This window comes from Rathayibacter sp. AY1E2 (assembly GCF_002932325.1).
In the GTDB taxonomy this organism is placed as follows: Bacteria; Actinomycetota; Actinomycetes; order Actinomycetales; family Microbacteriaceae; genus Rathayibacter.
On sequence record NZ_PSVO01000023.1, the window covers coordinates 1 to 52,333 of the forward strand.

A 52,333-nucleotide genomic window follows, 5' to 3' on the forward strand; every position below is an offset into this window, starting at 1 on the left:
GGACTGCCGCCTCCTCGAGCTGCCCGGCACGCCCCGCCACCTCCGCCAGGCACTCCCGGAACACCCGCACGGCCGGCGACGCCAGCTGCGCCTCGCGCTGGGCGGTGAAGATCGTGCGGCGGGGCGTGCCGGGCAGCTCGAGGAGGCGGCAGTCCGGCGCCTCGCCCGCCCAGACCAGGTCGGGCATCAGGGCGACGGCGTGGCCGGAGGCGGCGAGGCGGATCTGCGCCTGCAGGTCGGCGGTCTCGAAGCGGACGTCCGGCTCGAAGCCCGCGACCCGGCAGGTCTGCTCGGCGAAGTGGCGGCTCGCGGTGCCGCGCGGCTCCATCACCCAGGCGGAGTCGCGGGCCGAGGCGAGGTCGACGACGGCGGAGTCGCGGCTCACGGCGAGGCGGATCGCGTCGGTCGTCAGGTCGCTGCGCACCAGTCCGGGCAGCCAGGAGGTCGAGTGGCCGGGGTACTGCTCGGCGACGACGAGGTCGAACTCCCGCGCCCACGACGTCTCGTGCAGAGCGCCCTCCGGCTCGCGCTGCACCATCTCGATCCGCACCTCCGGGAAGCGGTCGGCGACGGCCCGGAGCGCGCCCGGCATGAGCGCGAGCGCGGCCGACTGGAACACCGCGACGCGCACCCGCCCGGTCACCGACTCCCCCGAGGCCGCGAGCGCCGCCTCCGCCCGCTCGAGCAGGGCCATCACCTCGCCGGCCGCCTCGACCAGGATCTCGGCCTGGGGTGTGAGCTGCACGCGCCGGCCCGCCTTCCGCAGCAGCTCGACGCCGGCCTCGCGCTCGAGCACGGCGAGCTGCTGCGAGACGGCGGAGGGACTGTAGGCGAGGGCCTCGGCCGCGGCGGCGAGAGTGCCGCGGATGGCCACCTCGCGGAGCAGGACCAGGCGGCGGACATCGAGCACGGCGTCTCTCCGATCGTTCAGCTGAGCTGACCGGTACCGGTAAGGAACGGTCGCTTCTGCTCAACGGTAGCCGGTCGAATACTGAAGGCACCCACCTCAGAGCAGAAGGACCGCACCATGACGGATCTCGCCAGCCCCGCTCTCGCCACCGGCCCCGCCGCCGACGACCCGTCCGCCGATTCGATCGATCCCCGCCTGGTCGACGAGAGCGTCGCCCTGGTGCGGCGCTGGCTGCGCGAGGCGTCCGCGATCCCGATCGACGCCTCCGGGGCGCAGCTGGCGGGCGTGCTGAAGGATCCGACCGGCCTGGACTTCACGGTCGGCTTCGTCGACGGCGTCGTCCGACCCGAGGACACCCGCGTCGCGGCGGCGGCGCTGAAGGCGATCGCGGGCGGCGTGCCGTCCTTCCTCCCGGCTCCGATGCGCGGCGCGGTCGCCCTCGGCGGCGTCATGGCGCCGCTCCTCCCGGACGTCGTGGTGCCGATCGCGCGCCGGGTTCTGCGGCGGATGGTCGGCCACCTGATCATCGATGCGACCGACTCGCGCCTGGGCCCGGCCATCGCCGCGATCCGCCGCGACGGCGTCCGGCTCAACATGAACCTGCTCGGCGAGGCCGTCCTCGGCCGCGAGGAGGCCCACCGCCGCCTGGAGGGGACGCACCGGCTCCTCGCCCGCGACGACGTCGACTACGTCTCGATCAAGGTCTCCTCGAGCACCGCCCCGCACAACCCGTGGGCCTTCGACGCCGCGGTCGACGACATCGTCGAGGAGCTGGCGCCGCTGTTCGCCCGGGCCGCCGCCTCCTCGCCGCAGAAGTTCATCAACCTCGACATGGAGGAGTACAAGGACCTCGACCTCACCATCGCGGTCTTCACCCGCATCCTCGACCGGCCGGAGTTCCTCGGTCTCGAGGCCGGCATCGTGCTGCAGGCCTACCTGCCCGACGCGCTCTCGGCGATGATCCGCCTGCAGGAGTGGAGCGCCGCCCGCCGAGCCCGCGGCGGCGCCGGCATCAAGGTGCGCCTGGTCAAGGGCGCGAACCTGCCGATGGAGCAGGTCGAGGCCTCGGTCCACGGCTGGCCGCTGGCGACCTGGAGCAGCAAGCAGGACTCCGACACGAACTACAAGCGCGTCGTCGACTACGCGCTGCACCCGGACCGGATCCGCAACGTGCGGGTCGGCGTCGCCGGGCACAACCTCTTCGACGTCGCGTACTCGTGGCTGCTCGCCGGCACCCGCGGCGTCCGCGAGGGGATCGAGTACGAGATGCTCCTCGGCATGGCCCAGGGCCAGGCGGAGGCGGTGCGCCGCACGGTCGGCTCGCTCCTGCTCTACACGCCGGTCGTCGCGCCGGCCGAGTTCGACGTGGCGATCGCCTACCTGATCCGCCGGCTGGAGGAGGGCGCGTCGAGCCAGAACTTCATGTCGGCCGTCTTCGAGCTCGAGGCCGACCCGGCGCTCTTCGCGCGGGAGGAGGAGCGGTTCCGCGCCTCCGTCGCCGCCCTCGACGGGGCCGTCCCCCCGGCGCACCGCGTGCCCGACCGGTTCGCCGCGAGCGGCCGTCCGGGACCGGGCGACTTCCGCAGCACCCCCGACACCGACCCGTCCGTCGCCGCGAACCGCGAGTGGGCGCAGGCGATCCTCGCGCGCGTCCCCTCCTCCCGGGCCGGCGCCGACGCGATCGAGGCCGCCACGATCGGCACCCTCGACGAGCTGGAGTCGGTGCTCTCCGGCGCCCGCGGCAGCGGCTGGAGCGACGTCCCGGCCGAGGAGCGTGCCCGCATCCTGCACCGCGCGGGCGACGAGCTGGAGGCGCGCCGCGCCGAGCTGCTCGAGGTCATGGCGGCCGAGGGCGGCAAGACCCTCGACCAGGGCGACCCCGAGGTCTCGGAGGCCGTGGACTTCGCCCACTACTACGCCGAGCGCGCCCTCGAGCTCGACGCGGTCGACGGCGCCCGCTTCCACCCGGCCGCGCTGACCCTGGTCGCTCCGCCGTGGAACTTCCCGGTCGCGATCCCGGCCGGCGGCGTCCTCGCGGCGCTCGCGGCCGGCTCCGCCGTGGTGCTCAAGCCCGCCGGTCCGACCGCGCGCTGCGGCGCCGTGGTGGCGGAGGCGCTGTGGGCGGCGGGCGTGCCCCGCGAGGCCCTGCGCCTGCTCCGCCTGCCGGAGGAGGAGCTGGGGCGCGACCTGATCGCCTCCCCGCAGGTCGACCGGGTGATCCTCACCGGCGCCTACGAGACGGCGGAGCTGTTCCGCTCCTTCCGGAACGACCTCCCGCTGCTCGCCGAGACGAGCGGCAAGAACGCGATCGTGGTCACCCCCTCGGCCGACCTCGACCTGGCGGTGAAGGACGTGGTGGCGAGCGCCTTCGGGCACGCGGGCCAGAAGTGCTCCGCCGCCTCGCTCGTCGTGCTGGTGGGCTCCGTCGCTCGCTCGAAGCGGTTCCGCGCGCAGCTGCTCGACGCGGTCTCCTCCCTCACGGTCGGCTACCCGACCGATCCCGCGACGCGGATGGGGCCGGTGATCGAACCCGCCGAGGGCAAGCTGCTGCGCGGCCTGACCGCGCTCGGCGCCGGTGAGACCTGGCTGCTGCAGCCGCGGAGCCTCGACGACTCCGGACGCCTATGGAGCCCCGGCGTCCGCGACGGCGTGCGCCGCGGGTCCGAGTTCCACCGCACCGAGTACTTCGGGCCGATCCTCGGGATCATGACGGCGGCGACCCTCGACGAGGCGATCGCGATCGTCAACGAGGTCGACTACGGGCTCACCTCGGGCCTGCACGCGCTCGACCCGGAGGAGATCGGCACCTGGCTCGACGGGATCGAGGCCGGCAACCTCTACGTGAACCGCGGGATCACCGGGGCGATCGTGCAGCGCCAGCCGTTCGGCGGCTGGAAGAAGTCGGCGGTCGGCCCGGGCACCAAGGCGGGCGGGCCGGACTACCTGCTCGGCCTGGGCTCCTGGACCGCGGCGCCGTCGGAGGCGACCGCTCCGGTCGTCGGACCGGCCGCCCGCCTGCTCGCCGCGTCGCGCGCGGAGCTCCCGGCGGAGGAGCAGGCCGCGGTGGAGCGGACGGCGCGCAGCTGCGCGGTGGCGTGGGCCGCGAGCGCTCCTCGCGACGTGACGGGGCTGGAGGCGGAGCGCAACGTCTTCCGCCGCCTGCCCTACGACTCCGCCGTGCTGGTGCGCCTGGCCGCCGGGGAGCCGCTGGGCTCGCTCGTGCGGGTGGCCGTCGCGGCGGCGACCGCGCAGGCACGGGTGGTCGTCTCGAGCGCCGTGGCGCTGCCTCCGCAGCTCGCCGCCGGTCTCGACGAGGCGGCCGGCGCCGTCGTGGTCGAGGACGACGCGGCGTGGGAGGCGCGGGTGCGCGCCCACGGCGCCGGACGGGTGCGCCTGCTGGGCGCGTCCGCCGCGACGGTGACGGCCGTGACGGGCGGGCGCCCCGACCTCGCGGTCTACGCCGGCCCGGCGACCGAGGCGGGCCGACTGGAGCTGCTGCCGTTCCTCCGCGAGCAGGCCGTGTCGATCACGGCCCACCGCTTCGGCACGCCGGACCACCTCACGGACGGGCTGCTCTGACCGGCGCGGTCCGACCGGCGTGATCAGACCGGCGTGATCCGACCGCCTGCTGCGGGATCCCGCTCCGGTACGCCCCCTCCCGCGTGTCGCGTACCGGAGCGGCGTCTCGCGGGAGAGGGCGACGGAGGGACGACGGGGCGGAGAGGGATCAGCCGCAGGCCGCACGTCAGTCCGCGTCAGCTCCGCGACGGGGCCGCAGGGGTGGAGCGCGCGTCGTTGCTGGTGCGCGGGCCCTCCGGGAGGAGCGCGGCGCGTCCCACGCCCGATCGACGGCGGCGGCCGGGGTCAGCAGGATGTGCGCATGACCCGCCAGGAGAACGGCCGGCGCACCGCCGCGCCCGCCCGCGCGCCACGCACGCGCCCGACCGTCGGCTCCGCCTTCGACCCGCGGTCGAACAGCATCAACGCCCTGCGGCTCGGGCTGGCGGTCCTCGTCATCGTGTCGCACTCCTTCCCCCTCGGCGGCTACGGCGACGACCCCGGGCTCGGAGGCTCGACCCTCGGCGCCTGGGCGGTCGGCGGGTTCTTCGCCACCTCCGGCTTCCTGATCACCGCGAGCCGGCTGCGCTCGCGATCGCTGGTCGACTTCCTCTGGCGGCGCTTCCTCCGCATCTATCCCGCCTTCCTCGTCTCGCTCCTGGTCGTGGCCTTCGTCGCCGCACCGCTCGCGTCGCTCCTCCTCGGAGCCGGCGAGTACAGCGCGGCCGGGGCGGTGCGCTTCGTGGTCGCCAATGCGGCCCTCTACATCCGGGAGTACGGCATCGCGGGGATGCTCGGCTCCGTGCCCTACCCGGGCGCGTGGAACGGCTCGCTCTGGAGCCTGTTCTACGAGTTCGTCAGCTACGTCGTGATCGGCCTGCTCGTCTCCCTGGCGCCCGCGCGCTGGGTGCGCCCCCTCGTGGTCGCGGGATTCGCGGGCCTCACCCTCGTCGCGGCGGTGCTCGCGACGGACCTCGTCCCGTTCCCGGCGCCCCTCAACCAGACGGTGACGCTCGTCGGGTACTTCCTCGCCGGCGCGCTCGTGCACCTGTACCGCGACCGCCTCCCCCTGACGGGCGCGCTCACCGCTGCCGCGGCCGTGCTGCTCGTTGTCGTGATCGCGGCCGGCCTCTACCGCGTGCTCGCCGGCCTCCCCCTCGCCTATCTGATGGTCGCGCTCGGCGCCCGGCTCCCCCTGCGTCGAGTGGGCGCGACCCACGACGTCTCCTACGGGATGTACATCTACGCGTTCCCCGTGCAGCAGCTGCTCTCGCTGGCGATCGTCGGAGCCGGAGCCGACGTGCCGCTCTGGGCGTACATCGCGCTCTCGGTCGCAGCGACCGTCCCCCTCGCGTGGGCGAGCTGGCTGCTGGTCGAGCGCCCCGCGATGCGGCTGAAGCGCCTCACCGCCCGGGCTCCCGTCGACGTCGAGGGCCACGTCCTGCGCTGAGGCCCGGAGCCGCGAGCCCAGAGCCGCGAGCCCGCGGCCGTCCTCGCACACCCGCCCGCCCGCAGCCAGCCACACCCGGAGCCGCCCGCCCGCAGCCCCCGCCGGTACCCGCGAGCCCCGCGCAGCCGCCGGACTCCGACTCTCCGCGTCAGCCGTCCCAGCCGCCGGGGAGGTCGCGGACCACCCGCCAGCGCGGATCGAGCTGCGTCGCCGCCCCTCCGTTCCACGCGCGGCTGTGGAACCACGGCGCGATCACGTCGGCGCCGCCGTGCACGTGGTCGCCGAGATGCGCGCCCCAGTACGAGAAGGTCGAGTTCGTCAGCACCAGGCGGCGGGACGCGGCCAGCAGGGCGAGCTGCTGCGGCACCGGCGTCCCCGCCCCCGGGAAGCGCACCTCGAGGCCCTCGAGGACGCGGGCCAGCTTCACCCGGCACCAGTCGAGGTCGTCCGACACGATCAGGACGCTGCGCACGGGCTCCCGCTCGCGGGCCAGGGCGAGCGCCGCGTCGACGTACTCGACCACGTCGAAGGAGTAGCGGCCGCGGAAGGCCGGGACGCTGTAGTAGTCGCCGCGCCGGATGTTCAGGGTGAGGTCCGCCTCCGGTCGCGACGCCGCCACCAGAGCGGTGAAGGAGCCGCCGGGCGGGAGCAGCATCGTCGCGACGAAGTCCGCCAGCTCATCCGTCGTGAACTCCACGCCGAGCTCCTGGTGGACGCTCCCGAGCTCGCGGGGGCTGAAGAACGACATCTCCGCCGGGGGCACCACGAGCTCCTCGAGGACCCGCGGGAAGACCTCCGCCCACTCCGCGGTCCTCCGCGTCGCGCGCACCGCGGTCGGCATCCCGCGGCTCCGGCGGGCGTGGGCCTGCAGCCAGAAGTAGGCGAGGTTCCCGACCCCGAACGACTCGCCGGGCAGCAGCACCGTCGTGCCCCGTCGGCGGAGGGGCGCCAGCAGCGCGGAGCGGACGTCGCCGAGCGTCACCACCGCGGGCCTCCCCTGCTCACGAGAGCTCTCCGAGCGCCACGAGCTGGGCGAAGCCGGGGTGCGCGGCCCGCACCTCCTCGAAGGTGCCGGCCCCCTCGATCCGGCCGCCGTCGAGGAAGAGCAGCCGGTCGGCGCCGCGCACGGTCGAGAGCCGGTGGGCGACCACGAGGACGGTCATGCTGCCGTGCAGCTCGGCGACGGCCCGCGAGATCTCGTGCTCCGTGCGGTTGTCGAGCGCCGACGTCGCCTCGTCGAGGACGAGGACGGAGGGGCGCCGGTACAGCGCCCGGGCGAGGCCGAGCCGCTGGCGCTGGCCGCCGGAGAGGCGGACGCCGCGCTCGCCCACGCGGGTGTCCAGACCCTGCGGCAGCCCGCTGACGAACTCCTCGAGCTGCGCCGTCCGCAGCACCTCGCGCACGCGCTCGTGGTCGACCTCGGCCGCCGGCACCCCGAAGGCGACGTTCGCGGCGACGGTCGCGTCCAGGAGGAACACGTCCTGCGGCACCACGCCGAGCCCCGCGTACCAGGCCGCGGGGTCCTCGTCGATCGGCCGCCCGCCGCAGAGGATCCGGCCGCTCGTGGGCGGGAGCAGGCCGAGGACCAGGTCGAGGAGGGTGCTCTTGCCGGCGCCGCTGGATCCGACGAAGGCGGTCGTGGCGTTGCGCTGGATCACCAGGGAGACCTCCCGCACGACGTCCACGTCGGAGTCGGCGTAGCGGTAGGTGACGTGCTCGAGCGCGATGTCGCCGGAGTAGCGGCCGCCCGGCCCGGGCGTCTCGTCGTGCGCCCCCTCGGAGGCGAGCTCCTCGGCCGCGTCGGAGACGATCCGCAGCCCCGCCTGCCCGCTGCGCACGATCGCGAAGGTGGCCGAGACGCGGTTGAGCGTCGGCAGGGCGCGGAGGGAGGCGGCCGCGAAGACGCCCAGGACGGAGAGCGCCTCGGCGCCGGAGCCGGTGGCGACGAGGATCCCCGAGACGCCCACGACGGCGACGACGAAGCCGATCTCGAGCAGGTACTTCGGCAGCTCCGAGACGAGCGAGAGGGAGCGCAGAGCCTGGGCGCTGCGGCGCTTGGCTCCGCTGAAGCCGGCGACCAGGCTCGCCGCGCTCGAGGTCAGGCGCGCCTCGCGGAACCCGTCGAGCGAGGGGAGCAGGAACTGCCACGACTCCAGCGCGGCCTCCGCCATCTCCTCGCCGATCCGGCCCTGCCGCCGCCGCAGGAGCGCCTGGACGCCGCCGAGCAGCACCGCGAAGAAGACGGCCGCGAACAGGGTCGCGACCGGCGAGGCGACCAGCAGGATCGCCACGATCGCGACGAGCACCAGCAGGTCGGAGGCGATGCCGATCACGCCGAGGAGCACGCCGGCCGCCTGCGCGCTGGCGTCGTTGATGGTCCGGTACACCTCGGCGAGGCGCCGGGAGCGGTGGACGGCGTAGGGCGCGAGGACGTACCGCCGCAGCAGCTCCGTCGCGGCGTCGGCCGAGATCCGAGTGGTGCGGCCGAGCAGCCACCACCGGAAGACGATCGTCCCGGCGCTCTTGAGCACGAAGACGACCGCGACGAAGCCGGCGATGATCGGGAGGAGGGTCTGGACGTCCGTCGAGCCGAGGACGCCGGAGAGGACGCCGAGCGCGCCCGTGGTGGTGTCGGTCCCGGTGAGCAGCGCCATGAGCGGCACCATCGCGGCGACGCCCAGGGTGTCGAGGACCGCGAGCGCGAGGGAGCCCGCGACGGCGGCGGTGATCCAGCCCGGAGAGGCGGCGCCGGCCAGCGAGAGGAGGGTGCGCAGCCCCGGCCGCAGGGACCCGCGGCTCACGCCGCCACCCCCTCGTACACGGCGGCGATCCCGCCGCACATGGCGGAGACGTCCCGCACGGCGCGAGGAGCCGCGGCCCTCGACGCCTGCCGCTCCAGCGCCGCGGCCACCGCCTCCGGGTCGTCGGCGTCGACCAGCGAGTCCCGCTCGACGATCTCGGGGTTCCCGCCCACCGCGGAGGCGACCACGCCGATCCCGCGGGCGGCCGCGTCGAGCAGCGTGTAGGAGCAGTTCTCCCAGACCGAGAGCTGGGCGACGACGTCCGCCGCGGCGAGCGCCGCCTCCGGATCGGCGAAGCCGGGGAACGACACGGCGTCGCCGAGGCCGAGCCGCTCGGCCCGGGCGCGCAGGGCGCCGTCGAGCGGACCCTCGCCGGCGACGGTCAGCGTGGCGCCGGGGATGCGCCGGTGCAGCACCGCGAAGGCCTCGAGCAGCGCGTCGAGGCGCTTCTCCGGCGCCAGGCGCGCGAGCGAGAGGACCCGGAGGGAGCCCGGCTCCCCCGGCTCGCGGTCGCGGGGCGCGGCGTCGACTCCGTTGAGCACGACCTGCACCGGCAGGCTCGGCCGCCACTTCTCGATCATGGTGCGGCGGGTGGCCTCCGAGACGGCGATCGCGGAGTCGAAGGACCGCAGCCGCGCGTGGTGCGCCGCCGCGGTCGTCCGCGCCCGCAGGGCGGTGCGGTGATAGACGTCGGGCCCGGCGATGCCGTGCTCCGTCGTGACGCGGCGGACCCCACGGGGCAGCGGGGTCGCCGCGGTCACGAGGTCGGCGTGGGCGAGGTGGGAGTGGACGATCGCCGGGCGGAGAGCCGCCGCGGTCGCGCGCAGGGTCGCCACGGAGGCGGCGGCGCCGGCGGACACTCCGAAGCGCCCGGTCGTCACGGCCGAGCCCTGCTCCCGCAGCCGCTCGGCGAGCGCTCCCTCCGGGCAGAGCACGACGAGCCGGTGGCCGGGGATCCCGTGCCGGGCGGCGTCGAGGACGTGGCGGGCCACCCCGCCGAACTCGCCGACCGGCACCGTCCAGAGCGCGAGCGGGGTCACAGCCACTCCTCCAGCCGCTCGAGCGCGGTCCAGAAGCCCTCGCCGCTGTTGACGTGCCCCTGCCAGATCTCGGGGATGAACGGCACCCCGGGCGCCAGCTCGTCGAGCGACGCCGCGAAGTCCGGCCAGTCGATCTCGCCCTCGCCGATCTGCACCCCCTCGCCGTCGACACCCGTCGCGTCGACGAGGTGCAGGTGCGCGCTGAGCGGAGCGAGCAGCGCCACCGCCTCCGAGAAGGCGAGCCCGAGGTGGTTCGCCGCGAGCTTGGTGTGCGAGGCGTCGAGGCAGAGCGGCGTGCCGGTCGCGGCCGCGAACTCCGCGGTGTCGCGTGGGTCCACGAAGAGGTTGTGGAACTGCTGCCCGCCCATGAGCCACGGGTAGGGCGGGAGGGTCTGGGCCAGCACGCGGACGCCGCTCGCGTCGATCCGCTCGAGGGCGTCGGCGACGCGCTCGTAGAGGGGAGCGCGCTGATCCGGAGCCACGTGCGCGTGCCGGGTGAAGCCGCCCATCGTGACGACCATCATCGGGTCCTCCTCCTGGCGGAACCAGCGCGCGAGGCTCCGGGTGGTCTCGACGGTGCGCTGCACCTCCGCGATCGAGCGCTCCCACACGTCGTCGTCGAAGGAGGCGAGGTCGACGAGGAAGTCGCCCGCGAACAGGTCCGGCAGGTGGGTGGTGAAGCCGGAGTCGAGGCGGCGGGTGAACACGTCGTCCGGCTCGATCTCCAGGTCGCGGTACGAGAAGTGGAACTCGAGGAAGTCGGCGTTCGACTCCGCGGCGAGCGCCGCGTGGTCGTGGTACCGCACCGGCAGGCCCCAGGGGCGGCGGAACCGGAACGGCCGGCCGGACGGCGTGCTCTCGCGCAGGTCGCCGGCGAAGAAGAACCCGCCCTCCTCGACATCGCGGTGGAGGGCGCGGCCGAGCAGCTGCGGCAGCTCGTTGGGCTGGAGGCCCCGGCCGGGGCTGCGGACGACGACGTCGGCGGCGCGCACCACGTCCCCGATCGAGAGGTCGCGGGAGGCGACCAGCGACTTCGCGAGCGAGACGCGGTTCATCGACTCCCCCGTCGAGACCGATCGGGCGTCGCGCGTGCCGAGCGAGTCCTCGATGTCGCGGATCTCGCCGACCATGCGGCGGAACTCGTCCGGGAGCAGGGACACCGTGTGGTCGTTGCCCTCCATCCCCCGGTCGACCGTGAAGTGCTTCTCGACGATGCGGGCCCCTCGGGCGACGGCGGCGACGGGGACGTGCCAGCCCCGCTCGTGGCCGGAGTAGCCGACGACGCCGCCGCCGATCTCGGCGAGCCGGTCGAGGTAGGCGAGGTTCAGGTCGCGGTAGGGCGCCGGGTACGTCGACTGGGTGTGCAGCAGGGCGAAGGAGGTGCCGAGCGAGCGCAGCAGCGCGACCGACTCGAGGATCTCGGACTCGCGGGACATCCCGGTGCTGAGCAGCAGGGGCAGTCCCCGGGTGCCGGCGTCCTCGATCAGGCCGTGGTTGGTGAGGTCCGCCGAGGCGATCTTGAGGCCCGGGATCCCGTAGTCGACGAGCGCCTGCACGCTCGGGGCGTCCCACGGGGTGCAGAGGACGTCGATCCCGGCCTCGGCCGCGTGGTCGAAGACCCGGAGGAGCGGCTCGGCGGGCAGCGAGAAGCGGCGCAGGAGGTCGATCGTGTACTGGGCGCCGAGGTCCTCCCCCGCGGTGGCCCCGCCGGCGCGCCGGTAGAGGGAGTCGAGGTCGCGCAGCTGGAACTTCACCGCGTCGGCGCCCGCCTCGACCGCGAGGTCGACCAGCCGCCGCGCCAGATCGACCGAGCCGTTGTGGTTGTTGCCGATCTCCGCGATCAGGAAGGCCGGGTGGCCGTCGCCCACCTCGTGGCGGCCGATCCGCAGCGCCCGATCGCCCTCGACCGCGATCGCGACGAGGTGCCCGCGGTCGTCGACGAGCGGGAGGTGGCTGATCCCGTCACGGCCGAGCCGGGCGGCGATCGCGGTTGCCGCCTCGTCCGCTCCCGCCGTGCGGACGGCGGTGTTCGCGACGGCGAGGGCCGGGACGTCGAGGGAGGCCGTGGGGTTCGCGATGATCCAGCGGCGGAAGTCGCCGTCGGACACCGACCCGCGGAGGATCCCGTGCCCGTCGACGCAGAAGACGATCCGCTGCTTGTTCGCGTTGATCTTGGCCAGCGCGGTGAGCACCGGGTCCTCGGCGAAGACGATGAACGGGGCGAGGTGCCGGTCGATGATCATGCGCCGCCTCCCGCCGACAGGCTGAGGAGGGTCTGCTCGACCACCGCGAGGTCCGCCTCGGTGTCGATGTCCCCGCCCTCCGCCTCGTCCATGACGAACAGGCCGACCCGGCCGCCGATCCGGTTGCGCTCGCGCTCGTAGACCTCGGTGCGGGTGAGGTAGAGGGACCCGGTCTCGCGGTAGAAGAAGTCGGCCTCGGCGAGGTCCTGGCGCCGCGGCCGGGCCGTGACGTCGTACTGCGGCACGGCGGCCCCCTCCTGCAGCCGCCAGAGGAACGGCGTCTGCGGGACGACGCCCACCAGCGAGTCGACCCCCGTCGAGGCGAACTGCTCGAGCGCGCGGGCGAGGGTGCCCGGGAGCCGGATCGGCGAGGTCGCCTGGAGGAGCATCACCGCGTCCGGGCGGCGCCCCAGCGCGGCCCGGTGCTCGATCGCGTGGAGCACGACGGGCTCGGTCGCCGTCTCGTCGCGCGCCAGCTCGGCGGGCCGGAGGAACGGCACGTCCGCTCCCGCCCCCTCCGCGATCGCGGCCAGCTCTGGGTCGTCGGTCGACACGAGCACGTCGAGACCGGCGGCGAGCGCCTGCTCGATGCTCCAGACCACCAGCGGGCGGCCCGCGACGGGGCGGGCGTTCTTGCGCGGGACGCCCTTCGAGCCCCCGCGCACGGGGATGACGCAGAGAACGGTCACGGGGTGCCTCCTTCGGCGATGGCGAGTGCCCGGCGGGCGACGGCGACGGCCGGCTCGACGGACGGGACGGGCGGAGCCGCGGTCGGCGTCTCCCCGCCCCAGCGCGCGAGCCGGTACCGGCTCCAGAACTCGAGCACCCAGGCGGGCGGGTCCTCGCAGACGACCCACGCGGGGATCCCGGCGGCCGCGGCCTCCAGGACCCCGGTCGAGAAGATCGAGGCGACCGGCCGGGCCTGCGCGGCGAGGTCGCCGCCGCGGAGCACCCGGATGCCGCGGCGCTCCCACCGCGCGTGCTGCCAGCGCGAGCGGCGGTCGACCTCGGCGGGGTGGGGGCGGTAGTCGGCGCCCGCCTCGCGGCAGAAGCGGGAGGCGGTGGCCGCGGCCGTCCGCCGGGGCAGCTCCGCGCCGTGCATCTGGCCGAGGAACAGGGGCCGCTCCTCGAGCCGCTCGAGGAGCGGGCGGCGCGACGCGGTCCAGAGCAGCTGGCTGCCGACGACCTCGGTCTCCACGTCGCTGCGGCCGGAGGTCCAGAAGGCCGCGTCCTCCTCCGAGAACGCCAGCAGCGTCGCTCCGGGCGGGAGCGGCGGGGCGGAGGGGGTGAGCAGGCCGTGCTGCACGACCAGGAAGCGGGCGCCGAGGATCCCGGACCAGCGGTGGGCGGCCGCTCCCGCCGCGAGGAAGTGGCCGGTGGCGATCACGGCGCGGAGGCTCCGCAGCTCGGCGGGCGGGTCCGCCTCCGGGTCGACCGGGTGCGCCCTCCAGCGGCCCGGCAGCAGCCCGGACAGCGCGTCGCCGGCTCCGGAGGGAGCGAGGACCGCCGCGGGAGCCCCGCCGAGAGGAGCGAGCGAGGCCGCGGTCGAGGCGAGGGCGCTCGCCGTCGACGCCTCCACCGCGAGCAGGACGGCGGGCCGGTCGCCGCGCACGTGCAGCACCAGGCGGGTCGGCTCGGAGCGCCGCAGCGCCGCCCGGGCGGTGCGCAGCGGGTCGCGGCCGCGCTGCCAGCGGCGCCAGGCCTCCAGGTCGGTCGGGTGCGTCAGCGCCACAGGGCCCTCACCTCCCGCATCCGGTGCACGAAGGTGTGCTCGGCGCCGGTGCGGCGCGCGCCCGCCTCGCGGATGCGCCGCGCCCACGAGGGGTCCGCGCCCGCCCGCCGCACGTGCTCGACGAGCTGGTCGCGCTCCTCGAAGACGAGCACCTCGCTGCCCACCTCGTAGAACTCCGCCACCTCGGGCCGGTCGATCAGGGTCAGCGCCCCGACGCCCGGCGCCTCGAAGGCGCGCATCGAGAGCCCGCCGTGGCCCGCGCCGTGCAGAGCCAGGGTCGCGGTCGAGCCGGCCATCACTCCGTAGTAGCCCGCCCGCGGGACGTCGCGGCGGGCGGGGACGCCGGCCGAGCGCCAGCGGCCGGTGCGCGCCACGTCCCAGGGGTGCCGCGACCACTGCCGCCCGTACGCCTCGACCGCGACCCCGCCGGCCGCGAGCTCCCGCAGCACGCGCTCGCGCTCGGGGTAGCGGGCGCCGACGAAGGTCACCGCGGCGGAGGGGCGGGGGCGGAAGGAGAGGAGGGAGTCGAAGGCGTCGGGCAGGTGCCCGGCCGGAACCCCCGCGCGGGCGAGCTCGGCGACGTCGGTGGCGGAGTAGCTGACGATCGACACCGCCTCCCCGGCGAGGGAGCGCAGGCGGTCGACGGGGTGCCCCATGTTGCGGAGCTCGTCGTAGAGCCAGAGCACCACGGGGACGCCGGCGCGGCCGACCTCCTCCCACCAGGCGTCGCCGAGGGAGTCGCCCTTCACCACGAGGACGGCCCGGGGCCGGACGGTGCGCAGCGCCGCGATCGCGCGGTCGGTCTCGGCGCGCATCGACGAGCGCCGGAGCCGGCCCCCGGGGAGCCGGTGGCCGAGGGCGTCGCGCACGTGGGCCAGCCCGGTCGCGGCGTCGTAGCGGTGGACGACCACGTCGTCGCCCAGGTGGGCCAGCGCCGACTCGAGCGCCTCCCAGTAGCCGTGGAAGACCGGGCTCACCACGAGCACGGGCCCGCTCACCGGGACGCCGCCTCGGCGGCGGCGACGAGCCGGAGCTCGCGCCGGAGGACGGCCAGCGGGCGCACGTCGCTGCCGGCGGCGGCGCGCACCGCGTTGGCGGCGAGGTTCACGGCGGAGGCGGCGCGCAGGGCCGCGGCGAGGGCGGCGGGGCGTCCGCCCCACTTGCGGGCGTAGCGCAGGCGCGAGGCGACCAGCCAGACCAGCCGGCGCGCGGGGTCGGAGGAGCCGCCTCCCGTGTGCTCGGCGACGACGGAGCCGGCGAAGACCGAGGGCACGCCGCGCTCGCGCAGCCGGCGCTGGAGGTCGACCTCCTCGCAGTTCATGTGGAAGGACTCGTCGAACCCGCCGACCGCGCGGAACTCGGCCACCGGCAGCAGCATCACGGCGCCCACCACCCAGTCCACCGGCACCGTCGCGCCCGGGGCGCACCGGGTGTCGTGGCCGACGGCGGCGTGCAGCCGCGGGCGCCAGCGCGCGAGCGGAGTGAGCCACTCCACGACGTAGTGGTGCAGCCGCGGGAAGCGCCGGCCGACCCACTGCCGCTCCCCGCCCGCGTCGACGAGGTCCGGAGCGACGACCGCGGGCAGCCACGGCCGTCCCGCCTCGAGCAGGTCGCGGAGGAAGGAGGGTCCGACGACGAGGTCGCTGTTGAGCACCAGGAGCAGCGGGTGGCGCGCCCGGGCGGCGCCCGTGTTCACCGCGGCGCCGAAGCCGCCGTTCCGCTCGCGCAGCACGACCTCCACTCCGTCGATCCCGGCCGGGAACGGGACCGGGGAGGCGTCGTCGACGACGACGATCTCGAGGGCGGGGGGCGACTCCTGGCTGCGGAGCCGCTCGACGAGGGCGAGCGCGGGCGCGGGGTCGCCGTAGTGCGGGATCACGACGCTCACCCCCTCGGCGGTCACCTCGCGACCGTCTCGGCGGCGCGGTCCCGGCGGAGCGAGCGGCGGGTGCTCCGGACGGTGGCGGCCGGGGGCTCCGCGCCGACGGGCAGAGCGCCGAGAGCGGGGAGGATCACCCGGAGCAGGGCGTCGATGTCCTCGACGGCCGACGCGGCGACGTCCGGTCCGCGCCCGAACGGGTCGGCGAAGTCGTCCTCGGCGCCGTAGGGGGCGGTGTCGTCGGCGAGCAGCCGCAGGAGCGGGACGCCGGGGGCGGCTCCCGCCAGCCGCGCCGCCCGGCGGACCGTGGTGGTGCGGCGCGCGGCGGCCGGGAAGTGGCGGGTGACCCACTCCCGCTGGCCCGCCTCGAACACGAGCACGGGGTCGGCGCCGGCGAGCATCCGGCCGTCGGCCTGGCGCGCGCGGTGCCCGGCCGTGGAGAGCCCGCGGGCCCGCAGCGCATCGCTGAGCTCGGGGTCGAGCCCGCGGCCGACCTCCGCGTGCGTTCCCGCGCTCTCGACCCGCCAGTCGGATCCGACGCCGAGCAGGCGCGCCGCGATGAGCTCGGCCGAGGGCGACCGTGCCACGTTCGCATGGCAGAGCAGGAGCAGGCGCCCGCTCATCGAGCCGCCCGGCGGGACGTCTGCGGAGGCAGGGCCCGCGACTCCACCGGGGCGAGCTCGGACCGGCGCGGTGCCGCCGCCGCGCGCTTGCGCCCCGTCGCCGGCTGCGGCTCGGCGTAGTACGCGTTCTTGCGGTCGTAGTAGTAGTACCCGGTGTCGCCGTCGCGGGCGGTGACCATGTTGAGCACGGTGCCGAGCACGCGGGCGCGGACCTGCTGGACGATCCGCCGGGCGGCGACGACCTCGGGCCGGCGCGTCTGGTTCGAGGCGACGACGAAGACGACGCCGTCGACGACGGTCGCGACGATGGAGGCGTCGGTGACGGGCAGCACGGGCGGCGCGTCGATGATGACGAAGTAGTCCTTCGAGAGGCGCGCGACCAGGGCGCGCATCGCCTCGGAGCCGAGCATCTCGGACGGGTTGGGCGGGATGTGGCCGGCCGGGAGGGCGTAGAGGCCCGCGATGCCGGTGGGGCGGATCGCGTCGTCCACGGGGATCTGGTGGCTGAGGACCTCGCTGAGGCCGATGGCGCCGTCGATGTCCAGCATCCGCGCCACGGAGGGCCGGCGGAGGTCCGCGTCGACCAGGAGGGTGCGCTGCCCGGACTCCGCGGTGACGCGGGCCAGTCCGGCGGCGATCGTGGACTTGCCCTCGGCCTGGTTGGCGCTGGTGATCACGACGCTGCGCGTCTCCTCGTCGACGCTGGAGAAGCGCAGGCCCGTCCGGAGCGAGCGGAACGCCTCCGCGGTGAGCGCGTCGGTGCCGCGGCGGCCGCCGGTCCGGCCCGGGCGTCCGGCCTTGGGGATGCGGCCGAGGACGCCGACGCCGAAGAGCTCGGTGAGGTCGTCGACGGTCCGCACGCGGATGTCGAGGGCCCGGCGGAGGAAGGCGAGACCGAAGCCGAGAACGAGCCCGCCCAGGGCGCCGAGCAGGATGTTCCGCACCCAGTCGGGGCTCGTCGGAGCGGCGGGCGGCTCCGCGTTCTCGAGCGGGACGACGGTGATCTGCGGTGTGCGGTCCGCGGTGGACTGCGTCTCGATGTCGGTGATGACGGCCGCCAGCGCCGCGAGCGCCCCGTTGGCCAGTGCTGCGGCGTTCTGCGCGGTCCCGGCCTCGGCGGTGACCTCGATCAGGGTGCTGCCCGGAGCGACCCTCGCGGTGAGGCGGCCGCTCAGGGCCTCTCCGCCGGGGTTCGCCTCCGGGTCGGCCTCGATCCGCTCGGAGACGGCGCTGCTCGAGATCAGCGGCAGGTAGGCGTTCGCCCGGGTCACCGCGGTCTGCGACCCGCTGATCGCATCGGCCGAGCTGCCGTCGCTCGCGGCGATCACGAATCCGGCCGAGCTCGACTCGTAGACCTTCGGAGTGAGGAACGAGAAGGCGGCCATCGCCAGGGCTCCGACGAGCACGGCGACCACGAGGGTCCGCCAGTTCCGCCGGATGAAGGCGATGAGATCGACGACAGTCACTGCGCACCTTTCTGCGTGCCGCGCATGCGCCGCTCGACGATGCTGAGGTGTCGGTCACGCTAGCAATGCGGAGCGCCTTTCCCTAGGCGGTCCCCGACCCCTCGGGAGGCCCTTTCTGCGAGGATGACGACATGTCCGCGCCAGGGGGAGAGATCGTCGTCGAGAGGCGTTCCCCGCTCGTTCACGCGGCCTTTCCGATAGCACATTCCGCTCGGATACTCGATGCCGTCCTGATGGGCCTCCTGGTCTACCGGCTCCCCACCCCCTTCCTCCCGGGGAGCGTCCCGCTGGCCCAGACGGCGCTGGCCGCCCTGGTCCTCGTCAGCCTCTTCCGGCGGCCCACCCGCCGTCTCGGACGGGCCGCCTGGTACCCGTGGCTGTGCCTCGCCCTGCTCGCCTTCGTCCTCGCCGGCTCGTCCTTCGACGGCCTCGACGCCCTGCGCCGGGCGGCGAACATCGCGCTCGTCATGCTCGCCGCGGGCTTCCTCGCGAGCGGGCGGATCGACGTGGTCTCGGGGCTCAAAGGGCTCGCCGCGGCCCTGTCGCTGAACGCTGTGCTGTTCGTCGCGGGACTCGCCCCGGACAGCTACCAGGGCGCCCTGACCGGCTTCCTCCAGGACAAGAACGTGGCCGGTCTCGTCTACGGAGCGGCGGCGCTGCTGGTCTCGGCGCTCGGCTCGCGGCTGTGGCTGCGGATCGGCGTGCTCGCGCTCGGGGCCGCCGCGGTCGTCGCCACCGACTCCCGCACGTCGATGGCGGCCTACGCCTGCGCGCTGGTGTGGCTCGTCGCGGCGCCGTACCTGCGCCTGCTCTTCCGCGCGCTCCTCGGCGGCGGCCTCGTCCTGCTGTTCCTCTGGGCCGAGCGGAACCTGGCGACGGCCGGCGACTACGGGGTGGAGCGGGCCGGCTCCGACGCCCTGCGCGCCCGCATCCTCGACGCCTCGGTCGACAAGGCGGCGCTCTCGCCGTGGACCGGCTCCGGGCTCGGCGAGGCGACCGCGCGGGTCGACGGGATCGACTGGTTCTTCCACAACTCCTACCTGGCGCTGATGGCCGAGGGCGGCGTCGTGCTGCTCGTCGGCGTCGTCGGCACCGTGCTCGTGGCCGGCTTCGCGACCACGGCCGCCGGGGCCGGGAGCCGCCCGGGGCACGCGGTCGGCGCGGCGAGCATCCTGGTGCTGCTGTGCGCGACGCAGCTCGGCGAGGTGTTCTTCGCCCCGATCTCGTTCGTCGTCGTCGGCGCGGGTCTCGCTCTGCTCGCGGAGCAGTCCGCCCGCGTCCGCGCTCTGCCGCCGGAGTAGCGCCTCCCGCGTCCACCCGATCCGGCGCGTATCCGCGGATCCGGGGCGCGCAGGTCCCGGTCGGCGGGCGCTTCCCGGTGGGGCGGAGCTCGCCTGGTGCGGCCCCGGCCGACCGCCGCTCAGACGCGGCCGCGCTCGCGGACCGCGTCGCGGAGGATGGCGCGCACGCCCGCCCACATGTGCCGCGCGTTCAGCTCGGCCAGCACCCGCTCCCGGCCCGCGCGGGCGACTTCGGCCCTCTTCCCGTCGTCGCTCAGCACCGCCTCCAGCACCACCGCGATCCCCGCCGGGTCGTGCAGGGGCAGCGCGAAGGACGTCTCGCCGTCGCGGATGTAGCCGGTCATCGCGGCGCTCGCGGTGACCGCCGTGCAGGTCCCGCAGCCGGAGGCCTCCAGCAGGACGCTCTGGCCCGTTGGGTAGGCCAGGTCGTGGCTGGTGACGACGACGAGCTCGGCGTCGCGCAGGTTGTCGCGGTGCCCGCCGACCGGGACGGGGTCGTGCAGGACGACGTTGGCCGGCAGCGCCCGGGACGGCCGCCGCGCAGGAGTGATCACGATGTCGAACCGCCGGTGCGGCAGGCGCTCGGCGGCGGCGACCAGCGAGTCGAAGTCGCGCCCGCGGTCGACCCCGACGGCGAGCACCTCGAACCGCTTCGGACGCGGCGGAACGGGCCGGTAGTAGTCGGAGTCGACCCCGAAGAGGACCGGTGCGATCCGCCGCTCGTCGACGCCGTGGCGGGCGAAGACCTCGCGCTGGTTCTCGCTGAGCACGACGAGCCGGTCGACGCCCTGGAGCAGCCGGACCACCTGTCGGCGCCGCTCCGGCGAGCCGGTGAGCAGCTCCTCCGCCCACCAGCAGGAGAGGACCACGAGCGGCGTGCGGCCGTACGGCCCGAGCCGCGCGCGCCGGAGCAGCGCGGGGAGGCCCGCCTCCGGCTCGAGCACGCAGAGCACCGCGTCGGCCGAGCGGACCGCCCGGAGCGCGCGCAGCTGCGTGTCCACGTTCAGCCCCGTGCGGTGCTCCACGACGTCGCGCAGCTTCACGTGCGCGGGCCGAGACGCGTGACCGGGGACGAGGAGCCGCGTCGAGTCGTCCCGGAGGAGGTCGGCCCGGTACGGCAGCCTCCCGCGGGCGAAGGGCTCGCCCGGAGCCAGGCCTAGTGTCGGGTGCTTGAGGAACAGTCCGAGCACTCTGAGGACTTCCGGTTCGCGGGTCATCGTCGTCCTTCTCTGAGTGGATGAGGAGATGCTCCCGGCGGCATTCTCCGGAAAGCGGATCGGTCCCGTGGCGGGAGGATCAGGAATCACCGGAGAGGACCATTCGCGCCAGAAGTCCGTCGATAGCCGACTTCCCGGAGGACGGCGAGTAGGAATCGTTCCAGCGGGCACGATCACTCTCCCGCGACTCCGATAGTCCTCTCTTCTTCCGGGCTCTGATCAGCTCGGCCAGAGCCCGCGGATCGCCGGCTCGGAACGTGGCGCCGATCGACGGGCCGACGACCTCGGGGAGCGCACCGGCGTCGCTCACGACCACGGGGACGCCGGCCGACATCGCCTCCGTCACGACCAGGCCGAACGACTCCGGCTGCACCGACGGCACCACCAGGAGGTCGATCCGCGAGAAGAGGTCGCCGGGCTCGATCCACCCCGGCCGGTCCACCAGAGCGGCGACCGGGGCGAGGGCAGCCTCCACCTCGCGACGCTCCCGCTCCGCCACGAACCGGGGCTCGCCCGCCAGCACCAGGCGATACGCGCCCGGTTCCCCGGCCTCCAGCAGCGCCAGCGCCTCGGTGAGGACCCGCACCCCCTTCGCGAGCGAGGGACGCCCGAGGAAGCCGAGGACGGTCGTCCCGTCCTCCCGCGGCCGCGCCTCCGGCAAATCGACGCGGCGGCTCCAGTTCGGCAGCACGGTCGACCCGGGGACGACCCCCGCCAGGTAGCGGGAGGGGACGAGGGTCGCCAGGGCGCCGCGGCGGGCGACGGGCGCGAGCAGCCGCTGCAGGCCGGACGGGCGCTGGTGCAGATGCACGATCCGCCGCGGACGCCCTGCCGTCGCGACGGCCGGCACCAGCCCGTTGCACCACAGCACGCCCTCGCGGGAGGAGGCGTCCCAGCGACGCAGCGCACGCATCCAGGCGGGTCTGCCCACGGCCTCGAGCTCGACGACCCGGTGGCCGGCGGCGAGGGCGGCGGCGACGAGCGCACGCGGCTCCGAGGGGCCGACGACCACGACAGGGACCTCGAGCGCCTCGAGCGCCTCCGCGATGCTCAGCAGCATCACCTCGCCGCCGCCGATGTCGCCGTTGTTGGTCGCGAGCGCCACCGGAGGCCGCCCGGCGCCGCCCGCTCCCCCGTGGATCATCCGCCGCCCCGCCCGCCTCCGTGCGGCGCCCCCGCGGCCCGCGGGCCCATCCTCACCGAGACGAGCGCTCCGCTCCACCGCCCCCGGCCGGGCTCCGCGGGCTGCCGGAGCGCTGGAATACTGACCGGATGGAGCTCGTGGGCGTTCTCTGGGCCGACGAGGCCGTGCCGCTCGTGTCGGCGTTCGTCCACCGGCGGGCCGACGCGGCGGGCCTGCGCGCACTCGTGCTCAAGGGCCCGACCGCCGCCGCCGACCGGCTCCGGCCGCCCCGCACCTCCGGCGACGTCGACCTGCTGGTCGCCCCCGACGACCTGCCCCGGATCCTGGCTCTCCTGGCCGCCGACGGCTGGACCGAGCGGCCCTGGCCGGACGGACCGACGCTCGCGGCCAAGCACTCGCGCTCCTACCGGCACGCCGCGTGGCCGGTCGACATCGATGTGCACTGGCGCTGGCCGGGCTTCCTCGTGCCGCCGCGCGACGCCTTCGAGGCGCTGTGGAGCCGGCACCGGATCGTGGAGCTGGCCGGCCGTCCGGTCGCGACCGCGAGCGTCGCCGACTCGGCGCTCGTGCTGGCGCTGCACGCGCTCCGCGACGCCTGGCAGATCACGGACCCGCGCCTCACGCGGCCGTCCGACTACGACCTGCTCGTCGAGGCGGTGGCCGCCCGCGCGGAGCTGCACGCTCCGCTCCGGGCGGCTGCGGAGGAGCTCGGCGCCGTCCAGACCGCGCAGCCCTTCCTCGACGCGCTCGGCATCCGCGCGCGCGCCGGGGAGGTGCCCGCGGCCGAGCTGCGGGCGTGGCGGATCAACGCGAGCTCGCCCCACGCCTCCGCGGGGTGGGTGCAGGCCGTGCGCGCGGCCGGCTGGCGGCAGCGGCCGCTGCTCCTCGCCCGCGCCGTCTTCCCCGCTCCCCACGCACTGCGTGCCGCCGACCCCGCCATCGGCCCGCGCCGGATCGACGTGGCGGCCGGCTGGTGGCGGCGGCTGCGCCGCGGCGCCCGCACGGCTCCGCTCGCGTGGGACCACCTCCGACGGACGGACAGGACCTGACATGACCCGCCGGCTGATCCGCGCCCCCTTCGGGCTCGGCGTGCGCTTCACCTTCGACGACACCGTCCCCGACCGCTTCGTGGCGGAGGTGGAGGAGTCGTGGAACGACGTGGACGACGACGCCGATCGCCCGGGCTCCGAGTACCGGGTGTCGCTGACCGAGCCGGTCGGGGAGCCGGGAGTGATCGCGCAGCCGACCGAGGACGCCCTCGCCGAGCACATCGGCGCCGCGCTCACCCTCGCGGCGGCCGACGCCTGCGAGGGCCGGCTGCTCAGCGTGCACGCCTCGGCGGTCGCCCTGCCCGACGGTCGGGTCGTCGCGTTCGTCGGCCGGCCCGGTGCCGGGAAGTCGACCCTCGTGAGCCTCGCCGCTCGGCGGTACGGGTACGTGACCGACGAGACGCTCGCCGTCCGCCGCGACGGGCGGGTGCTGCCGTTCCGGAAGCCCGTCGCCCTCCTCGACGGCGGCGACTGGAAGCGGCACCGCTCCCCCGCCGCGATGGGCCTGCAGCCGCTGCCGGACGCTCCGCTGCGCCTGGCCGCCCTGCTCCTGATCGCCCGCGACCCGTCCGGCCCGGCGGAGCCCCGGCTCGAGCCGATCGCCTTCGACGAGGCGCTCTCGGTGCTGCTGCCCGAGCTGAGCCACTTCGCACGGGTGCCCGCGGCGCTGCACCACCTCGCCGGGCTGCTCGATTCCGTCGGCGGGGCGCGGGTGCTCCGCTACCGCGAGGCGGAGACGGTGCTGCCCCTCCTCGAGCGGATCGGGGAGCCGTCACCGGTCGTAGCCGATGCACCCGAGGCCGATCCGGCGGCGCTCGGCCCGGGCCTGCTCGCGCGCGCCGCCGGCGTCGAGTGGGTCGAGCGCGACGGAGTGGTCAGCTGCCTCCTCGACGAGCGGGTCGAGACGCTGACCGGGATCGGCCCGGTGCTGTGGCGCGTTCTCGGGACGCCCGCGACGGTCGACGCGCTGACCGGGGCCGTCGTCGCCGAGCACGGCGCCCCGCCCGCGGGCGACCCCCGGGCGCACGTCGAGGCCGTGCTCGACGCGATGGTCGAGCACGGCCTCGTGGTCCACGGCGCCTGACGGCGCCGAGCGCGCGGCTAGCCCGTGCGGACGTTCGGCCCGACGGAGCCGCGGGCGATGAACAGGTCGAGCAGGTTCACGAGCCCCACCGCGCGGATGTAGAGCGCCGCGACGTCGTAGCGGCCGACGGGGAGCGCCTCGAGGGCGGCCGGCCCGGTCGGGTTGGTGGAGCGGTTCTGCGCGTTGACGTCGATCTGGATGACGTCCCGCAGGGCGGTGAAGACCGGGGTGAGGACCGCGTTCTGCAGCGTCGTGAGCAGCGGCGGGAGAGTGACGGTGAGCAGGGTGGTCACCAGCGTCTGGACGCCCAGACCGACGGCACCCGCACTGACCAGCGGGACGCCGTTCACCCGGATGGCGGCCCCGAGCCGGGTCGTCAGGGTGGAGAGGAGCGCGGCGGTGAAGTTCCCCACCGCGGTGCCCGGCACCTGCAGGGCGTTGTCGACGAAGAGGGTCGAGTTCGGCGGGAGGCCGTTGACGTAGGGCGAGGTCGCGCCCTGGCCCGGTGCTCCGCCGAGCAGCGAGAAGAGATCGACCGTGATGGTCGCGGGGTTCGTCGACAGCTGCGCCTGGATCGGCTGCGTGCCGCCGGGGATGCTGCCGCCGAGGACCGACGTGGTGTCGACCGTGACCGTCAGCCCGAGGCCCGAGAGGTTCACCACGGCACCGAGCAGCGTGTTGATCGCCGTCGTGATCGCGGTCAGCGTCGGCGAGGTCAGCACCAGGTCCAGGCGGCCGACCTGGTAGTCGCGCTGCAGGTTGTCCGACCCGGGCACGCAGGCCGACTGGAGGGACGCGCGACCGGTCAGGGCGCCGATCCGCAGGGTCAGGTCCGTCACGTTGGTGAGCAGAGCGGCCACTCCCGCGCCGCCGGACGCCGCGAGGATCGCCCGGAGGTTCACCGTCCCGAAGTCGGGGAAGCTCCCCGCCGTCGAGTCGAGCGCCAGCTGGCCCGCGTCCGTGATCGCGCCGGAGGCGCCGCGGACGGTGCCGTTCGTGTTCGCCGACGCGTACTGGTTGAGGGTGCCGACGCCGGCAGGAGCCGCCAGCGTGAGGAGGGAGGAGAGCGTGCCGGTCAGCCCGGTCGCGTTCACGGCGATCGTGTTCAGCACCGTGGCGTTGACGCCGCCGGTCACGACGGCCGGGTTGCCCTGGTCGGGAGCGATCGCCGTCACGCCCGAGACGCCGGCGACGGTGTCGAGGTTCACTCCGCCGAGGAAGCCGCTGAGGAGGCGTCCGCGGGCGACCGCCTGGAAGACCGTGCCCACCGGGAAGCAGCTGATCGAGACGGCGGAGGCGGACTGCGCCAGCATCACCGCGGGCACCGACCAGACCGCTCCGGCCACGACCGTCCGCCGTGCGAAGACGCCCGCGGAATTCGCGCTCTTCTTCTCGCTCTTATCGCTGATATCGCTGGATGCGAGCGGATTAGACTCCGACATTGGCGGCCCTCCGGTGCTGTCGCTCGACGTACACCCCTTGGCGCGTCGGCGGCAAACATAGCGAGAGAGGCGTCGTCATAAGAGGCGCTGGCGGATTTCTACTCGCACTGGCGGTGATCAGCGGAGAGGACGCGGAGAAGATGGCAGAGGACCCCCGGCTCCTTCTCTGGCGGCGCCGCCCGGACACGGCCTCCGTCGATCTGAACGGGCGCGTCCTGGTGCTCCCGCTGGACGTCTCCCCGATGGGCAGCCCCTACGCGCTGCGCGAGAGCGTGGCCGCGACCTGGCGGGCGCTCGACGACGAGCCGCTGGACTTCTCCGGCCTGGCCGACCGGCTCGCCCGCCTCCACGCCACCGATCCCGGCGCCATCGCCGACGACCTGGCGCGCGTGCTGAGCGGGCTGGAGGAGCTGCTCCTGGTCGAGAGCAGCCCGCGCGGCGAGGAGTCCCGATGAGCGTCGCGAGCGTCGTCGTCCCCAGCTACGCGGGTGCGGCCCGCCTGCCCCGCCTCCTCGCCGCCCTCGCGGCTCAGACCCACCGCGACCTCGACGTGGTCGTGGTCCTCGACGGCGTCGTCGATTCCAGCGAGCGCGCCCTCGACGCCTCCCCCGTGCCCGTGCGCCGCGTCGTGCTCCCCGAGAACCGGGGGCGCTCCGCCGCGCTCACCGCCGGCTTCGACGCCGCGCGGGGCGACGTGCTGATCCGCTGCGACGACGACCTCGAGCCCGGCCCGGGCTGGGCCGCCGCGCACGTCGGGGCCCACCGGGACGCGGTCGTCGGCGTCGTCGGCCTCTGCCCCGACGTCGATCCGGGCACCGCCTACTCCCGCGCCTACGGCCGGCCCGCCGGCGAGCGCTTCCGCCGCGGCGCCTACGCGGCGGGCCCCGACGCCTCCTGGCGCTACTGGGGCGGCAACGTCTCGGTGACGCGGGCGACGTACGACCGGGTCGGCGGCTACAGCACCGACTACCGCGAGTACGGCTGGGAGGACGTCGACTGGGGCTACCGGCTGCACCGCCTGGGAGTGCCGGTGCGGATCGAGCCCGGCGCCGAGGCCCTGCACCACGGCGCCTCCGTCTCGGCGGCGGTCCGCAGCCGGCGCGCGTTCCTCTCGGGGGCGGCCCGCCGCACCTTCGAGCGGCTGCACCCCGAGCAGGTGCGGGAGGCGGCGCCCGCAGCCGGCGCGTGGGACGCGGCCGTGCGCCTCCTGGCCCGCGGCGGGAGCGAGCGGCGGACGGCACTGGTCGCGGGAGTCGCGGACGCCGCGCTCGGAGTGGTGCCCCGCCCGGTCGGCGAGAAGCTGGTCGCGCTCGCCGTCGAGTCCGCGGCGATCGCGGGCTACGACCGCGGCAGAGGCGTCCCGCGCACGGGTGACGGCGGCGCGGATCGACGGATCCGCGGGCCCGGCAGCGGCGCCGACGCCGTGCGGGAGCCGATCTAGGCTCCCCCGCATGCGAGTCCTTCTGGTGGGCGGAGCGGGCTACATCGGAAGCCACACCGCCGTCGCGCTCCTCGAGAGCGGCCACGAGGTGCTGGTCGTGGACGACCTCTCGCACGCGAGCGAGCGGACCCTCGACGCGGTGGAGGAGCTGAGCGGCTCGGTGGTCCCCCGCCTGATCGCCGACGCGCGCGACACGGCCGTACTGACCCGCTTCCTCACCGCCCACGGCCCGGTCGACGCCCTGGTCCTGCTCGCCGGGCTCAAGTCGGTCGGCGACTCGGTGCGGCGGCCCCTCGAGTACTGGACGGTCAACGTCGGGCTCGCCACCGCGGCGTTCTCGGTCGCGGCGGAATCGGGGATCCGCACCGTCGTGTTCTCGAGCTCAGCGGCCGTCTACAGCCCGGGCGGCGCGATGCCGGTCGGGGAGGACTCCCCCGCCGGGCTGAGCGCGGCGAGCCCCTACGGCGCGACCAAGCGCGTCATCGAGGAGATCCTCGGCGACGCCGCGCGCGCCGATCCCCTCCTGCGCGCGGTCAGCCTCCGCTACTTCAATCCCATCGGCGCGCACCCGTCGGGGCGGATCGGCGAGGATCCGGCCACGGCGCCGGGGAGCCTCCTGCCCGTGCTGACACGGGCCGCGGGCGACCCCTCCCTGTGCGTCGACGTCCTCGGCGACGACTACCCGACCCCCGACGGCACGGGGCTGCGCGACTACATCCACGTCTGCGATCTCGCGGCCGGGCATGTCGCGGCGCTCGAGCGCGCGCGGCCCGGGCACCGGGTCTACAATCTCGGCACGGGCTCGCCGACGAGCGTCCTCGAGCTGATCGACGAGGTCGAGCGCGCGAGCGGGGAGACGGTCCGGTGGCGGGCCGTGGGGCGCCGGCCGGGCGACCTCGCCGCGAGCTGGGCCGACCCGGCACGCGCCGAGCGGGAGCTGGGCTGGCGGGCGGTGCGCACCGTCCGCGAGGGCGTCCGCGACCAGTGGCGGTGGCAGACCCTGCAACGCACCGCCGTCTCCTGATCCTTCCGGCACGGCGTCACTGAAAGAGTGACTTCTTCTTCTCCGCGACTCTCCTCCATCGTTGTGATCTCCGAGGGAATAGCGCCTCCGCGACGCACTCCAGACGATCCTCGCCATTCCAGTCGCGGCTTATCCGGATTATCGAATCCTCCTTTCCCCGTCGTTCTGCGACGACTCGTACTCGCCTTTCGATTCCTTCTCCATGAGCCGGTTAGCTTCTACTGCACTGCTGATCGGTCACCGACGACGGATAAGCATTCGGAGCCGCTCCCGTCTCCGGATGGCCGCCCGATCCTCACCGCACGCCCGGGGGAAGGGGCCCATCATCACTGCCGTCATCGACGCGACCACCCGTTCCCGATCCGTCCCGCCGGTCGGTCCCGGCCTGATCGTGCACGAGTGGGTCGAGCGCCGCGGAGGCGCCGAGCGCGTGCTCGAGGCGATGACCGAGGCCTTCGCCGACGCCGACGTCCGCGTCCTCTGGAGCGACTGCGCCGAGGTCGTCGGCAGGCCCGTCTCGGAGTCCTGGCTGGCGCGCACGCCGCTGCGCCGCCACAAGGTCCTCGCCCTGCCGGCGATGCTGCCCACGTGGCGGCTCCCGGTCGGCGCCTCCCGCGAGTGGGTGCTGGTCAGCTCGCACCTCTTCGCCCACCACGTCCGCACCAGCGGACCGACCCGCAAGCTCGTCTACGCGCACACCCCGGCCCGCTACATCTGGGAGCCCGACCGCGACGGCCGCGGCAGCAGCCTCGCCGCCCGCACCGCGAGCCTGCTCCTCAAGCCGATCGACCGCCTCCGCGCCGCCGAGGCCTCCTCCATCGCCGTGAACAGCCTCTTCACCGGGCAGCGGGTGCGCGACGCGTGGCACCAGCCGTCACGGGTCATCTACCCGCCGGTGAACACCGAGCTGCTCTCGACGATCAGCGACTGGCGCTCCCCGCTCGACGACGACGAGCTGCGCCTCCTCGACTCGCTCGCCCGGCCGTTCATCCTGGGCGCCTCGCGGTTCGTCCCCTACAAGCGCCTCGAGAAGGTCATGGACGCCGGAGCCCGCACCGGGCTGCCGGTCGTCATCGCCGGGCACGGCCCCTGGGAGGCGCGGCTCCGCGCCTACGCCGAGGAGATCCGGGCCGACGTGACCTTCGTCATCTCGCCCTCCGACCAGCTGATCCGCGCGCTCTACGCGCAGGCGCTCGTGTACGTCTTCCCCGCCGTCGAGGACTTCGGGATCATGCCCGTCGAGGCGATGGCCTGCGGGACGCCGGTCATCGGGACCGACATCGGCGGAGTGCGCGAGAGCGTGTCCCTCGCCGGCGGGGGCGTCATCGCCGACCTCGAGGGCGATCCGGACTGGAGCGACCTGCTGCGCCGTGCGCTCGCGCTCGACGTCGACGCCTTCCGGGCTCGCACCCGGGTCTTCTCGCGCCGGCGCTTCATCGCCGAGATCCAGGACTGGGTCGCCGAGCAGACCGCCTGACGACGGCGCTCCCCGCCGCGGGAGGCCGTCCGTGCGCGCGTCACCGTGCGTGCGGACGACGCTCCCGCGGAGGGATCAGAACAGGCCGCGCGGGGGCTCGATCGAGGCGAGGACGCCGGGGGCGGCGATCACGCTGAGGCGGCCGACCTCCTCCGGGGTCAGCTCGGGCAGGCGCTGCGCGAGGTCGAGGAAGCGCTCGATCTCGGACTCCTCGAGCACGTCGGCGGCGAGCGTGCGGAACTTCGACACGTACTGCTCGCGGCTGAACGGATGCGCGCCCAGCGGATGCGCGTCCGCCACCGCGATCTCGTCGACGATCGTCGTGCCGTCCGTCATCAGGATCTCGACGCGCGCGCCGAACGCCTTCTCGCCCGGATCGGTGGAGTGGTAGCGGCGCGTCCACTCCGCGTCCTCCTGCGTGGTGACCCGGTGCCAGAGCGCGATCGTGTCGGCGCGGGCGGCCCGCTCGGGGGCGTAGCTGTGCACGTGGTGCCAGGCGCCGTCCTGCAGCGCCACCGTGAAGATGTACGGCACGGAGTGGTCCAGCGTCTCGCGGGACGCGGCCGGGTCGTACTTCTGCGGGTCGTTCGCGCCCGAGCCGATCACGACGTGCGTGTGGTGCGAGGTGTGCAGGACGATCCGCTCGACGCGCTCGGGATCGGCGGCCTCGGGGTGCGTGCGGTGCAGGCGGCGGGCGAGGTCGATCAGCGCCTGCGCCTGGTACTCGGCCGAGTGCTCCTTCGTGTACGTGTCGAGGATCGCGCGCTTGGCCTCGCCGCGGTCGGGCAGCGGGACGTCGTAGCTCGCGTCGGCGCCGTCGAGCATCCAGGCGATGACGCCGTCCTCGCCCTCGTAGATCGGCGACGGGCTGGTCTCGCCGCGCATCGCCCGGTCGACCGCCTCGATCGCCATCTTCCCCGCGAAGGCCGGCGCGTACGCCTTCCAGCTCGAGATCTCGCCCTTGCGCGACTGCCGCGTGGCGGTCGTCGTGTGCAGGGCCTGCGCGACGGCCTGCTCGATCGTCGCGACGTCGAGGCCGAGCAGCGTGCCGATCCCGGCGGCGGCCGAGGGGCCGAGGTGCGCGACGTGATCGATCTTGTGCCGGTGCAGGCTGATCGCGCGCACCAGGTCGACCTGGACCTCGTAGCCGGTGACGATGCCGCGGACGAGCTGCGCCCCGCCGATGCCCGCGTGCTGGGCGACGGCGATCAGCGGAGGGATGTTGTCGCCCGGGTGCGAGTACTCGGCCGCCAGGAACGTGTCGTGGTAGTCGAGCTCGCGCACGGCGACTCCGTTGGCCCAGGCCGCCCACTCGGGCGAGACCCGGCGGGCCGGGTCGACGCCGAGGACGACCGAGCCCTGGCCGCCGATGGAGGCGGGGTGCGCGAGAGCCTGCGCGCGGGCGGCGACGACCGGGCGGCGCAGGAGCGACGCAGTGGCGACGGCGGCGTTGTCGATGACCCGGTTGACCACCATCTCGGCGACCTCGTCGTCGATCTCGACCGGATCGGCGGCGACCTCGGCGAGCGCGTGGGCGAGCTGCCCGTGTCGCGGGAGCTCCTCGTCGCTGCGGTGGACGCGGACGTGGTGTTCGTGCACGGGCGGCTCCTTCGTCTCTCCCCCCAGGCTATCGCCCGCCTCCGGCCCGGGCCGCGCGGGCAGAATGGGCGGATGTCCTCCCTCACGCGCGTCGCGGCGCTCGACTGCGGCACCAACTCCCTCCGCCTGCTGATCGCCGACGTGGAGGGCGGGCGCCTCCGGGACGTCCAGCGCCGCACCGAGCTCGTGCGGCTGGGCCGCGGGGTCGACCGCACCGGCCGCTTCGACCCGGCCGCGCTCGAGCGGACCCTCGCCGTCACCCGCGAGTACGCGGCCGCCGCGCAGGAGGCCGGCGCCGAGCGCCTCCGCTTCGTCGCCACCTCGGCCACCCGCGACGCCGCCGACCGCGAGGACTTCCTCGCCGCCGTCGAGCGGATCCTCGGCGTCACCCCGGAGACGATCTCCGGCGAGGAGGAGGCGCGGCTCTCCTTCCGCGGCGCGGTCTCGGCCGTCGACTCCGCCCGGCCCGTGCTGGTCGTCGACCTCGGCGGCGGCTCGACCGAGCTCGTGCTCGGCGGAGCGGAGCCGGAGCAGGCGCACTCGATGGACGTCGGCAGCGTCCGCCTGACCGAGCGCCACCGCCGGGCCGCCGCGCCGACGGAGGGCGAGCGCGCGGCGATCCGGGCGGACGTGCGCGCCGCGCTGGCCGCCTCCTCCGTCGACCTCTCGCAGGCCCGGAGCGTCGTCGGCGTCGCCGCGACCGTGCTCACGATCACCGCGCACGTCCTCCGCACCACCGACCGCGCCGCGCTCGAGACGTCCCTCCCCCTCTCCGACGTCCTCGCCGCCTGCGACGAGCTCGCCGCGCTGTCTCCGGAGGGGACGGCGGCCCTCCCCTGGGTGCGCCCGGGGCGCGAGGACGTGCTGGCGGCCGGCGCGCTGGTCTGGGTCGAGGTCCTCCGCGCGGTCCACGAGGCGTCGCCGGGCGTCGACCGGGTCCACTCGACCGCGCACGACATCCTCGACGGGATCGCGCTCGGCCTCTCCTGACGCCCGCGCGGGTCAGGCGGTGAGGGCGCTCCCGGAGTCGCGCGGGAGCCGGGCGGCGGCGGCGAGCGGCACGAGGGTCAGCACCGCGAGGGCGAGGAAGGCGACGCGGTAGGGGACGAGGCCGGGCCCGATCGCGGTGCCGACGGCGAGCGCCACCGCGCCCACCGCGACTCCGAGTCCGGCCGCGATCTGCTGCGTGGTGGCGTTGAGGGTGTTCGCGCCCGACATCCCCTCCTGCGGGACCTCGGCGAAGGTGACGGTGTTGTAGGCCGTGAAGCCCGCCGAGCGGGCCACTCCGCTCAGCACCAGCAGCGCCACCACGAGCGCCACCGGAGTGGCAGGCTCGAGGAACGCCATCGCCGCCATGCACGCCGCCCCGACCGCGCTCGCCGCGACCAGCACCCCGCGGAAGCCGAGGCGCCGCAGCAGCGGAGTCGTGGCCGGCTTGATCGCCAGGTTGCCGGCGAAGAGCGCCAGCACCACGGAGCCGGCCTGCACCGGGCTCCAGCCGAACGCGTCCTGGAACAGCAGCGGGAGCAGGAACGGCACCGCGTTCACGGTCGCCCGGTAGAGCGATCCGCTCGCGTTGGCGACCCGGAAGGTGCGGAAGCGGAAGGCGTCGAGCCGCACGAGCGGATGCTCGGCGCGGCGCAGGTGCCGCACGGCGAGCGCCGTCACGACCGCGCCGACGAGCAGCGGCGCCACCGCCCGCCCGTCGAGCTCGGAGCCGGTGAGGAGCCCCGCCGCTCCGACCAGCGCGCCGAGACCGACCGCGACGAGCACCAGCCCGGTGACGTCGAGCGGGGGCGGCGCGCTCTCGGCGGTGTCGGGGACGATCCGGCGCGCGATCGCGAACGCGACGACCCCGAGGGGCAGGTTGATCAGGAAGATCCAGTGCCAGGAGGCGACGGTCGTGAGAAGCCCGCCGAGGAACGGCGCGATCACGGGGGCGACCAGTCCCGGCCAGACCAGGATCGCGATGGCGTGGATGATCCCCTCCCGCGGAGTCGCCCGCAGCACCGCGAGCCGGCCGACCGGCACCATCAGCGCGCCGCCGACGCCCTGCAGGACGCGGGCGCCGACCAGCAGCGGCAGCGTGGGGCTGAGCGCGCAGAGCAGGGAGGCGAGGGTGAAGACGGCGATCGCGGTGGTGAAGACGCGGCGCACGCCGAAGCGCTCGCTGAGCCAGCCCGAGGCCGGGATGAGCACGGCGACGGTGAGGAGGAACGCGGTGACGGTGATCGAGACCGCGGCGGAGTCGACGCCCAGGTCGGCGGCGATCGCGGGCGCGGCGGTCGTCACGATCGTGGCGTCGAGGTTCTCCATGAAGAAGCAGCCGGCGACGAGCAGCGCGAGGGAGCGGTGGCGGGGGTCCGTGCTGTCCTCCTCGGCGTGGGGCTGTCGGCGGCGAGCGTAGCGCGGCGACGGCGCGGCCGCCGGGCGGGTACCGTCGCAGCATGAGCGCTGCAGCCGAGACCAGGACGATCCAACTCCGACGCTACGAGCTGATGGACGGGGTGATGGACGACTTCCTCGCCTGGTTCCCCGAGCGGATCGTGCCGGCGCGCGAGGCCCACGGCTTCCGGATCGAGTTCGCCTACGCCGACCGCGAGGTGAACGAGTTCGTCTGGGCGGTCAGCACGGCCGGCGACGCCGACGCGTTCGCCGAGGTCGAGCGGGCGTACCTGGCCTCGCCCGAGCGCGACGCCGCCTTCGCGGGCGAGCCGAAGCGCGTCGCGGTGCAGCACGTGCGGCTGGTCGAGCGGATCGTCTGACCCGGGCGGCGTCCTGCCGGGGCGCCGCCGACTCCGGGCGCCGTCGGGTCCGGGCCCGTCAGCTCCGGGCGCGCCGCACGGCCGCGAGGACCCCGCGGACCACGAGCGTCCCGACCGCGATCGACCCGATCGCTCCGGTCAGGCGTGCCCAGACGTGCTTCGGCCGGTCGATCCCGGCACGGTCGGCGGGCGAGGGGAGCGAGGCGGGCGCGAGCGTGCGTCCCGCGGCTCCCGCCTCGGCCATGTGGGCGAGCCGGCGCACGGCCTCGCGGTTGCGGATCCAGAGGAACGAGTGCATCAGCGGCTTCGGGACGAGCGTGCCCGGGCCCTTCACGGGCGCCTCGTGCATCCGCACCTTCGCGCCGCGGGCGTGCGGCTCGACCTCGACGCGCACCCGGGCCTCGCCGAGCGGCCAGCCGGCGGCCTGAATGACCGTCCGGCGCGGCGGGTCCCACTCGAGAACCGTGGTGCGGTCGTCGATCACGAGCGGCCACAGGCCGAAGGAGTGGTGCAGCTGCGAGCCCACGTGCGGGAAGTCGGCGTCGACCTTCCGCATCCGCGACGCGCCGACGACCCAGCTCGGGAACAGCCAGCCGGAGGCGAGCACCGCGAAGACGGACTCGGGCGGGCAGTGGACGACGCGGGTGGTGCGGGACATCGCGGACTCCTTCGAGTGGTGGTGGGGCGCGTGGCGGCGCCGTCCCTCAGCCTGGCAGGCCGGGGGCGGCGACGGGCGCAGCGCAACGGCGGCGGCTCAGGCCGGGCGCGCCTCCGGCGACAGGTCGGGCGACTCGCGCACCCCGAACTCGTGCCGCAGCGCGCTGCGGGCGGCGTGCCAGCCGGCCATGCCGTGCACGCCCGGCCCGGGCGGGGTGGACGAGGAGCAGAGGTAGAGCCCCTTCGCGGGCGTCCGCCACGGGTCGGTCGTGGGGACCGGGCGCGAGAGCAGCTGCGCGACGCTCGCGGCGCCGGCGGCGATGTCGCCGCCCAGATAGTTCGGGTTGTAGGCCTGCATGTCGCGGGCGGTCATCGAGGAGGCGCCGATCACGCGGTCGCGGAACCCGGGGGCGAAGCGCTCGATCTGGGCGGTGATCGCCTCCTGCTGGTCGGCGGGCGAGTACCGGGGGACGTGCGTGTACGCCCAGAGGACGTGCTTGCCCTCGGGCGCCCGGGTCGGATCGACGATCGAGGGCTGCGCCACCAGCACGTAGGGGCTGCGGCTGTGCCGGCCCCGCTTCACGTCGCGCTCGGCAGCCGCGATCTCGGCGCGGCTCCCGCCGACGTGCAGCGTGCCCGCGCCGGCGAGCTCCGGGTTCGTCCACGGCACCGGCCCGTCGAGGGCGAAGTCGACCTTGGCCACGCCGTTGCCGTAGCGGAAGCGCTGGAGGGCCGCGGCGTACGCCGGGGGCAGCCGGTCCCCCGCCATCGCGAGCAGCGCCGTCGGCGTGCCGTCGACGAGCACGGCGCGGGCCGGGGGCAGCTCGGAGAGCGAGGTCACCTCGACGCCGGTCTCGATGGTGCCGCCGTGCGCCCGGAGGTCGTCGGCGAGCGCGTCGACGATCGACTGGCTGCCTCCGATCGGCACCGGCCAGCCGCGCGCGTGGGCGTAGGCGCCGAGCGCCAGGGCGGCCGCGGCCGTCGACGGGCTCGGCATCGGGCGGATCGAGTGCGCGGCGACCCCGGAGAACATCGCCGGGGCGACGTCCTCGCGGAAGCGCAGGTTCCACACCGGGGTGCCCTGCTCGAGCACCCGCAGCCCGAAGCGGATCAGCACGCTCGGGTCCGTCGGGATCCGCAGAAGCGCGTCGTTGGTGAAGCCCGCGACGCGGTCGGCCCGCTCGGAGAGAGGTCCCATCAGGGCGCGCCACGCCGCTCCGTCGCGCCCCAGCGCCTCGGCCGTGCGGTCGAGGTCGCGGTAGGCGATGCCCGCGCGGCCCCCGTCGAGCGGATGCGCGTACGAGATCTCGGGGACGACCAGCTCGATGCGCCGGTCGAGCCCGAAGGCGCGGAAGAAGCCGGACGCGAGCGCCATCGGGTGCACCGCCGAGCAGACGTCGTGGTGGAAGCCGGGCAGCGTCAGCTCCGCCGTGCGCGCGCCGCCGCCGATCGTCTCGTTGCGCTCGAGCACGGTGACCGAGAGCCCGGCCCGCGCGAGCGTGACCGCGGCGGCGAGGCCGTTGGGCCCCGCCCCGATGACGACGGCGTCGACCACGGTCACTTCCTCCGCAGGGCCGAGACGACGCCCGCGGCGCCGGCGGCGAGGGCCGCGGCGGCCCCCGCGTAGCTCAGGGCGCGGTGGCGGATCATCCAGATCTGGGGCGTCATGGTGTGCGCGCGGTCGCTGAAGAGGCCGCGGGCGCCGTGATCGCCGGGGACCGGCTCGTAGACGTTGTTCGGCAGCATCGGCTCCGTCTTGTCGGGGGCCTGCTGACCGTCGAAGGCGCTGCGGGCGAGGTACCAGTCCATGAAGCGCCCGGCGAAGCGGTCGCCGAGGATGGTGCCCGCGGTCGGCTCGCCGACCCAGGTGCGGCGGCGCGGCTTGTCGGCCACGTCGGCGATCGCGATCGCGCCCACCTCGGGCTCGTAGATCGGCGGCACGGGCTGCGGGTGGTGCGGCAGCTGCGACTTCACCCAGTTGAACTGGATGGTGTTGAGCGCCGGCATGTCGACCTCGGACAGGCGCACGCGGCTCTTCGCGTGCAGCAGCTCCGCGGTGACGGCCTCGGTGAAGCCTCGGGCGCCGAACTTGGAGGCGCAGTACGCGGCCTGCAGCGGGATGCCCCGGTGCGCGAGGGCGGAGCCGACCTGGATGACGTGCCCACGGTCGCGCGGGGTCATCCGGGAGAGGGCTGCGCGGGTGCCGTTGACGAAGCCGAAGAAGTTGACGCCCACGGCGCGCTCGAAGTCGGCGGGCTCGGTCGAGAGGAACTCGCCGAAGACGCCGACCATCGCGTCGTTGACCCACAGCTCGATCGGGCCGAGCTCGGCCTCGACCCGGTCGGCCGCCGACTCGACGGCCTCGCGGTCGGCCACGTCGGTCGGGATGCCCAGCCCGCGCCGGCCCTTCTGCTCGATCTCGGCGACCGTGGCCGCCAGTCCGTCCTCGCCGCGTGCCAGCACGGCGACGTCCCAGCCGCGGGAGGCGAGCTCGCGGACCGTGGCGCGTCCGAGCCCGGCCGTGCCGCCCGTGACGACGGCGACTCCGCGGCTCATGCGCGGGCCTCGCGGGAGGAGGTCTCGAGGCGGGGGTGCTGCGTCATGGTGCGGGCTCCTTCGTGAGGGCGCGGTGTGCGTCGGGAGTCCCACGCTAGGCGGGAGCGGCGGCGCGGCGCGCGGGGTTGCGCCCGATCGGTGGAGAGCTCGGTGGATCCGCGCCCGGGGAGGAGAATCGCTCCCGACAGCTCCCGGCACTCCTCCAGAGACCGCCGCCAGACTGACGCCCGCCCGAGCACCCTCCGACCGGATCGAAGAATGACCTCTCTCCTCGACCTGAGCCTCGTCTCCGGCCCCCTCGTCGTCGCCGTCTACGTGCTCGCGATCGGAGCGCTCCTCCTCCTGCTCGCCGCCCACGTCCGCGCTCCCCGCCGCGGGCGCTCCCGACGCGGTGGGATCGCCGTCGCGGTCCTCCTCCTGGGCCTGATCGGCGGTGCCGCCCTGGCCGCCCTCGTCGACGGGCCCGACGGCCCGTTCGGCGTCGACTTCACGCCGGTCACCCGGGTCGCGATCGGCCTGGGGATCGGCGGGCTGGGCGTCGCGCTGGTCGTCCTCGGCCATGCGATCGCCCGCCGGCGCGTGCGGGGGGTGCTCGCGTCGCTCGCGGCCGGAGTGCTCGTCGTCGCGGCGGCCGCGATGACCGTCAACATCGACTTCGGCCAGTACCCCACGGTGCGCAGCGCGCTCGGGATCAGCGCGTACTCCGACTCCTCCGTGCCGGTCGCCGCCGCGGACGGACCGCACTCGGACCTCGCGACCTGGACGGCCCCGGCGGGGATGCCCGCCGTCGGCTCGGTCTCGACGGTCGCCATCCCCGCCACCGCGTCGGGCTTCCCGGCCCGCGACGCCGTCGTCTACCTCCCGCCCGCGGCCCTCACCGCGACCCCGCCGCTGCTGCCGGTGATGATCATGCTCTCGGGGCAGCCGGGGTCGCCCTCCGATCCGCTCTCGACCGAAAAGTTCCAGCAGACCCTCGACGCCTACGCCGCCGCACACGCCGGCCTCGCGCCGATCGTCGTGTCGCCCGACCAGCTGGGCGATCCGGACAGGAACCCGATGTGCGTCGACTCGCCGCTCGGGAAGTCCGCCACCTACCTCACGGTCGACGTCCCGAACTGGATCCGCGCCAACCTGCCGGTGCTCGGCGACGCGCAGCACTGGGCGATCGGCGGCCTCTCGCAGGGCGGGACCTGCTCGATCCAGCTCGGCGCCGGCCACCCGTCGCTCTTCGGCAACATCGTCGACGCCTCGGGCGAGCTCGCGCCGACCCTCGGCAGCGAGGCGGCGACGGTCGCGCAGGGGTTCGGCGGCGACCAGGCCGCCTACGAGGCCGCGAAGCCGGTGAACGTCCTCGCGGAGAACGCCCCCTACACCGGCACCGTCGCGATCTTCGGAGTCGGCGCCGAGGACACCTCGTTCCTCCCCGGAGCGAAGACCGTCTACGCCGCGGCCGTCGCCGCCGGCATGAGCGCCACCTACCTCGAGGTGCCGGACAGCGCCCACGACGTCACGGCGTGGTCGGCGACCTTCGACAAGGGCCTCGAGATCCTCGCCGACCGCTGGAAGCTCGTCCCCGCCTCCTGAGCGGCTCCGGGCCTCAGGCGCTCTCGACCAGCCGGACCGCCGCCTCGATCCCGCCGCTCCACGGCGCCCCGTGTCCCGGGACCACCCAGCGCGCCCCGGTGGGCAGGAGCGCCCGGAGCGACGCGAGCGCCTGCTCCGGCTCGTCGGTGAACGGCGCGGGCTGCGGACCCGTGCGGCCGGTGAGCACGTGGCGGGTGGTCAGCCCGTCGCCGACGAAGACCGCGTCGGCCAGCGGCACGTGCACGGCGATGCTCCCCGGGGAGTGGCCCGGGAGCGCGATCACGCGGGGAGCGCCCGGCAGGTCGAGCGTCTGCCCGTCGTGCACCTCGACGACCTCGGTGAGCGGCGGGACCTTCGCGATGCCCTTCCGCAGCGCGTAGGCCGCGAAGCCGAGGAGCGGCAGGACGCGCAGCCGCGGTGTCGCGGTCCTCGGCTTCGCCCCGCCCTTCGCCCGCTCGGCGTCGGCGGCGTGCACGTGGACCGGCACGCTGTGGTCGCGGCGCAGGCGCTCGGCGAAGCCCACGTGGTCGGAGTCGCCGTGGGTCAGCACGACGCCGCGCACGTCGTCGAGGGTGCGGCCCATCGCGCGCAGCTCGGCCAGGAGCTCCGGCCAGAGACCGGGCAGGCCGGCGTCGATGAGGGTGACGCCCTCGTGGGTGTGGACGAGGTGGACGGCGACGATGTCGGTGCCGATGCGGCGCAGGTGGGGTCCGAGTTCCATGATGGCTACGCTAGTTAGCCATCATGGCTACTGTCAATAGCTATACTCGGTCCATGCCCACTCCCGACCGCACCTCCCTCGAGGCGATCGTGCGCGCCGCCGGCGAACTCCTCGAGCGCGACGGGCTCGCCGGGGTCACGATGCAGGCCGTCGCGCAGAGCGTCGGAGTCCGCGCCCCCTCCCTCTACAAGCGCGTCGAGGGGCGCGAGACGCTGATCCGCCTCGTCGCCGCGGACGCCCTGACCGTGCTCGCCGACCGCCTCGCCGACGCCCCGGACGCCGCCGCGCTCGCCGACCGCCTCCGCGCCTTCGGCCACGAGCGGCCGGCCGCGTTCCTCCTCGTGATGGCCCCCGCTCCCGGCACGCCCGTCGCCGCCCAGGAGTACCGCGACGCGGCGAGCGCCCGCCTGCTGGACCTCACCGCGCAGCTGGCGGGCGAGGAGGACGCCCTCGAGGCGGCGCGCACGCTGACCGCCTGGGCGACGGGGTTCATCGGCATGGAGATCACCGGCGCCTTCACCCTCGGCGGCGACGTGGAGAGCGCCTGGCGCTTCGGGCTGGGGCGGATCGTCTCCGCGCTCGCTCCGGCCGCGTCGCGCTGAGCGCCACCGCTCAGGCCCGGCGGAGCGCCGCCTCGTCCTCGAGGAACCGCGGACGGCACGCGACGATCCCGCTGACCAGCAGCACCGCCACTCCGGCGAACAGCAGCGCGTACGCGCCGCTCCAGTCCCCCTGCGCCTCGTAGAGCACGCCGATCAGCAGCGGACCGAGGCAGGCGAGCCCGTAGCCGAGCCCCTGCGTGGCGCCGGAGAGGGTCGAGGAGCCGGTGGTCGTCCGCGTCCGCGCGTTCACGAGCGTCAGGGTCATCGGGAACGTGCTGACGCCGAGCCCGAGGCAGACCACCCACGCCACGGCTCCCTCCAGCGGAGCGACGACGAGGCCGGCGTAGCCGACCGCGAGCAGCGCGCAGCACACCACCACGACCACGACCGGGTTGCGCATCCCCAGCGTCAGCGGCGGCACCACGAAGGCGGCGGCGAGGCCGAACACCGAGAACAGCGCCAGCAGCGCCCCGCCCTGCGCCGGATCCGCGCCCGCGTCGACGAGGATCGTCGGCAGCCAGGTGATGATCCCGTAGGTGTGCAGACCGGTCATCCCGAGCATCAGCACCATCGCCCAGAGCAGCGGCGTGCGCCAGGCCCCGTCCACGCGGCCGCCGGCGGCGGCCGGAGCCGCCCCGCCTCCTCCGCGGGCCGCGAGCGCCGCCCAGAGCAGGCACGCCGCGGCCGTCATCACGGCCCAGATCCCGATCGCCCAGCGCCACCCCGCCGTCGAGGCCAGCGGCACCGCGACCAGCGGAGCGACGAACTGGCCCACCTGCAGCAGCGCCAGGTAGAGCGAGCTGACCGTCTTGATCCGCTCGGCGAAGTACCGCTTCACGATCGGCACGATGAGCACGTTCGTGGTGCCCACGCCCGCGAAGGCGACGACGGTCGAGAGCACCAGCGCGACCGGGCTCGGGCTGAGCGCGCGGAGGGCGATGCCCAGTGTGGTCACCAGCGTCGCGATCGCGAGCGTGCGCTCCAGGCCGATCCGGCGCGAGACGGCCGCGGCGACGAAGCCGAAGACGGCGAAGGAGGCGGTGACGATCGTCCCCAGCGCCCCGTAGAGCGAGGGCCCGAAGCCGAGATCGGCGCCGATCGTGTCGAGCAGCGGACTGAAGCCGGTGACGGCGGTGCGGAGGTTCAGCGCGGTGATCGCGATGGCGGCGAGGGCCAGGAGGGCGGTGGCGCGGAGCGTCGGTGCTGCGGTCATGGAGTCCCCGAGAGATAGGATGATGGGATGAATCCTGGCGAGTCTAGCCCCGCGGCGCCGTTCCAGCGCGAGAGCGTGATCGACCACGTCACGGCGCTGTTCCACGAGGAGATCCGCTCCGGCCGCTGGGCCGTCGGCGAGCGGATCCCGGTGGAGGCCGAGCTCGCCCGCTGGACCGGCGCCGGACGCAACTCCGTCCGCGAGGCCGTCCAGGCCCTCGTGCAGGCGGGCCTCGTGCGGCGGGAGCAGGGGCGCGGCACGTTCGTCACCGCGCGCTCGCAGCTCGCCGAATCGCTGCGCCGCCGCATCCCGAGCGCCGCCCGCCGGGAGGGCCTCGAGCTGCGGTTCGCGATCGACGGGGCGACGGCCGCGCTGGCGGCCGAGCGCCGCACCGGGGAGGACGTCGCCGCCCTCCGCGCCCTGCTGGCCCGCCGGGCCCGCTCGTGGGAGGCGCCGGAGCTCGCCGAGCGGATCGCCGCGGACACCGCGCTGCACCGGGCCGTCGTCGTCGCGACCCACAACGACCTGTTCGTCGAGCTCTACGACGGCCTCACCGGCATGTTCGAGTCGGTGCTGGAGGAGGACGTCGTCGGCGAGGAGGACGTGCACGCCCGCCAGCACGCCGAGCTGGTCGAGGCGATCGCCGCGGGCGACGCCGAGGGGGCGCGGCGCCGGATCGAGGAGCTGCTCGCGCCGCTGCTGGCCGAGGCGCAGCAGGGCGGCGGCTGAGGCTGAGGGGATCCTCAGCGGCGGGCGGCGAACGGCACGCGCTCGCGGCCGGCGCCGTGCCGCCCACCGAGCGGCATCAGCCGAGTGGGATCAGCCCCGCGGACGACGGGTCGACCAGAGCGCCCACGCCACCAGCAGCGGCTGGAACGCGAGGCGCACGGCGCGCTTGCGGTCGGTGTCGAGGCCGAAGGCGCTCGTCCGCGTCACCCACTGCGAGACGTTGCCCGGGAAGATCGCGGTGAAGAAGGCGGCGGCCGCGGCCCCGACCAGCGGCGCCCGGCGGCGCGCGAGCACCAGCGAGGCGCCCAGCCCGATCTCGACCACGCCCGAGGCGAGCACGACCGCGTCCTTGTCCAGCGGCACCCACTCGGGCACCTGCGCCTGGAACTCCTCCCGCTTGCGGGTGAGGTGGCTCACCCCCGCGAAGAGGAGGGCGGAGCCGAGGAGCACCTTGGCGCCGGTGCGGAGGAGGGAGGGGGAGGAGGATGTCATGCGCTCCATCGTTCCCGATGCGGGCCGCCGCCGCCGCCGTGGCGCGGCCACTGCGCACGAACGTGCCGGTGTCGGAGGCGGCGCCTAGTCTGATCGCGTGACTGACCGCATCCTCGTCCTCACCACCGGTGGCACCGTCGACAAGGAGTACTCGCTCGCGGGCGAGCTCGAGATCGGCGCCCCGATGGTGCCGCGCCTGCTCGCCCCGGTGCTCACCACGCTCGAGTTCCGCGTCGAGGAGGTCCTCGCCAAGGACAGCCTCGAGCTCGACGACGCCGATCGGGCCCTCATCCGCGAGCGGGTGCTCGCCGCCGAAGAGGACCGGATCGTCCTCACCCACGGCACCGACACGATGACCGCGACGGCCGAGGCCCTCGGCGTCGTCCGCGATCGGGTGGTCGTCCTCACCGGCGCGATGCAGCCCGCACGGATGCTCGACAGCGATGCCGCGTTCAACCTCGGCACCGCGGTGGCCGCCGTGCAGCTGCTGCCGCCGGGCGTCTACCTCGCGATGAGCGGGCGGGTGCTGCCCGCCGGCTCCGTGGTGAAGGACCGGTCGATCGGCGTGTTCCTCCCGGCCTGAGCCGCACCAGGATCGAGGGGCGCCCGCAGACGGGCTCCCGGCCGGACCGGCCTCAGGCCTCGGCGAGCTCCGCGGTGCAGGCGGCGCAGAGCCCGAAGACGTCCACGACGTGGTGCGCGTCCGTGAAGCCGTTCTGCGACGCGACCGAGCGCGCCCACTCCTCGACCTCGTCGGCCGCGATCTCGACCGTCAGCCCGCAGCGGCGGCAGATCAGGTGGTGGTGGTGCGTCCCCGGCGTGCAGGCGCGGTAGAGGCTCTCGCCCTCGGGCGACTGCAGTGAGTCGGCCTCGCCCTCCCCGGCCAGGTCCGAGAGCGCGCGGTAGACCGTCGCGAGCCCGATCGGCGAGCCGGAGGCGTGCAGCGCACTGTGCAGGCCCTGGGCGCTGACGAAGTCCTCGCGACGCCCGAGAGCCTCGCGCACCGCCTCGCGCTGCCACGTGTTGCGCTTGACCACTGGACCACCTCCACTCCGCACGACCCGGGCCACGCTACCGCCCCCCGCCGACGGCGAGCCGGGAGCGCCGGACGCCCTTGCGGCCGATGATCCGGCAGACCGCGTAGATCGCGAACGAGATCGTCGTCACGTAGGGGCTGATCGGGATCGATCCGCCCAGCGCGAGCAGGATGCCGCCCACCAGCGCGCCGACGGCGAAGAGCACGCTCAGCAGCGGCACGACCACCGGCGAGGCGGACAGGCGCAGCGCCGCGGCCGCCGGCGTCACCAGGATCGCGAGCACGAGCAGCGAGCCGACGATCTGCACCGAGACGGCGACCGCGAGGCCGAGCAGGAGCATGAACGCGATCGAGAGCGCCCGGGTGGGAATGCCGCGCGCGGCCGCCACGTCGGCGTCGACGCTCGCGAAGGTGAGGGGGCGCCAGATCAGCGCGAGACCGACGAGGACGACCACCGAGATGCCGATCAGCCACCCGAGCTGCGGGTCGTCGACCGCGACGATCTGCCCGGTGAGCAGGCCGAACTTGTTCGCGCTGCGGCCCGGGTAGAGGGCCAGGCAGAGGATGCCGATGCCGAGTCCGAAGGGCATCAGCACCGCGATGATCGAGTTGCGGTCGCGGGCGCGCGAGCCGAGCACGCCGATCAGGACCGCCGCGATCAGCGATCCGACGATCGATCCCTCGACGACGCCGACGCCCAGCAGCAGCCCCGCGGAGGCCCCCGCGAACGAGAGCTCGCTGATGCCGTGGACCGCGAACGCCATGTCGCGCGACATCACGAAGACGCCGATGAGCCCGCCGACCACTCCGAGGACCGCGCCGGCGATCACCGAGTTCATCAGGAGCGACAGCAGCGCTCCGTAGTCCGAGAAGTCGAAGATCTGCGACCAGACGTCCGTCACGACTGCCCCTCCTCGTGCTCGTGCACGTGCGAGTGGTCGGGGGCGCCGACCACGATGACCCGGCCCCGGGCGCGGATCACGTCGACGGGTGCGTCGTAGAGCTCGCTGAGCACCTCCGAGCGCAGGACTTCGTCGGGGGTGCCGATCCGGAATCGGCCGCCGGCGAGGTAGAGCACGCGGTCCACCATGCCGAGCACCGGATTCACGTCGTGCGTGACGAAGAGGACGCCGAGGTTCCGCTCGCGGCGGTGCCGGTCGATCAGCTCGCTGACCGCCCGCTGGTGGGCGAGGTCGAGCGCGATCAGCGGCTCGTCGCAGAGCAGGAGCGCCGGGTCGCCCGCGAGCGCCTGGCCGACGCGGACGCGCTGCTGCTCGCCGCCGGACAGGCTGCCGATGGGGGCGTCGGCGAAGGCGGTGGCGCCGACGGCCTCGAGCAGCGCGTCGACGGCCGCGCGCCGGGAGTGGGAGGGCAGGGGCAGGCCGAACCGGTGGCCGTCGATCCCGAGCCCGAGCAGATCGCGCGCGCGCAGCGGCGTGCCCTCGTCGGCGAGCTTCTGCTGCGGGATGTAGCCGATGCGCCGGTTGCCGCGGTGCACGGGCTCGCCGAGCACCTGCAGCTCCCCCGCGCTCAGCTGCTGCTGGCCGAGCACCGCGCGCAGGAGGCTCGTCTTGCCGGAGCCGTTCGCGCCGAGCACCGCGACGAACTCGCCGGCGCGCACGTCGAGGTCGACGCCGCTCCACAGCTCGCGGTCGCCGAAGCGGAGCCCGGCGCCGCGCAGCCGCAGCACGGACGCCGAAGGGCCCGCCTCCGGGGAGACGGGCCTGGTCGGGGAGTCGTGCCTCACTGGGAGAGGGCTCCCTCGATCGCGTCGAGGTTGGCGGTCATCCAGCCGGTGTAGTCGTCGCCCTCGGGCAGCGTCTCGGTGACGGGGACGGCCGGGATCCCGGCGGCCCTCGCGGCGTCGAGCACCGCGTCCGTCTGCGCCCCCTCGGTCTGCTCGTTGTAGATCAGCGCGTCCACGGCCTCGCCGGAGAACAGCGCCAGCGTCTCCTGGAGCGTGGTCGCGGGGACGTCGGTGCCCTCCTCGACCGCCTCGCTGAAGGCCTCGGGAGTCGCGTCGGTCAGGCCGAGCGCGTCGGTCATGTACAGCGGGACGGGCTCGGTGATCGCGATGGAGCGGCCGGAGAGCGTGCCCTTCAGCTCGCTCTCACGGGCGATCAGGGCGTCGAGCCCCTCGTCGAGCGTGGCGAGGTTGGCCGAGTAGGCGGAGGCGTTGTCGGGGTCGAGCGCGGCGAGCTCGTCGCCGATCCGCCCCGCGACCTCCTTCATCGCCGAGAGGTCGTACCAGACGTGCTCGTTGAACTCCGCGTGCTCGTGCCCGCCCTCCGACTCCTCCTCCGCGTGGTCGTGGACGTCCTCCAGGCCGGCGATCACGGTCGCCGTGATGACGGGGGCCTCGGTGCCGGCCGCGCTGATCATGGTGTCGAGGAAGTGGTCGTAGCCGCCGCCGTTCTCGATCACGAGGGTCGCGCCGGACACGGCGAGCTGGTCGCGGGCGGTGGCCTCGTACTCGTGCGGGTCCTTGTCCGGGCTGTCGATGATGCTGGTCACCTCGACCAGGTCGCCGCCGATGCTCGAGACGAGGTCGCCGTAGACGTTCGTCGACGCGACGACCTTCACGGGCCCGCCCGCGGCGGCGGAGGAGCTGTCGGAGGCGCTGCCCGCTCCGGAGCAGCCGCTCAGGGCGAGCGCGGTGCCGCCGAGGAGGGCGGTGAGGGCGAGGAGGCGGGTCTTCACGGTGAGCCGATCTGAGTCAGGGGCCGGGCGGGTGCCCCCACGCTAACGGCTATTGATAACGATTGTCAAAATCGTGCAGAGGCGCCCGCCGGTCATCCGCGGACACACGCGGACACGGGGCGACACGCGCCTCGCTCCGGACACCTCGCCCCTGGCACAGTCGCTGCACACCGCCCCCGACGAGACGAGGACACCGTGACCACCACCGCACCCACGACCGCCGGCGCCGACGCCGCGACGACGATCGGCGCCGCCGCCGAGCACTGGTCGGCCGCACCCCGGCCCGACTCCCCTGACGCCTGGCTCGTCCGCGCCGAGGAGGTCGCCGCTGTGCTCGCGACCGACGCCCTCGAGCGCGACCGCGCCGGCGCCGCCCCCTTCGCCGAGGTCGCCCTGCTCAAGGCGGCCGGCCTCGTCACGCTGCTCGGGCCCGCCGAGCACGGCGGCGGTGCCCAGGAGTGGACCACCGCCCTCCGCGTCGTCCGCACCGTCGCGCGCGGCGACGGCTCGATCGGCCAGCTGCTCGGCTACCACTACCTCTGGGCCTGGGCGGCCCGCCTCGTGGGGACCCCTGAGCAGATCATCGCGGTCGAGCAGCTCGCGACCGAGGGGGACCTCCTCTACGGAGGCGCGGTGAACCCGCGCGACTCCGACCTCACCGTGCGGGAGGAGGGCGACGAGCTGGTCTTCACCGGCCGCAAGTCGTTCTCGACCGGCGGCGTGGTCAGCGACCTGACCGTGCTCGAGGGGGTGCTCGAGGGGACGGACACCCACCTCTTCGCGATCGTCCCCACCGATCAGGAGGGGATCGTCTTCGGCCGCGACTGGGACAGCCTCGGCCAGCGGCTCACCGAGTCCGGCTCCGTCGAGATCCGCGGCGTCCGCGTGCCGTGGGCGGCCGCGGCCGGCTTCGTCGACAGGGTCTACCGTCCGCTCGTCTACAACACCCTCAACGTGCCCGTCATCCAGCAGGTCTTCGCCGAGTTCTACCTCGGCATCGCGCAGGGAGCGCTCGAGCGCGCGGCGCAGTACACCCGCGAGCGCACTCGGGCCTGGCCGTACGGCGGCGACGACAAGGAGCGCGCCGGCGACGAGTGGTACGTGCTCGAGGGATACGGCGACCTGCAGTCCCGGCTCTGGGCCGACGAGGCGCTGATCGACGCGACGGGGGCCGCGCTCTCGGCCGCGCTGCACGCTCCGCGCGAGGAGCTGACGCCTCGGCGCCGCGGCGAGATCGCCGTGCGGATCGCCGCGGCCAAGGCGCGGATCGTGGAGGACGGCCTCGCGACGGCGACCCGCGTCTTCGAGCTGACCGGCGCCCGCGCCTCCGCGAGCTCGGTCGGACTCGACCTCTACTGGCGGAACCTCCGCACCCACTCCCTGCACGATCCGCTGCCCTACAAGCGCCGCGAGGTCGGCGTCTTCGCCCTGCTCGACACCGTCCCCGAGCCCAGCTGGTACACCTGATCGGCCGCGGGGCGCGTCCTGCTCCGGCGGCGCGCCCCGCCCGCACGCCGCCCCGGCGTCGATCCGCGACAGGCCGGAGCGGAGCCCCGGGGTAGCGTGAGGGCCGAGCGGAGGGAGGACCGTGGCCGTCACGCTGCACGACGTCGCCCGCGCCGCCGACGTCTCGATCAAGACCGTCTCGAACGTGATCAACGACTATCCGCACGTGCGCCCGGCCACCCGCTCCCGGGTGCAGGCGGCCATCGCGCAACTGGGCTACCGCCCCAACCTCTCCGCGCGGAGCCTGCGCCGCGGCCGCACCGGCGTGATCGGCCTCGCCCTGCCGGAGCTGAGCCTCCCCTACTTCGCCGAGCTCGCCGACAGCGTGATGCGCGCCGCCGACGAGCGCGGCCTGACGGTGCTGATCGAGCAGACCGGCGGCGACCCCGAGCGCGAGCGGAGCGTCCTGGCGAGCGAGCGCCGGCAGCTCACCGACGGCCTGCTCTTCAGCCCGCTGGGCCTCGCCGACGAGGACGCACTCGCGGTCGGCTTCCCCCTGGTGCTGCTCGGCGAGCGGATCTTCACCGGGCTGGTCGACCACGTCACCATGCAGAACACTGCGGCGGCGCACGCGGCCACCGCGCACCTGCTCGCCGCCGGAAGGCGCCGGATCGTGGCGCTCGGGACGCACCCCGACGCCGCTGTCAGCTCGGCGTCGCTCCGCCTCGAGGGCTACCGCGCCGCGCTCGCCGAGGCCGGCATCGCCTACGACGAGCGGATGATCGGCGTCTCTGGCCCGTGGCGGCGCTCCGGCGGCGCCGAGGCGATGCGCCGCGTGCTCGCCTCCGGGCTCGACTTCGACGCCGTGTTCGCACTCAACGACACCCTCGCGCTCGGCGCGGTCCGCGCGCTCCAGGAGGCGGGGGTCCGCGTGCCCGAGGAGGTGGCGGTGATCGGCTTCGACGACATCGACGAGGCGGGCTACTCCTCCCCCAGCCTCTCCAGCGTGGACTCGGGGCGCGACGAGATCGCGCGCACTGCGGTCGAGGTGCTGCAGGCCCGGATCGAGGGCACCCGCACCGGCCCCGGGACGCTCCACGAGGCGGCGTTCACCGTGGTCGCCCGGGAGTCGACCGCGGGCCGGCCGATCGCGGAGGACCCGCCGGTCGGCCGGGCGTCGGCCGGGGCCTAGGCGCAGGTCCCGCTGCCGCAGATCTCGCGGCGGATCCACGCTCCCGCGTCCGCGACGGCCAGCTCGCCGCGGCGGAGGAGCCGGCTCCACTCCACGGCCCGCGTCGTCAGCCGGTCGTCGGCCGAGCCGCGGACGTCGCCGCCGACGGTGCGGAGGAACAGGTGCGCGAGCGGGCCGCCGAGGTACAGCGTGGCGCCCGCGACGCCGGCGAAGTGGCGGGCCTGGCCGCGGGTGCCGTCGTCGTAGGGGCGGCGGAAGCCCTTCCCCCGGACCCGGTTGCGGCCGCCGTGCGCCAGGTCGAGAGCGCCGAGCGGGGCGCTGCGGATGCCGGCGACGTCCTTCGCGACGGCCGCGAGGAACGCGCGCGGGCGAGGATGCGACGCCGCGAGGGCGTCGGCGCGGTCGGCGAGCTCGGAGCAGGCGTCGGTGACGGCATCGGAGGAGGGCACCCGCCCAGTCGAGCACAGGTGCGCTGAGCGGCGGCGGGGAGACGCGACGCCCGAAGAGGTCTGCCGCCGTCGGCAGCGGCGAGCAGCGAGGCAGGAGGGGGCCGGTGCCGCTCTTGACAGCGGCCGAGCCGGGGCGGACCATCGTGTACAACGTTAGAAAGACCGCTCGCCGCCGAGCCCGCTGCGGGAGCCCGAAGCCCGAAAGGCCCTCATGACCGACGCCCCCGCCGCCACCGCGCGCATCAGCCTCGACCCCGCCGCGGTCGTCGCCCCCGTCACTCCGCGCCTCTTCGGCTCGTTCGTCGAGCACCTCGGCCGCTGCGTGTACGACGGCATCTACGAGCCCGGCCACCCCGCCTCGAACGAGGACGGGTTCCGCCTCGACGTGGTCGAGCTGGTCAAGGAGCTGGGCACCACGACGATCCGCTACCCCGGCGGCAACTTCGTCTCGGGCTACCGCTGGGAGGACGGCGTCGGCCCGCGCTCCGAGCGCCCCCGCCGCCGCGACCTGGCCTGGCACTCGCTCGAGACCAACGAGGTCGGGCTGGACGACTTCGCGAAGTGGGCGGAGCTGACCGGCAGCGAGATCATGTACGCCGTCAACCTCGGCACCCGCGGCGTCCTCGAGGCGCTCGACGTCCTCGAGTACGCCAACGGACCGGCCGGCACCGCTCTCGCCGACCAGCGCATCGCCAACGGCGGGACCGAGCCCTACGACATCCGCATGTGGTGCCTCGGGAACGAGATGGACGGCCCCTGGCAGGTCGGCCACATGAGCGCCGACGACTACGGCAAGCTCGCCTCCCGCACCGCCAAGGCCCTCAAGATCGCGGACCCCTCGCTCGAGCTGGTCGTCTGCGGCTCGTCGAGCTCGTCGATGCCGACCTTCGGCGAGTGGGAGCGCGTGGTCCTCGAGCACGCGTACGACGACGTCGAGTACGTCTCGTGCCACGCCTACTACCAGGAGTACGACGGAGACCTCGGCTCCTTCCTCGCCTCCTCCCTCGACATGGAGTACTTCATCGCCACCGTCGCGGCGACCGTGGACCACGTGAAGTTCAAGCTCAAGAAGACGAAGGACATCAAGCTCTCCTTCGACGAGTGGAACGTCTGGTACCTCGAGGAGTGGCAGGCCAAGGAGAAGGCCGACGCCGAGGGCGACCAGAGCACCCGCGAGTGGGCCTACGCCCCGCGCCTGCTCGAGGACGTCTACTCCGTCGCCGACGCCGTCGTCCTCGGCAACCTGATGATCACGCTGCTGAAGAACTCCGACCGGGTCACCTCCGCCTCCCTCGCGCAGCTCGTCAACGTGATCGCGCCGATCATGACCGAGCCGGGCGGAGCCGCGTGGCGCCAGACCACGTTCTTCCCGTTCTCGACCACCGCGCGCCTGGCCTCCGGCTCGGTGCTGCGCCCCCGGATCGACGCGGGGACCTACTCGACCGCCCGTCACGGCGACGCTCCGCTCATCGACTCCGTCGCCACCGTCGACGAGGGCCGCGCGGCCGTCTTCCTGGTGAACCGGTCGCAGACGGAGCCGATCGAGGTCACCGTCGACGTCAGCGGCCTCGGAGTCTCGAGCATCGCGGAGGCGCTGGCCCTGTTCGACGAGGACCCCTACGCGAAGAACACGCGTGACGACCAGAACCGCGTGCGCCTGCGCGAGGCCACGGCGACGCTCGAGGACGGCGTGCTGACGCTGACCCTCCCGCCCGTCTCGTGGACGGCGGTCGCGCTCACGGCGTAGCGGCGTCCGACCCGCGGGACCGCGTCCGGCCTCCCGGAGCCGCGCGGTCCCGCGGGCCCCGTCGGGAACCGTCCCGGCTCAGGCCGCGGGCCGCAGCGGGGAGGAGGCGCTCGAGCTGGTCCGCGAGGTCGTCCGCCACCCCCACGAGTACGTGGCGGGGATCGGGCTCGACAACCTCGAGACGGCGGGTCCGCCCGAGCGCTTCGCCGACGCCTACCGCCTCGCCGGGGAGGCCGGCCTGGGCCGGACCGCCCACTCCTCCGAGCACGCCCCGACCGCGGCCAACACGACGACCTGCCTCGATCTGCTGGGCTGCGACCGGATCGACCACGGCTACTTCGTCCTCGAGGACCCCGCCGTCGTCGAGCGCGTCCGCGAGCAGGGCGTGGTGTTCACCGTCGCCTCGACGACCTCGCGCCGCTCCTGGCGGCCCTGGCGGCGCGCGTCCATCCGGGCGATGCTCGACGCGGGACTGCGGGTCGTGCCGTGCTCCGACGATCCCGGGATGTTCCCGACCACGCTCGCCGACGAGTACCGCCTCGCCGCCGGCCCGATCGGCGCGACCGCCGCTCAGCTGCGCGCGATGGCGCTCACCGGAGCGGAGGCCTCCTGGCTGCCCGCCGACGAGAAGGAGAGTCTGCGCGCGTCGTTCGCCGCGGAGCTGGACGCGCTGGACGCGGAGTTCGGGCTCGTCTGAGGCCCGGGACGCGACGGGCTCCCCGCCCTGACAGAGTGGACGGATGAGCCCCCTCCCCGATCCCCTGGCCTTCGACCTCGAGGCGCTGCGCCGGGAGGTGCTGCCGGACGACGGGGGCGAGGTCGACGACAGCATCCCCGCGCTCGCGGACGCCGACCCGGGACTCTGCGCGATCGCGCTCGTCCTGCCCGACGGGTCCGTCCGCGCGAGCGCCGACGCGGAGTCGCGGTTCAGCATCCAGTCGGCCGTGAAGCCGTTCCTGTTCGCGCTCGCGCTCCTCGACACCGGCGGCGACGCGCTCGACCGCGTCGGCATCGAGCCCACCGGCGAGGCCTTCGACGCCCTCAAGCTCGAGAGCGGCACCGGGCGTCCGCCGAACCCGATGGTCAACGCGGGAGCGCTGCTGACCGCCGCCCTGGTCGACGGCGGCGACGCCGACGGCCGGAGCGAGCGGATCCTCCGCGGCCTCTCCGCCTTCGCCGGCCGCCCGCTCTCCGTCGACGAGAGCGTCGCCGCCGACGAGCACCTCCTCGGCGACCGGAATCACGCCCTCGCGCACCTGATGCGCGCGGAGGGCACCCTGCACCGCAGCGCCGACGACGCCGTCTCCGCGTACGCCCGGGCGTGCGCCGTGCTGGTCGACGTCCGCGACCTGGCCGCGATGGGCGCGACGCTCGCGTTCGGCGGCGTGCACCCGGGGACCGGCGAGCGGGTCGTGCCGGCGTCGGTCGCGCGCGACGTGGTCGCGGTCATGGCGACGTGCGGCGTCTACGACGGCTCGGGCCGCTGGATGCGCGCGGTCGGCGTGCCCGCCAAGTCGAGCGTCTCGGGCGCCCTCGTCCTCTCCGCGCCCGGCCGCCTCGGCGCCGCCGTCGTCAGCCCGCCGCTGGACCCCCAGGGCACCAGCGTCCGCGGCGCCCGCGTCGCCGCCCGCCTGAGCGACGCCCTCGCCCTGCACTCCTTCGCCGTCTCCCCCCGCTGACCGCTGCCGTTCCCCCGCTCTCCCCGCTCCCGCCGGCGCAGCCGCGGCCCGTGCCCCGCACCCTCAGCGGAGACCACCCGCCCTCCCTCGACAGCGAAGGGCCGAGCCGCATCCGTGCACGCTCGCCCGCAGGGCCGAGCCGCGTCAGCGCACGCTCGCCCGCAGGGCCGAGCTGACCGCCGAATCGCGTTCCAGCGATTCGCCGTAGCGGTACGCTCCCCGCTCCACGACACGCCCCCACCTCGTACAGCCGACCGCGGAGCGGATGACGACGAAGGAGGAATC

The 52,333-nt window shown here is 74.9% G+C and carries 47 protein-coding genes; 20 read left to right on the forward strand and 27 right to left on the reverse strand.

What is annotated here, in order from left to right; translation table 11 throughout:
- On the reverse strand, window positions 1–910 hold a 910-nt coding region (locus C5C49_RS14050), incomplete at its 3' end, for a LysR family transcriptional regulator (RefSeq protein ID WP_104346374.1).
- A 117-nt stretch (window positions 911–1,027) separates the two neighbouring features.
- Here C5C49_RS14050 and C5C49_RS14055 point away from each other — a divergent pair.
- Together C5C49_RS14055 and C5C49_RS14060 are read left to right on the forward strand one after the other, a co-directional pair.
- Window positions 1,028–4,489 (forward strand): bifunctional proline dehydrogenase/L-glutamate gamma-semialdehyde dehydrogenase, encoded by a 3,462-nt coding sequence (locus tag C5C49_RS14055; protein ID WP_104346375.1) that lies wholly within the window; start codon window positions 1,028–1,030, stop codon window positions 4,487–4,489.
- A gap of 301 nt (window positions 4,490–4,790) precedes the next feature.
- Window positions 4,791–5,918, forward strand: coding sequence for an acyltransferase (locus C5C49_RS14060; protein ID WP_104346376.1), 1,128 nt, complete (start codon window positions 4,791–4,793; stop codon window positions 5,916–5,918).
- A gap of 148 nt (window positions 5,919–6,066) precedes the next feature.
- On the opposite strand, the gene C5C49_RS14065 is transcribed toward C5C49_RS14060, so the two are convergent.
- Genes C5C49_RS14065 through C5C49_RS14110 form a run of 10 tightly spaced genes read right to left on the reverse strand, consistent with a single transcriptional unit; the run spans window position 6,067 to window position 17,702 of the window.
- Window positions 6,067–6,900 (reverse strand): alpha-1,2-fucosyltransferase, encoded by an 834-nt coding sequence (locus tag C5C49_RS14065; RefSeq protein WP_146084889.1) that lies wholly within the window; start codon window positions 6,898–6,900, stop codon window positions 6,067–6,069.
- A 19-nt stretch (window positions 6,901–6,919) separates the two neighbouring features.
- On the reverse strand, window positions 6,920–8,719 hold the full coding sequence (locus C5C49_RS17130) for an ABC transporter ATP-binding protein (RefSeq protein WP_104346378.1): 1,800 nt from the start codon (window positions 8,717–8,719) through the stop codon (window positions 6,920–6,922).
- Window positions 8,716–9,759, reverse strand: coding sequence for a glycosyltransferase family 4 protein (locus C5C49_RS14075; protein WP_104346379.1), 1,044 nt, complete (start codon window positions 9,757–9,759; stop codon window positions 8,716–8,718). The genes C5C49_RS17130 and C5C49_RS14075 overlap by 4 nt, the downstream gene beginning before the upstream one ends.
- Window positions 9,756–12,002 carry an N-acetylneuraminate synthase family protein gene (locus C5C49_RS14080; protein WP_104346380.1) on the reverse strand — a complete coding sequence of 749 codons (2,247 nt, stop codon included), beginning with the start codon at window positions 12,000–12,002 and terminating at the stop codon, window positions 9,756–9,758. Before C5C49_RS14080 ends, C5C49_RS14075 begins: the two co-directional genes overlap by 4 nt.
- Window positions 11,999–12,691 (reverse strand): cytidylyltransferase domain-containing protein, encoded by a 693-nt coding sequence (locus tag C5C49_RS14085; protein WP_104329399.1) that lies wholly within the window; start codon window positions 12,689–12,691, stop codon window positions 11,999–12,001. Before C5C49_RS14085 ends, C5C49_RS14080 begins: the two co-directional genes overlap by 4 nt.
- Window positions 12,688–13,734: a hypothetical protein gene (locus C5C49_RS14090; RefSeq protein WP_104346381.1), complete on the reverse strand. Its 1,047-nt coding sequence runs from the start codon at window positions 13,732–13,734 to the stop codon at window positions 12,688–12,690. The genes C5C49_RS14085 and C5C49_RS14090 overlap by 4 nt, the downstream gene beginning before the upstream one ends.
- Window positions 13,725–14,732 (reverse strand): glycosyltransferase, encoded by a 1,008-nt coding sequence (locus tag C5C49_RS14095; protein ID WP_104346382.1) that lies wholly within the window; start codon window positions 14,730–14,732, stop codon window positions 13,725–13,727. Before C5C49_RS14095 ends, C5C49_RS14090 begins: the two co-directional genes overlap by 10 nt.
- Window positions 14,729–15,637, reverse strand: coding sequence for a glycosyltransferase family 2 protein (locus tag C5C49_RS14100; protein WP_104346383.1), 909 nt, complete (start codon window positions 15,635–15,637; stop codon window positions 14,729–14,731). Before C5C49_RS14100 ends, C5C49_RS14095 begins: the two co-directional genes overlap by 4 nt.
- Window positions 15,634–16,236 (reverse strand): hypothetical protein, encoded by a 603-nt coding sequence (locus tag C5C49_RS14105; RefSeq protein WP_104346384.1) that lies wholly within the window; start codon window positions 16,234–16,236, stop codon window positions 15,634–15,636. Before C5C49_RS14105 ends, C5C49_RS14100 begins: the two co-directional genes overlap by 4 nt.
- On the reverse strand, window positions 16,233–17,702 hold the full coding sequence (locus C5C49_RS14110) for a polysaccharide biosynthesis tyrosine autokinase (RefSeq protein WP_104346385.1): 1,470 nt from the start codon (window positions 17,700–17,702) through the stop codon (window positions 16,233–16,235). Before C5C49_RS14110 ends, C5C49_RS14105 begins: the two co-directional genes overlap by 4 nt.
- Window positions 17,703–17,935: 233 nt before the next feature.
- Between C5C49_RS14110 and C5C49_RS14115 the strand changes: the two genes are divergently transcribed.
- Window positions 17,936–19,003, forward strand: a complete 1,068-nt coding sequence (locus C5C49_RS14115; protein ID WP_104346386.1) for an O-antigen ligase family protein — start codon at window positions 17,936–17,938, stop codon at window positions 19,001–19,003.
- Window positions 19,004–19,122: 119 nt separating this feature from the next.
- On the opposite strand, the gene C5C49_RS14120 is transcribed toward C5C49_RS14115, so the two are convergent.
- Window positions 19,123–20,220 carry a glycosyltransferase family 4 protein gene (locus tag C5C49_RS14120; RefSeq protein ID WP_104346387.1) on the reverse strand — a complete coding sequence of 366 codons (1,098 nt, stop codon included), beginning with the start codon at window positions 20,218–20,220 and terminating at the stop codon, window positions 19,123–19,125.
- 79 nt (window positions 20,221–20,299) lie between these two features.
- A complete protein-coding gene (locus tag C5C49_RS14125) occupies window positions 20,300–21,364 on the reverse strand; it encodes a glycosyltransferase family 4 protein (protein ID WP_104346388.1) in 1,065 nt (354 codons plus the stop codon).
- Window positions 21,365–21,492: 128 nt separating this feature from the next.
- On the opposite strand from C5C49_RS14125, the gene C5C49_RS14130 reads away from it, so the two are divergent.
- Together C5C49_RS14130 and C5C49_RS14135 are read left to right on the forward strand one after the other, a co-directional pair.
- The gene (locus C5C49_RS14130; RefSeq protein WP_104283082.1) at window positions 21,493–22,413 is read left to right on the forward strand and encodes a nucleotidyltransferase family protein; all 921 of its coding nucleotides are present in this window, start codon (window positions 21,493–21,495) and stop codon (window positions 22,411–22,413) included.
- A gap of 1 nt (window position 22,414) precedes the next feature.
- Window positions 22,415–23,497, forward strand: a complete 1,083-nt coding sequence (locus tag C5C49_RS14135; protein WP_104346389.1) for a PqqD family protein — start codon at window positions 22,415–22,417, stop codon at window positions 23,495–23,497.
- Between the two features lie 17 nt (window positions 23,498–23,514).
- Here C5C49_RS14135 and C5C49_RS14140 read toward each other — a convergent pair whose 3' ends face one another.
- Complete coding sequence (locus C5C49_RS14140) at window positions 23,515–24,939, reverse strand: choice-of-anchor G family protein (RefSeq protein WP_146084890.1); 1,425 nt, start codon at window positions 24,937–24,939, stop codon at window positions 23,515–23,517.
- A 140-nt stretch (window positions 24,940–25,079) separates the two neighbouring features.
- Between C5C49_RS14140 and C5C49_RS14145 the strand changes: the two genes are divergently transcribed.
- The 4 genes from C5C49_RS14145 to C5C49_RS14160 all read left to right on the forward strand — a co-directional run bounded on the left by C5C49_RS14145 (window position 25,080) and on the right by C5C49_RS14160 (window position 28,881).
- Entirely contained in the window at window positions 25,080–25,394 is a 315-nt protein-coding gene (locus C5C49_RS14145; RefSeq protein ID WP_146084891.1) for a hypothetical protein, read from the forward strand.
- A complete protein-coding gene (locus C5C49_RS14150; protein WP_104346392.1) occupies window positions 25,391–26,380 on the forward strand; it encodes a glycosyltransferase family 2 protein in 990 nt (329 codons plus the stop codon). Before C5C49_RS14145 ends, C5C49_RS14150 begins: the two co-directional genes overlap by 4 nt.
- A gap of 10 nt (window positions 26,381–26,390) precedes the next feature.
- Window positions 26,391–27,404 carry a UDP-glucose 4-epimerase GalE gene (galE, locus tag C5C49_RS14155; RefSeq protein WP_104346393.1) on the forward strand — a complete coding sequence of 338 codons (1,014 nt, stop codon included), beginning with the start codon at window positions 26,391–26,393 and terminating at the stop codon, window positions 27,402–27,404.
- Window positions 27,405–27,684: 280 nt separating this feature from the next.
- The gene (locus tag C5C49_RS14160; RefSeq protein ID WP_104346394.1) at window positions 27,685–28,881 is read left to right on the forward strand and encodes a glycosyltransferase; all 1,197 of its coding nucleotides are present in this window, start codon (window positions 27,685–27,687) and stop codon (window positions 28,879–28,881) included.
- Window positions 28,882–28,956: 75 nt separating this feature from the next.
- Here C5C49_RS14160 and C5C49_RS14165 read toward each other — a convergent pair whose 3' ends face one another.
- A complete protein-coding gene (locus tag C5C49_RS14165; RefSeq protein ID WP_104346395.1) occupies window positions 28,957–30,480 on the reverse strand; it encodes an MmgE/PrpD family protein in 1,524 nt (507 codons plus the stop codon).
- 72 nt (window positions 30,481–30,552) lie between these two features.
- Between C5C49_RS14165 and C5C49_RS14170 the strand changes: the two genes are divergently transcribed.
- On the forward strand, window positions 30,553–31,470 hold the full coding sequence (locus tag C5C49_RS14170) for an exopolyphosphatase (RefSeq protein WP_104346396.1): 918 nt from the start codon (window positions 30,553–30,555) through the stop codon (window positions 31,468–31,470).
- Window positions 31,471–31,482: 12 nt separating this feature from the next.
- On the opposite strand, the gene C5C49_RS14175 is transcribed toward C5C49_RS14170, so the two are convergent.
- Window positions 31,483–32,820 carry an MFS transporter gene (locus C5C49_RS14175; RefSeq protein ID WP_258068475.1) on the reverse strand — a complete coding sequence of 446 codons (1,338 nt, stop codon included), beginning with the start codon at window positions 32,818–32,820 and terminating at the stop codon, window positions 31,483–31,485.
- A 107-nt stretch (window positions 32,821–32,927) separates the two neighbouring features.
- Between C5C49_RS14175 and C5C49_RS14180 the strand changes: the two genes are divergently transcribed.
- Window positions 32,928–33,245, forward strand: a complete 318-nt coding sequence (locus C5C49_RS14180; protein ID WP_104224531.1) for an NIPSNAP family protein — start codon at window positions 32,928–32,930, stop codon at window positions 33,243–33,245.
- A 58-nt stretch (window positions 33,246–33,303) separates the two neighbouring features.
- Here C5C49_RS14180 and C5C49_RS14185 read toward each other — a convergent pair whose 3' ends face one another.
- The 3 genes from C5C49_RS14185 to C5C49_RS14195 form a co-directional block, all read right to left on the reverse strand.
- Window positions 33,304–33,903 carry an SRPBCC domain-containing protein gene (locus tag C5C49_RS14185; protein WP_104346398.1) on the reverse strand — a complete coding sequence of 200 codons (600 nt, stop codon included), beginning with the start codon at window positions 33,901–33,903 and terminating at the stop codon, window positions 33,304–33,306.
- A gap of 96 nt (window positions 33,904–33,999) precedes the next feature.
- Window positions 34,000–35,457: a phytoene desaturase family protein gene (locus C5C49_RS14190; protein WP_374953700.1), complete on the reverse strand. Its 1,458-nt coding sequence runs from the start codon at window positions 35,455–35,457 to the stop codon at window positions 34,000–34,002.
- Window positions 35,458–35,459: 2 nt separating this feature from the next.
- Entirely contained in the window at window positions 35,460–36,458 is a 999-nt protein-coding gene (locus tag C5C49_RS14195; RefSeq protein WP_104233564.1) for an SDR family oxidoreductase, read from the reverse strand.
- A gap of 258 nt (window positions 36,459–36,716) precedes the next feature.
- Between C5C49_RS14195 and C5C49_RS14200 the strand changes: the two genes are divergently transcribed.
- Window positions 36,717–38,042, forward strand: coding sequence for an esterase family protein (locus tag C5C49_RS14200; protein WP_104346400.1), 1,326 nt, complete (start codon window positions 36,717–36,719; stop codon window positions 38,040–38,042).
- A 13-nt stretch (window positions 38,043–38,055) separates the two neighbouring features.
- Here the strand turns inward: C5C49_RS14200 and C5C49_RS14205 are convergent, their stop codons facing one another.
- Window positions 38,056–38,763, reverse strand: a complete 708-nt coding sequence (locus C5C49_RS14205) for an MBL fold metallo-hydrolase (protein WP_104346401.1) — start codon at window positions 38,761–38,763, stop codon at window positions 38,056–38,058.
- Window positions 38,764–38,816: 53 nt separating this feature from the next.
- Between C5C49_RS14205 and C5C49_RS14210 the strand changes: the two genes are divergently transcribed.
- A complete protein-coding gene (locus C5C49_RS14210) occupies window positions 38,817–39,365 on the forward strand; it encodes a TetR/AcrR family transcriptional regulator (protein WP_104329417.1) in 549 nt (182 codons plus the stop codon).
- 10 nt (window positions 39,366–39,375) lie between these two features.
- Here the strand turns inward: C5C49_RS14210 and C5C49_RS14215 are convergent, their stop codons facing one another.
- Complete coding sequence (locus tag C5C49_RS14215; RefSeq protein WP_104256448.1) at window positions 39,376–40,578, reverse strand: MFS transporter; 1,203 nt, start codon at window positions 40,576–40,578, stop codon at window positions 39,376–39,378.
- A 27-nt stretch (window positions 40,579–40,605) separates the two neighbouring features.
- On the opposite strand from C5C49_RS14215, the gene C5C49_RS14220 reads away from it, so the two are divergent.
- Window positions 40,606–41,307 (forward strand): FadR/GntR family transcriptional regulator, encoded by a 702-nt coding sequence (locus tag C5C49_RS14220; RefSeq protein WP_104292768.1) that lies wholly within the window; start codon window positions 40,606–40,608, stop codon window positions 41,305–41,307.
- Window positions 41,308–41,397: 90 nt separating this feature from the next.
- On the opposite strand, the gene C5C49_RS14225 is transcribed toward C5C49_RS14220, so the two are convergent.
- Window positions 41,398–41,808 carry a hypothetical protein gene (locus C5C49_RS14225; protein WP_181027249.1) on the reverse strand — a complete coding sequence of 137 codons (411 nt, stop codon included), beginning with the start codon at window positions 41,806–41,808 and terminating at the stop codon, window positions 41,398–41,400.
- An 88-nt stretch (window positions 41,809–41,896) separates the two neighbouring features.
- Here C5C49_RS14225 and C5C49_RS14230 point away from each other — a divergent pair, with 88 nt between their 5' ends.
- Window positions 41,897–42,382 (forward strand): asparaginase domain-containing protein, encoded by a 486-nt coding sequence (locus C5C49_RS14230; RefSeq protein ID WP_104224541.1) that lies wholly within the window; start codon window positions 41,897–41,899, stop codon window positions 42,380–42,382.
- 52 nt (window positions 42,383–42,434) lie between these two features.
- Here the strand turns inward: C5C49_RS14230 and C5C49_RS14235 are convergent, their stop codons facing one another.
- The 4 genes from C5C49_RS14235 to C5C49_RS14250 are packed head-to-tail and all read right to left on the reverse strand — an operon-like array spanning window position 42,435 to window position 45,535.
- Window positions 42,435–42,836, reverse strand: coding sequence for a Fur family transcriptional regulator (locus tag C5C49_RS14235; protein ID WP_104346402.1), 402 nt, complete (start codon window positions 42,834–42,836; stop codon window positions 42,435–42,437).
- Window positions 42,837–42,870: 34 nt separating this feature from the next.
- Window positions 42,871–43,674, reverse strand: coding sequence for a metal ABC transporter permease (locus C5C49_RS14240; RefSeq protein ID WP_104224551.1), 804 nt, complete (start codon window positions 43,672–43,674; stop codon window positions 42,871–42,873).
- Between the two features lie 59 nt (window positions 43,675–43,733).
- Window positions 43,734–44,582 (reverse strand): metal ABC transporter ATP-binding protein, encoded by an 849-nt coding sequence (locus C5C49_RS14245; protein ID WP_104346403.1) that lies wholly within the window; start codon window positions 44,580–44,582, stop codon window positions 43,734–43,736.
- Window positions 44,579–45,535, reverse strand: a complete 957-nt coding sequence (locus C5C49_RS14250) for a metal ABC transporter solute-binding protein, Zn/Mn family (RefSeq protein ID WP_104346404.1) — start codon at window positions 45,533–45,535, stop codon at window positions 44,579–44,581. The genes C5C49_RS14245 and C5C49_RS14250 overlap by 4 nt, the downstream gene beginning before the upstream one ends.
- A gap of 195 nt (window positions 45,536–45,730) precedes the next feature.
- On the opposite strand from C5C49_RS14250, the gene C5C49_RS14255 reads away from it, so the two are divergent.
- Window positions 45,731–47,002, forward strand: coding sequence for an acyl-CoA dehydrogenase family protein (locus C5C49_RS14255; protein ID WP_258060570.1), 1,272 nt, complete (start codon window positions 45,731–45,733; stop codon window positions 47,000–47,002).
- A 121-nt stretch (window positions 47,003–47,123) separates the two neighbouring features.
- Window positions 47,124–48,173, forward strand: coding sequence for a LacI family DNA-binding transcriptional regulator (locus C5C49_RS14260; RefSeq protein WP_104346405.1), 1,050 nt, complete (start codon window positions 47,124–47,126; stop codon window positions 48,171–48,173).
- Here the strand turns inward: C5C49_RS14260 and C5C49_RS14265 are convergent.
- Window positions 48,170–48,622: a hypothetical protein gene (locus C5C49_RS14265; protein WP_104224546.1), complete on the reverse strand. Its 453-nt coding sequence runs from the start codon at window positions 48,620–48,622 to the stop codon at window positions 48,170–48,172. The genes C5C49_RS14260 and C5C49_RS14265 overlap by 4 nt on opposite strands.
- Window positions 48,623–48,833: 211 nt before the next feature.
- Between C5C49_RS14265 and C5C49_RS14270 the strand changes: the two genes are divergently transcribed.
- The 3 genes from C5C49_RS14270 (at window position 48,834) to glsA (ending at window position 52,048) form a co-directional block, all read left to right on the forward strand.
- The gene (locus tag C5C49_RS14270) at window positions 48,834–50,369 is read left to right on the forward strand and encodes an alpha-N-arabinofuranosidase (RefSeq protein ID WP_104227228.1); all 1,536 of its coding nucleotides are present in this window, start codon (window positions 48,834–48,836) and stop codon (window positions 50,367–50,369) included.
- A 115-nt stretch (window positions 50,370–50,484) separates the two neighbouring features.
- Complete coding sequence (locus C5C49_RS14275) at window positions 50,485–51,066, forward strand: hypothetical protein (RefSeq protein WP_104256444.1); 582 nt, start codon at window positions 50,485–50,487, stop codon at window positions 51,064–51,066.
- A gap of 43 nt (window positions 51,067–51,109) precedes the next feature.
- Complete coding sequence (gene glsA / locus C5C49_RS14280) at window positions 51,110–52,048, forward strand: glutaminase A (RefSeq protein WP_104346406.1); 939 nt, start codon at window positions 51,110–51,112, stop codon at window positions 52,046–52,048.
- Window positions 52,049–52,333: the final 285 nt, after the last annotated feature.

Excerpts from the sequence above, each read along its gene's own strand:
- C5C49_RS14055 (WP_104346375.1), top strand. The coding sequence starts at position 1,028 with ATGACGGATCTCGCCAGCCCCGCTCTCGCCACCGGCCCCGCCGCCGAC.
- C5C49_RS14060 (WP_104346376.1), top strand. The coding sequence starts at position 4,791 with ATGACCCGCCAGGAGAACGGCCGGCGCACCGCCGCGCCCGCCCGCGCG.
- C5C49_RS14080 (WP_104346380.1), bottom strand. The coding sequence starts at position 12,002 with ATGATCATCGACCGGCACCTCGCCCCGTTCATCGTCTTCGCCGAGGAC.
- C5C49_RS14105 (WP_104346384.1), bottom strand. The coding sequence starts at position 16,236 with ATGAGCGGGCGCCTGCTCCTGCTCTGCCATGCGAACGTGGCACGGTCG.
- C5C49_RS14115 (WP_104346386.1), top strand. The coding sequence starts at position 17,936 with ATGGGCCTCCTGGTCTACCGGCTCCCCACCCCCTTCCTCCCGGGGAGC.
- C5C49_RS14120 (WP_104346387.1), bottom strand. The coding sequence starts at position 20,220 with ATGACCCGCGAACCGGAAGTCCTCAGAGTGCTCGGACTGTTCCTCAAG.
- C5C49_RS14125 (WP_104346388.1), bottom strand. The coding sequence starts at position 21,364 with ATGATCCACGGGGGAGCGGGCGGCGCCGGGCGGCCTCCGGTGGCGCTC.
- C5C49_RS14130 (WP_104283082.1), top strand. The coding sequence starts at position 21,493 with ATGGAGCTCGTGGGCGTTCTCTGGGCCGACGAGGCCGTGCCGCTCGTG.
- C5C49_RS14135 (WP_104346389.1), top strand. The coding sequence starts at position 22,415 with ATGACCCGCCGGCTGATCCGCGCCCCCTTCGGGCTCGGCGTGCGCTTC.
- C5C49_RS14140 (WP_146084890.1), bottom strand. The coding sequence starts at position 24,939 with ATGTCGGAGTCTAATCCGCTCGCATCCAGCGATATCAGCGATAAGAGC.
- C5C49_RS14145 (WP_146084891.1), top strand. The coding sequence starts at position 25,080 with ATGGCAGAGGACCCCCGGCTCCTTCTCTGGCGGCGCCGCCCGGACACG.
- C5C49_RS14150 (WP_104346392.1), top strand. The coding sequence starts at position 25,391 with ATGAGCGTCGCGAGCGTCGTCGTCCCCAGCTACGCGGGTGCGGCCCGC.
- galE (WP_104346393.1), top strand. The coding sequence starts at position 26,391 with ATGCGAGTCCTTCTGGTGGGCGGAGCGGGCTACATCGGAAGCCACACC.
- C5C49_RS14160 (WP_104346394.1), top strand. The coding sequence starts at position 27,685 with ATGGCCGCCCGATCCTCACCGCACGCCCGGGGGAAGGGGCCCATCATC.
- C5C49_RS14170 (WP_104346396.1), top strand. The coding sequence starts at position 30,553 with ATGTCCTCCCTCACGCGCGTCGCGGCGCTCGACTGCGGCACCAACTCC.
- C5C49_RS14180 (WP_104224531.1), top strand. The coding sequence starts at position 32,928 with ATGAGCGCTGCAGCCGAGACCAGGACGATCCAACTCCGACGCTACGAG.
- C5C49_RS14185 (WP_104346398.1), bottom strand. The coding sequence starts at position 33,903 with ATGTCCCGCACCACCCGCGTCGTCCACTGCCCGCCCGAGTCCGTCTTC.
- C5C49_RS14195 (WP_104233564.1), bottom strand. The coding sequence starts at position 36,458 with ATGAGCCGCGGAGTCGCCGTCGTCACGGGCGGCACGGCCGGGCTCGGA.
- C5C49_RS14200 (WP_104346400.1), top strand. The coding sequence starts at position 36,717 with ATGACCTCTCTCCTCGACCTGAGCCTCGTCTCCGGCCCCCTCGTCGTC.
- C5C49_RS14205 (WP_104346401.1), bottom strand. The coding sequence starts at position 38,763 with ATGGAACTCGGACCCCACCTGCGCCGCATCGGCACCGACATCGTCGCC.
- C5C49_RS14210 (WP_104329417.1), top strand. The coding sequence starts at position 38,817 with ATGCCCACTCCCGACCGCACCTCCCTCGAGGCGATCGTGCGCGCCGCC.
- C5C49_RS14215 (WP_104256448.1), bottom strand. The coding sequence starts at position 40,578 with ATGACCGCAGCACCGACGCTCCGCGCCACCGCCCTCCTGGCCCTCGCC.
- C5C49_RS14220 (WP_104292768.1), top strand. The coding sequence starts at position 40,606 with ATGAATCCTGGCGAGTCTAGCCCCGCGGCGCCGTTCCAGCGCGAGAGC.
- C5C49_RS14225 (WP_181027249.1), bottom strand. The coding sequence starts at position 41,808 with ATGGAGCGCATGACATCCTCCTCCCCCTCCCTCCTCCGCACCGGCGCC.
- C5C49_RS14240 (WP_104224551.1), bottom strand. The coding sequence starts at position 43,674 with ATGAACTCGGTGATCGCCGGCGCGGTCCTCGGAGTGGTCGGCGGGCTC.
- C5C49_RS14270 (WP_104227228.1), top strand. The coding sequence starts at position 48,834 with ATGACCGACGCCCCCGCCGCCACCGCGCGCATCAGCCTCGACCCCGCC.
- glsA (WP_104346406.1), top strand. The coding sequence starts at position 51,110 with ATGAGCCCCCTCCCCGATCCCCTGGCCTTCGACCTCGAGGCGCTGCGC.